Below are 46,900 nucleotides of genomic sequence, written 5' to 3' on the forward strand. Positions count from 1 at the left end.
CGTTCTCTTTTCCACAAGCACATCGAAAGCCTTTTGGATGGAAAGCAACAACTGCTCGATGTCCTTGTTGGTTTCCACGGCTTCCTTGCTCTTGCCCTCCAATCGGCTGGCACGAGGATTCCAAAGCGATGGAGTGCAAGACAACTTGCAGGAGAACTGCGCCATAGTCCTGTTCACCGTGATGCGTCCCATGATGGGAGCTTTTCCATTCTTGTCCATTCCGCTCTTTTTTAGGTAGAGCAACACCTTGAATTTTTCGATTTTCATAACGCTTACATTTTGAGTGTGCAAATATAATCATTTTGTAAGCGTTCCTTGATACGCAAAACATTGAGAATCAGCGCAATAAAATCCGTCGATGCACAAAGTTGCCTTTCCGTATTGTTACCTGCTTTGCATAGGTAACTGTGGCTCACGATTTAGTAACTGAACTACTTCAATATTCCTCACTCGCTTGCTTTATGCCGATTTGGCAACTTTGTGCAAATCTGCTCATTCCCAACTGTTTACGTTCCAACCTCTCTTATTCTCCTTTGGCTGCTTTAGAGCTTTATGTTAATATTTATAAATCTAATTTTTTCATTCTTATAACACACAAAATGATTCTGCTTCCTTACCGGTTCTGCGGCGATAGTCATCACGCATACGCTTTTCCATTTGTGCTATGTATTCTGCCTTTCGCTCCCTAGAAGCTTTGAAGCGACGTATAAAATCTGCTTTTTTTTCTTCTATGTTCATAACGTAATCTCCTTATTAATTATACTTTGTGTGCAAAGATATACTTTTTCTATGATACCGCCAAATGTTTTTTGAAAAAAGTTATTTTCCCCAACACAAGCTATAGGAACTTTTGTTCTTCTATCACCAGTTTGCTCAATACCGGTAAGAGCTTTTCTATCTTGCGGCACTTCACCTTATTATAATAGAAGTCTATATCGTCGAGGAGGTCATACGCCTGGTCTTCGGGCATATCACCACCATAGCCTCCTGCTACAATCGTTATGGCGGCCAGCTTGCGAGCATCTAAGTGGATATGGAAATCGTAGGTGCTTCGAAGGAGCATAGGAAGAGCATTGTACATGATGTTGCAATAGTGCAGCAAGTCTTTGAAATCTTCTGATTCCGTCAAGTAAGCTTCCAGCATCTCTTCCTAATATTGGCGGAGAAGCAACAAGTACTTTTCCTTTCCTACCTTACCTTTTATGTTTTGGGTCATCACCCAGAACAGGGCATGGGACAGGACTATTTTATCTTCTGAAGGGTGGTAATAGAAGAGGTCGTCTTCTGGGCGATTACTCTTAGCCCATTGTTCTTCTAACTTACCGATTATTTCCTTTCGGAAGGAATTTCTTTCTTCTTTGTTCATTGTATTATATTGTTTTTTGGGCACGCAGATTTCGCAAATCACGCAGATTTATACCCCCATCGTAAACTTCATCAGGTCCATCAACAGTTCTTCAGCTATTTTCTGTGCCATCTTCTCTAATTCCTCGAAGTGAAGAAGACCGCTCTTCTTTTTGTTGGCTAGAACCATCTTGGCTAAATCTTCTGATGGAATGTGATGGAAACGAAGAAAGATCTTCTGCATCGCATTCAGCATCGTACCACTATGCATTGCATAGTCAGATTGTGCATCTGTCAGGGTTGAAGAATCTTTTCCCTTTAATGTGGGCACCATCTTTTCGATGGAACCATATAAGGTTCGCATATCCATCAGCAGAAGTTCGGCATAGCGCTCTAATGTTGACTGCTTGGCTCCCTTCATCATGGCTTCTTCCAATCCCTGGAGGTCATCAATGTAAGGGAAGAAGTCTTCATAAGGAAACTTATTGCCTAAGTTCAAATTGACTAATTCCAAGGTTACGAAGAAGGCTACCTGACTTAACTTGGGATAGTGCTCCAAAATGTCAATCAGGTTGATATGATCACCTTTTTCCTTCAAGGACGCTGGTATCTCAGATTTGCCATGGACTGCGTCCAATGGTACGTTGTCCAGGATTTTACGTATACTACTCGGCATAAAAATATGCCATTCCGTTGCAGCTTCGTAAGTTACAACTAAATGCAATTTCTGCATCAGGAGATACCTCGCATCATTCCTCGGATACTTGATGCATTCTTCTGTTGAGGAGGATAAAAGCTTCTTGAGAAGTTCCAACTCTTCTTCAGGCAAAACCTCAAGCGTCCATAATGGGTCTTTGGTGAATATATCGGCCAAAGCATCTGCAATCTGTGCCTTGCGCCAACTCTTCGGTATATCTATACGAGCGAGTTTGCAATGCTCAATGATATTGACTTTCGTATCGAAAGACATCATGTCATTCAATGAAAGAATATCAACATAAGGGAGTTGTCGTAGTGTAATCATTTAGTTTACTTTTATTTTGTCCCTCATTGCAGTATCGCTCTGCACTAGTCGTCGCTCGAATGAGGAGTTTTTCGAAAACCTACCCGTCCTTCCTTGCCCTTAAGGAAGGCTCCACCTCTCATCTCGGTCTTCTCCCCTCAGGGAAGAAGAGGAAAACCGCCCTCCGGTGCTCGGAACCGCTACGCTATAAGGTTGGCGGGGCATCAAAGCCCTGCGCCATGATATGCGGGATGGGACCGCCTTGCTACAGCTTGCTGATTGAGACAGCCTTGCTATAACATTTTACTCAGGTAACTCATGTTATTGGACTACCAACCAAAAATGTCACTATGTGTACCAGTACATGCATTTTTTAAATGACTTTTTAAACAAAGTTGAATACTTAACTGTATATTTCATCATTCCGTAAGACTCTTCATCAATTCATCCAAATCATTAGTAGCAAAGAGTTTTTCATTCTTTGCTGCTTCTAATGCCTTGTCTAATCTACAAGCCTTAGGGGCTTTTTGCTTTTTGGCAACCCACCCGAATTTCTTAATCAATGACTTGAAAAGAGAAATATCGGTTGCTGGGACATCTAATGTATATGTAGCTGTATTCATAATTGTATCTCCTTTTTTAGGTGCAAATATAAGAGTTTTCTTTGAAACCACCAAATTTTTGGAGGAGTTTTTGATTCTTGTCATAATCTCACACAGATTACACAGATCTCACGGTTTTTTTTACCTTTTTACTTTTTTACCCTTTTACCTTTTAAAGTTCCCACAGATTACACAGATAAACACAGATTTTTGGACCTGTGCGGTCCTGGGGGTAAGGTCACGCAGATTGCGCAGATGACGCAGATTTTTGGGACCTATACGGTCTCAGAAGTGGCGGGGCATCAAAACCCTCGCCATGTTATACGGGATGGGACCGCCTTACTATAGGTACCTTATCACTTCTCAACCTTTAAGGTAATCTCATCACCAAAAGTCAAGATGACACGCTTGGCGTTCTCCTGCTCTAAGGTCTGCACCTGATTCTCAAGCCAAAGGCTCATGAAGGAAAGGTCAGGATGGTACAAATCCGTATAGCGATAGACTTCCGGGAAACCATGAACTTGATCCGTGGCTGTAATTTCCAAGAAATATTGAGGGTCTGGCGAGGTACTTTTCCTCGTCAGTACCACTTGCTTAAGATCTAATATTTCCATATACTCTATTCGATTTTTTGCAAGAATGCTTTAGGAATATATCCTGTCGTAACAGCACACAACCCCTTGATACTCACATAAAGTTTATGATCTTTTTTGATACGGACGACATAGCCTTCCGCTCCTTTCAAAGGACCTTCAATAACTCTGAACTTGTCGCCTTTGGTAAACTTGGGATTATACTCATCATAAAAATCAAGTCCTTCAACACCAGAAGTTGCCACAATATTGAAGATTTTCACTTCGCGTTCAGAAATTTTAGAAGGTTCTTTCAAGTTCTCAGAATTTTTGCCACGATAGAGCATCACTTTATTGAGAAACATACGCTCCATCTCTTCTGCTTCTATTCTCGTGGTACGGAAAAGAATAAGAGATGGCATAATAGGAACTTCCTTCACCAGTCTCTTTTTCTTATTCTTGTCCCAATATTCTTGTTTCACATCATAAATATGTTCTATCTCATTGGTAACGAAATATGCCTTGATAGGCTTTCCTTTCCCAAAAAATATCTTGAATGCATACCAACTCTTCTCGTTGTCTGGTTGTATCATTGTTTTTTTCTATTTTGGTCAGGGTGTACTTCTCATTCCCCCGTGTCGTGAAATCATGTTTCAAAACACTTGGCAAGAAAGGGTTGGTTAGTCTATTCCCAATAACGGAAACCTCTAATCACAGACATACTCCTGATCCAAGAGCATGATAGTCTGCAACCCTTGGAATGATTAGCTGTCCGATTCCTTTGTCCTCAAAATCCTTCCCTCAATCACTCCCGTTCTTCTGAATCTCTACATAAGAGATACAGAAATGCCGAAAACTTTCGTTCAATCAACGACTTAGGAATTTATGTATTAAAAGAATAGTAAAAAAATGTTGATTTTTATAGAACAATATTAATTTTTTAACACGCATAATTTGCTAGTTTCCAACATTTTTCGTATTTTTGCAAGGTGATTCTGTATCTCTTATGTAAAGATTCAGAAAAATTGGTTCATTTTTCGAAAACCCTCTTTTTATTCTTTTTTGTGGCTTATAGGGCTGCCAGTATCTTGGCGTTGGCATCATCCACTTCTGAGCTTTTGATGGAGCGGAGATAGATTTGTGTGGTGGTTTCGGAATGATGTCCCAATGCCTCGCTGATGACTGAAATAGAGATATGGTTGTCTCTTGCTGCCGTTGCCCAGGAATGGCGGGCGATATAGAGGGTAAGTTTGCCTTTGATGCCTATCTTAGTTCCTAACTTCCTGAGATGGTAGGAGATACGGGCTTCCGCATTGTGATACTGGCGCGCCTCTTCCTGCATTTTGTCAATAGTTTTATCCTGTCTTTTGTTTCCATCATCAACAAGGAAAGGAAAGAGATAAGATGAGGAGGCGGTCTGCGCCTGGTACTTTTCCATCAGCTCCTGCATCTCCTTCTCCCATCGGATGGTGAGGCGCTGTCTTGTCTTGCTTCGGGTGTAATGGAGATAGCCTTCCTTGAGGTCGGATTTTCGGAGATGAACCAGGTCGATGAAAGAGATACCACGCAGATAGAAACTCATCAGGAATGTATCTCTTGCCATCTCTTCCTTGGGAGTGAGATCCTTGACAGATTGCAGGCTCTTGATCTGGCTGACATTATCTGTAGGTATGGCTCTCTTGCGGGTTGGGGCAATACCGGTATAGACATCCGAGAAGGGATGCTGCTGTGGCGTCAGTCCCTTTGCCACAGCTTTGTTGTAGGTGGCACGGAGGATGCGGAGATAGAAGGAACTGGTGTTTCTGCATACCTCCGCCGTATGATGCAGGTACGCCTCATACGAGCGCATCACTTCTGCATCTATCTCTTTTAGGGCAATATCCTTGTTGTCCCGGTATCGCTTAAAGCTGTTGAGGGTTGCCTTGTAATGAAGCGAGGTGCGGTATTGCCCGTTCTTCAGCAACAGGGCGATGAGGAGGTTCATGAACTGGAATAACGACTCTGATGTTTTCTTGTTTCTTGACATAACGATTGTGTATTTATGAAGTTTATTAATATATGATAGGGGCACCTCTGTCTCTATTCAAGAAACAAAGATGCCCCTATATAATATATTAATGTGTCAAGGACGCCAGTTCGAAGAAATCAGAACACGAATCCTGCATTGATATAGAATCCTACATTCTTGCCCAGGTTGGAATAATTGGCCTGAATGCTTACCGGACCCAGGACAAAATCATAGGAAGCCCTCAAGGTTCCTCCCCACAAATCATCACCGATGAGAAGATGGGAAAACTTGTGAGCTTCCTTGCCATACTCTCCCAGAGCGGTAAGATAGAACTTGCCTTTCACCCGATAGCGGAAACCGAGTTGAGCAGTCACCACATTGCATTCCAGCAGATGAACATGCTGTACGCTTTCCCAGGCCATCTGCCATGGCAGATAGTAACCGTCAGCTACTCCACCTGCATAATTCTGATAAATGGCAGGAATCGAACTGCCAAACACAAAACGGCTCTTCAACTTAGGAAGCAGATACAACCGGGAATTCAAACGCAGGGCACTTTCGGCACGGAAAGCTGCCTCACCAAATGGATTACCATCGGCATACTGCAAGCCGTCATCCGTATGCAGAACGCCCTGCACCTGTATACGGCTTCCACGGGTCGGGAAATAACGTCGGTCATAGGTATCCATCACTACAGAAGCAAAGTAGTTCAGGAAATGATCTGACGAACGTGACTGGATACTTCCATCCCGCATGAACATATCAGAATGATAATGGTAATAATCGAACTGCACACCCGATTTCAATCGGAAGTTGCCGATATCACGTGTATAGAATCCTGCCAGGGAATGCGAAAGGAACTCTAACGCATCCAGCTTATGCTTGCCTCCATAAAGGTCGAAATCATAATGAGCCAACCGGTAGGAGAAGCCCATTTTCGCTCCGAAAAGATTGCCGTATGCATATTTCATCTCCAGAAAAGGATTACGGGAGATTCGTCCAGTCAAGGCATAATGATGACGGGTAGAGAACTGCTGGTTGTTGGAAATCTGAGCAATGACGGTAGCCAGATCCTGCGTGTCAAATCGTGCACCCACACTGATTCTTCTGGACTCGTTGGGTTCCAGCATGAATACCAGTTCATAGGGTTCATCATTCGATAGTCTGTATTCCACGCGCGAAAAGATATTCAGTCCCCGGAGCATGGCGAGAGTAGCATCTATCTCCTCCGGACTGACTTCCGAATCATCCCTTAAAGCGATTTTCTTCCTAATCCACGCTTCTTCCTCACCACCGATGCCCTCTATCCGGATGCTTCCTATGTGGTAGGCTTCTGTATGCGATGGTTTCTGTAGCCTGCCGTGTTTCCAGTCTTGCCATGTATCATTCTGCATGATGGAATCAGGAACATCGGCATAGATATACTTCTTCAAATCCATCAGTTCACCCCACTTCTGTCGGGCAGCCTGTTCGCCCCTCTGTATCATCGTATCAATGGCTTCCGGCTGGAAACTGGCTGCCGAGAACCCCTTCAGAGAAGGATTGATATAAAGATCGGCTTCCGCCATATTCTTCCGGTATTTAGTCTGCCCCATCATACCAATGAGCTGTTCTACAACAGCAGAAGGCGATTTCAGCTCCTCCTTCTTCTTCCACCCGGTACTCAAATCCACGCAGATAATCACATCCGCTCCCATTTCCTTTGCCACATCAACTGGCAGATTGTTCAAGGCGCCGCCATCCACCAGCATCTTCCCTTTCCATTCTACCGGAGCAAACACGCCCGGTATTGACATGCTGGCACGCATCGCCATAGGCAAAGAACCCGACGAAAACACCACTTCCTTTCCGTCCACCAAATCTACTGCCACGCAACGGAAAGGGATAGGCAGGTTGGAGAAATCATCTACCTGATGATAACCCACCGTGAGTTTAGAGAAAAGGTTAAAGATGTTCTGTCCCTTCACATAACCTGTTGGCAACGAAACCTTCCTTTCCTTGGAAAGAGGAATATGAACGATATATTTCTCTCGTTCCTCTTTAGAAAGGAATGTCTCTGATTCCCTTTTCACCTGATCGCTCAGCAGGAAAAGCCAGTCCTGGTTGCGGTAAAGACTGTCGATATCCGCAGCATCATAGCCGATGGCATAGAGTCCACCCACGATGGCACCGATACTGGTTCCGGCAATATAATCTACAGGAATATCAGCCTCTTCCAGCACCTTGAGCACACCCACTTCGGCAGCACCCTTGGCGCCACCTCCACCCAAAACGAGTCCCACCTTCTTGCGGGAGTGCTGGGATTGCGGAGATTGCATAGGTTGCAAAGCTTGCGGATATTGCAAAGCTTGCTGGGCTTGCATAGGTGTATGCCACAAGAAGCCGAGCAAGAACAACAAACATAATATCATTCTTTGACGTACCATCATATTGCTCAGGGTTTTAATGAATAACTGACACGGCAAAGATACGAAGAAAGAATGGTACTCGCAAGTAAAACTACGATAAAATTGAAAATCCCCCATTTTTTCTTGCGAAATCAAAATATTCATCGTATCTTTGCAGAAAGAATCTGTAGAAAGAATCTGTAGAAAGGTAGATAGCTCACAAAAGCTATCCTGAAAACATAGGAGATAAGATTATGACAGAAATGAACGATAGAAGATTGCCAGTAGGTATCCAGTCTTTTGAAAAAATCAGAAAGGGTGGATACCTATATGTTGACAAGACAGATATCATCTGGCAACTTGCCAACAGAAATAAAACATATAATTACCTGAGCCGCCCACGCCGCTTTGGTAAGTCGGTTCTCGTGGATACACTCCAGGCTTACTTCGAGGGGAAAAAGGAACTCTTCAAAGGATTGAAAGTGATGGAGTTGGAAAAAGAATGGACCTGCTATCCCGTCATTCGACTCGACATGAGTTGCGGAGGTGCTACACCAGAAGAACTCAACTCCTATCTCGATGACGCCTTCTATAAACTTGAACAGAAGTATGAGGTAGCCGTGCGCCCAGAGGCATCCCTTGCCGTACGCTTCCAGAACATCATCGAAACAATATTCCAGAAGACCGGAAAACAGGTGGTTATCCTCATCGATGAGTATGATTCTCCATTGCAACATTCCTGGAAGACTCCTCAGCATGATGCCTGCACAGCCATCTATAAATCCGTATTTGCCGTCTTGAAAAAAGAGGACGAACACGAGCGCTTCGTCTTCATCACAGGCATTACCAAGTTCACACAAATCTCCCTTTTCTCCGTGCTTAACAATCTGAGCAACATCAGTTTTGATGCACCCTACGCCACTATCTGCGGCATTTCGAAACAGGAAGCTGCCGACAACTTCATGCCTGAGATTGAAGCGATGGGAGAAGAAAACGGATGGACTCCTGAGGAGACGCTGAAGCAGCTCACGGCCTATTACGACGGATATCATTTCTGCCGCAGAAATATGGTGGATATTTTCAATCCGTTCAGCCTCATCAATGCCCTGGATGATAGGGAATTGAGAAATTACTGGGCTTCATCTGGCGCCACTTCCCTATTGCCAAAGTTCGTGGATGACATGGAGATGAAGATGGAATATTTTGACCATTGCTTCATCGAGCGCGACACCCTGGAAACATCGGATGTGGTGAATGGTGGAGCCGAACTCTTCCTCTATCAGTCGGGTTATCTCACCATCAAGGGTTACGATGATGGCGTTTACATCCTGGGCTTCCCTAACTTTGAAGTTCGCAAGGCATTATACAGCGTAGTGGTTCCAGCCTTGACCATGAAGTCGAATTCGGAAGTGGTTTCTGCGCAGAGCTTCCTCAGAAAAATGATGCAGGACGGCAACACCGCAGAAGCCAAGAAGGCATTGAAGGCACTTATTGCCGATGTTCCATACAGTAACAAGAAGATGGCTAGCATGGATATGGAGGAGCGTTACCGACTGATAATGAGCACGATATTCAGGGCCTTGGGCTTTAGGGTGGAAGTAGAGAGAATGCTGGCCACTGGCAGAATAGACATGATTGTGGAGGTTCCGTCCATCATCTACGTCCTGGAACTGAAGCTATCTAACAATGGCGGCATTTCTGCAGCCGTGAACCAGATGAAGGAAAAGAGCTACACCGAGCCATTCAAGGCCGACAAGCGCAAGGTTATCGCCCTGGCAGTGGAACTCGATAAAAAGGGCAAGGGATTGATAGATTGGAAAGAAGTGGATGAGTCTTTGTAAAATACAACTCCAAACAAACATCCCGCCAGATGTCCTACCGGATTCAAAATCCGTTGGGACACCTGGCGGGTTCTTTTGTTTATCATAAAGACTAATGATACTCCTTTCTTTCTATCCTCCTGGCCCGCATGTTCAGCTTACGAGGATCTTGGCGCATATCCCAGAGATCCACAATTCTAACAAGATTTGAATCTTCATCATAGAAATAGATAATCTTGAAGTTCTTCATGATGATAGCACCACGATACTTTTGCCATTTCTGCAATTCAGGAACAAAAGGATAGCCAGTAGGCATCATTTCCAAGCGATGCCTAATTTTCTCATACTCAGCATTCCAATTCTTCACCGTTTTCCTTCCAAATTCAGAGAATGCATATGCCACACACTTTTGAAATTCTACAAGAAAAAGCCTTTCAACTTTAATTTCCACTATTTCCATCCCGGTATTGCCTTTCGCATCTGCGCTTCAAATTCATCTATGGAAATCCAATGGTCTGGATCATCCAAGTATTTCTCAACCTCTGCGCAATGCTCCATCACCTGCTCCAATGAGCGCCCCATAGGATAGGAATCGGTGTCGTAAGCCTCATCCCATGATACTGATGATGCAGATGATGCTACCGAACGATAAGCAGGCGATGGCTCGCAGACCTTATCCCCTGCAATCTTCGATTCCTCGATATGATATTTCTTTTCCTCCATAATTCATTCTTTTTTAAGTTCTACATAATCATTTATATTTTGAGACTGAGAACCTTTTTGGATTCTGTCTCATATCCCAAATGTCAACAATATGCACCACATCCAAGGATTCATCATAATAATAAACCAACTTGAAATTACGCATAAAATTAGCACCCCGAAGCAAATAACTAAACTTTGGAGCACCAAGAAAAGGGGGTTTACCTTCAGGATATTTTTTCAGGAAGTTCTGAATTTTCATCAGTTCTTCTTTCCACTTTCGAGCAGTTTTCTTACCAAAATTCTCATAAGCATCGATAATATACTGGCGTTCCTTTTCTTCATACAGCTTGTGGACAACTATCTCAGCCATGGGAATTCCTCATATAAACGTTCATTAAAGGCATCAACAGATTCCCATTTAGAAGGATCATCCTTAATGGTTTCACAATAATCGATACTATCCATAAGCCCTTCATAGCTAAAATGATTTTTAAGAACAGGAATTTCATCTTTCTGCTCTATCCCAGAATCAATCACGTGATGAGATACAGACTCTGATGTAACAGATGCATAAGCAGGCGATGGCTCACAGACCTTATCCCCTGCAATCTTGGATTCCTCGATATGATATTTCTTTTCCTCCATAATTCCTTCGCTTTTAAAGTTCCACGTTTTTTATGTAAAGATGATGCAAAGTTACAAAGAAAGATTGGAAACCGCAAGAAAATCTGAAAGAAAATGGCATAGAACGCTGAAATCAATGTACAGATGGAAGGAGATAACAAGATGGTAAAAGAGAAGCAAGAGGTGGTCCACAAAGCAAGAAGGCAATCTCAAGTGAACTTAATCACTTTTGATTGCCTTCTTTTTTTTATCATTAATCGTAAAGTAATATTCTGATTCTATTTTTCGCTTCCTGAGAAAATCTTGATGCGCTGTTCCTCAGAGAGCTTGCAGATAAGAAGCGTACCGTCTTCCTCGGCTACGATATAGCCGTCGAGTCCCTGGATAACCACCTTCTTCTCGTTCATCGTATGGATGATGTTGTTCTTTGATTCTATCATCTCGATGTTTTTGCCAATCAGGGCATTGCCGTTGAGGTCCTTGCGGCTCTGAGCCAGCAGACTGCCCCATGTGCCCAAATCACTCCAACCGAAATCGGCTGGCATCACGAAGATCTCCTCTGCCTTCTCCATGATGGCATAGTCTACCGAGATACTCTCACATTCAGGATAACGGAGATCTATCTCTTCCTGCTCCTTGTCGGTGCCATAGATGCTTCTCATGCTCTCGAAAATCTTGGCGATGGCAGGCTGATAAACGCGGAAAGCATTCACGATGGTGGCAGCACTCATCACGAAGATGCCCGCATTCCAGAAGAAACTCTTATCCTTGATATATTCTGTTGCCGTTGCCAGATCAGGCTTCTCTCTAAACTGGTCTACACGGAATATTTCCTTGTTTCTTGCCGAAGGAGTAGTCAAATCTGCCTGAATATAACCGTAGCCAGTCTCCGGACGGTTGGGCTTCATACCGAGCGTCACGATACTGTCGGTCTCGCTGGTAAATTTCATGGCAGAAGTAATCACTCTTCTGAACTCATTACCATTAGTAACAATATGGTCGGATGGTGTTACCACGATATTGGCATGTGCATCCTTCTCCTTGATGCGCCAGCTGATATAAGCGATGCAAGGAGCCGTATTTCTGCGGCAAGGTTCCTGAAGGATATTACTCTCCGGTATCTCTGGCAACTGCTCATGAACCAATGCTGCATATTTCTTGTTGGTGACAACCCACACGTTTTCCGGGTCACAAATACCTTCAAAACGGTCGAAGGTGAGTTGCAACAGCGTACGTCCCGTTCCTAGAACATCGATAAATTGCTTTGGCTTTTCAATGGTACTCATAGGCCAGAATCTACTGCCTACTCCACCTGCCATTATTACTAAATGATTATTTTTATGAGCCATATTTTAAAAATATATTTTAATAATCGGCAAAGGTACTAAAAATTATCTGTATAAACGAAAAAAAAGGATGGAAAAAACTTCCATCCTTTATTATTTGTCATATTCTGATTGATTTCTATCAAAAAAGACTGATTTCAATCCCTAAAGACTGATTTACATGATCATGATTTTCGGCAAAAGCCCGTTTAGAGCTTAGCCAATTCTGCCTTCCAGTTGGCATAAGCCTCGAGATAAGCCTGGCGGTTAGCCTCATCCGGTTCGATAACAGCCAACTTCTTCAGGGTTGCAAATGCCTCATCATGGTCCTTGTAGATACCGGCACCGATACCAGCACCCTTGGCAGCACCGGCACTACCATCTGTCTCATAGAGTTCGATGGTGGCTCCACTTACGCCAGCCAATGTATCTCTGAACAATGGGCTGAGGAACATGTTAGCCTTACCGGCGTGGATTTTCTTGATGTCCATACCCATCTGCTGCATGATTTCCATACCATAGCAGAAGCTGAATACGATACCCTCCTGAGCTGCACGTACGATGTGGGCACGGTTGTGCTTGGTGAAGCTCAAGCCACGGATGGAGCAGCCCACCTCTCTGTTCTCCAATACACGCTCAGCACCATTTCCGAATGGGATAATCTTCACGCCGTCGCTACCGATTGGCACACCGGCAGCCAGGTCATTCATATCAGCATAGCTGACGTCTGGAGTTACATTGCGATGAACCCAGGCATTCAGGATGCCGGTACCATTGATGCAGAGCAATACGCCGAGACGGTCGAGCTCTGTGGTATAGTTGACATGTGCGAAGGTATTCACGCGACTCTTAGGATCGTAGTTCACATCACCGAGCACACCGTAGACCACGCCAGATGTACCCGCTGTACTTGCGATTTCACCAGGGTTGAATACGTTGAGGCTGACTGCATTGTTAGGCTGGTCGCCGGCACGGTAAGAGATAGGAGTACCCTCCTTGAGTCCGAGTTCATCAGCAGCAGCCTTGCAGACTACGCTCTGTACAGAGAATGTAGGAGCGATGTCGGCAATCATACTCTCATCAAATCCGAAGTAATCGAACAGGAACTTGGCAGGCTTCTTGGCTGTAAAGTCCCACATCATACCCTCAGAAAGACCGCTGATGGTAGTCTTCACCTCACCGGAAAGTTTCATAGCGAGATAGTCGCCTGGGAGCATGATCTTATCAATCTTGTCGAAGAGCTCTGGCTCGTTCTCCTTCACCCACGCCAGCTTAGAGGCAGTAAAGTTGCCAGGAGAGTTGAGCAGGTTGCGCAAGCAGAGGTCTTCTCCCAGTTCATGGAAAGCCTTCTCGCCATAAGGTACGGCACGGGAGTCGCACCAGATGATAGATGGGCGCAACACCTGCTGGTTCTTGTCAACGCAAACCAATCCGTGCATCTGATAAGAGATACCGATAGCGAGGATATCCTCACCCTTGGCACCGCATTCAGTCATGATTTTCTTCAGCGCCAGCTTGGCATTATCCCACCACATCTGTGGATCCTGCTCAGCCCATCCAGCCTTCACCGCCATGATAGGCGCCTCATGGTCTGGATAAAATGCAGACGCTACAATTTCACCGTTGTCTACATCGGTAAGAGATGCCTTTACCGAACTGGAACCTACATCAAAGCCTAATAAATATCTTCTAGCCATAATTAGTTCATTTTATATGTTTATTATAATTAAATTGTTCTTTCTTTATATAATACGAACCAACATGGAATTCCCCCCGAAATGAAATATATTTTTTCTTGCTATTTACAGATTTTCGCCAAAGAGATCGTTGCTTACGTAGCCATTTCCGCTGTCGGAACCGGAATTATCCTCCTCTTTATTGATGCCAGCCGTGGCAGAAGAAGAGAAGTCGAGCATGAGCTGCTGAACCTGAACCGACTTGAAATTGATATGATAAACACCATACCCCTTGCCTTTCTCAATAAGCGAACCTGGGTCTTTGGCGCAACGGGTGAGATACTGTGTGACATAGGCATGCACATCCTTATAATTCAATGGTGTAAAGATTGAATTACATGAATTATAAACATGACGGGCAATCTTCTCAAGTTTGAGACCATTGCTGCCCGCAGCCATCAACACTCTGAATATCTCCTGATCTATAGACATGGTTACTGTAATAATAAAGTTTTTAAGTCAAAACAAAGATAAAGAACAAAGAAAAAGAAAGACTAGAGACAGAAAGAGCCGCGGCATTCTCCTGAAAAGAAAACCGCGGCTCCTTGAGATTTCTTATTTAAGCGAGAGCAACCTTGTTGTCCTCGTCCTTAATCTTACCCTCTTTGAAGAGCCAACCGAGACCGAGGATAGTATCCTCTGTGCTGATGCCAGCAGCCTTAGCAATCTCTGCAACTGTCTGAGGCTTCTCTGCAGCAGCAAGAGCCTGATAAACATCACCAGCACGGAAGCCAGCGTTTTCTGCGTTCAAGTAAAGAACGTCCTTCTTTGCAGCAGTTGTCTTCTTTGCAACTGGAGCCTTCTTTGTAGCTGTCTTCTTTGTGGCAGCTGTCTTTGTTGTTGATTTCTTTTCTACCATGATTTTAGTAAAACAATTATAGTCTCTATATTAGCACCACTTGATGCTTCACTTCCTTTTGAAGAAAGCATTTGATGATGCCCTTGCTTTAGTCATTTTTTAACACCTTTCAGCGTTATCTTTTATTTTGTACTGCAAATTTATAACTTTTTTTTCAGATTATCAACTTTTTATTGAAAAAAATGACGTATAATAAATAAAAGCGCAGCATTTCTTGACTTACATCAAGATAATGCTACGCTTTTTTGCTTATATTCAGCGATTTAGCTAAAATATTAATCCTTTAAGTCTAACTTGATTTCCAACTCATCGAGCTGCTTTGGATCCAACTCTGATGGTGCATCAAGCATCACATCGCGGCCTGAATTGTTCTTAGGGAATGCGATACAGTCGCGGATGCTGTCGAGACCTGCCAAAATGCTGACGAAGCGGTCGAGACCGAAAGCAAGACCTGCGTGAGGTGGTGCTCCATACTTGAAGGCATTCATCAGGAAGCCGAACTGAGCCTCAGCACGCTCTGGTGTGAAGCCGAGAACCTCGAACATCTTCTCCTGCAACTTGGTGTCGTGGATACGGAGAGAACCTCCACCCACTTCGATACCGTTGCAGACAAAGTCGTATGCCTTGGCACGAACCTGCTCTGGATGCTCATCGAGCAATGGGATATCGTCTGGATTTGGCATGGTGAATGGATGGTGGGTAGCCATCAGGCGCTGCTCCTCGTCGCTCCACTCGAAGAGAGGGAAGTCAATAATCCAGAGACACTTGAATACGTTCTTGTCGCGCAAGCCAAGACGCTCACCCATTTCAAGACGCAGAGAGCAGAGCTGGATACGGGTCTTGTTGGCATTGTCGCCACTCAGGATCAATACCAGGTCGCCATCCTTGGCACCCATCACGGTCTTGATCTCAGCCAATTCCTCTGGAGTATAGAACTTGTCGATGCTACTCTTGATAGTACCATCAGCATTATACTTGATGTAAACCAAACCCTTGGCACCTACCTGTGGACGCTTCACGAAATCGGTCAGTTCATTAAGCTGCTTGCGGCTATAGTCAGCGCATCCAGGAACGCAGATACCACCGATATACTTAGCCTCATCGAATACGGCGAAGATACCCTTGCCCTTGAAAGCTTCCTTGAGTTCTACAAACTCCATGCCGAAGCGCAAGTCTGGCTTGTCGCTACCGAAGCGGCGCATAGCATCATGCCATGTCATCTGCTCCAGCTTAGGCAATTCTACGCCACGGATTTCCTTAAACAGGTGGCGTGCCATCTCTTCGAAAAGATTGATGACATCATCCTGGTCTACGAAACTCATCTCGCAGTCAATCTGTGTAAACTCTGGCTGACGGTCAGCACGGAGGTCCTCATCACGGAAGCACTTGGCAATCTGGAAGTAGCGGTCGAAACCAGCTACCATCAGAAGCTGCTTCAGGGTCTGAGGGCTCTGAGGAAGTGCATAGAACTGTCCTGGGTTCATACGGGAAGGAACCACGAAGTCGCGGGCACCCTCTGGAGTACTACCGATGAGGATAGGAGTCTCAACCTCCATGAAGTTCTGGCTGTCGAGGAAGTTACGGATGAGGATGCACATACGGTGGCGCAACTCCAGGTTCTTGCGTACGGCAGGGCGACGCAAGTCGAGGTAACGATACTTCATACGGATATCATCACCACCATCAGTATTATCTTCGATAGTGAAAGGAGGAGTCTGGCTCTGAGAGAGCACGTTGAGTTCCTTCACCAGGATTTCAATATCACCGGTATCCATCTTAGGATTCTTGCTCTGTCGCTCGCTTACTGTACCCTTAATTTGGATGCAGTATTCACGACCCAGCTTGTTAGCTGCATCGCACAAGTCCTTGTTATCGGCCTCATTGAAGACCAACTGTGTGATACCATAACGGTCGCGCAAGTCAACGAATGTCATACCACCCATCTTTCTTGTGCGCTGTACCCATCCGGCAAGAGTTACCTCTTTGCCTGCATCAGAGAGACGAAGCTCTCCACAAGTATTACTTCTGTACATACCTTTATATTATATATATTTATTTACTACAATGTGCAAAGTTACGACAAAAAGAGGAGAAAACAAAAAAAAATCGCGAAAATATTATAAAATAATACCTTCGCGACCTTATTCTATGATAAACGAACTATCTATTTGCATCATTCCTGCCCATTTGTGCATCTTGCAGGAATCTTATTTCTATCCAAGACGAAATATTATTTGTGCATCCTGCGGAATGCCTGTCTGTGGAATTTCTCCTCTGCCCTGATAACGCTGAGCACCTTACTGGCTGGCAGTACTGTCAGGAAGCGTGCATGATATTCCTGCTGCAGCTGCTTCAGCTGGATGTCTATCTCATCCTGTCTGCGGATTGCCTCTTCACACGCCTCGTTATCCTTAGGATTGATGTGTCGGGAACGGCGCATCTCATCGAAAAGCATGCGCATCTTCTTGCCCATCTGTCGATACATGGGGAAGAATCTGGCAGCCTCTCCAGGCGTCAGGGCAGCATTGGTTGTGATATACTGCTCCAGTTCCGCCTGAAACTTCTTAGGGTCGAATGCAGGATGCTTTTTGCCATGCTGAGCCTGAATGCCAGTGATGCCCATCAGCAGCATGACCATCAAAATGATGATTCTATGTTGGAAATTCCATTTCATATCTTTATTTATTGTTTATTTCATCTGATTCCGTAACCTAAACGTTACTATCTTAGTTCTCTGTCATCAATGATGCATAGATAGTCTCATTGTCTATCATCGCATAGTCTGCCATCTCATTGAAGGCGGCTTCCTCACTGGCCACAGCTTTCTGTTCATGCTGCTTCACATGAGCCACCACCTTGCTGTTGCCTTCATGCTGCCAAGCCCAGAACGAGCCACCGCCCAGCAGCGCCACGACAGCAACGGCAGCAGCTATCTTGCGCAATGGCAACTTCTGCCAGAGCGTCTGACGGCTGCGTATGTCGATGACACGAATCTCCTGTTCCGGCAAATTCTCCATGATTCTCTCGGTGAGATGATCGAAGTAACCATCAGGAACCTTGAAAGGATTCTGCTTGCCAAAACGTTCTTTCAATATGTTTTCTTCTCTTGTCATATACTACTACCTTTACTTCTTTTTTATTATTGACGGATTCAACCTCAAAAGGTTTAATATTTCTGTAAGAATTCTGTTATTTTCTTCACTGCCAGATGGTAAGATGCCTTCAAGGCGCCTTCGCTGGTAGAGAGGATCTTGCTTATCTCAGAATATTTCATGTTGTCGAAATACTTCAGGGTGAACACCGTGCGCTGCACATCGGGCAGCAGGGCTACGGCTTCCTGCAGGTGTGCCTGGATCTCATCGCCATCGAAGTATTCATCGGCAAGCAGCCGTGACGCAATACCGGGTTCATCATCTGCGCTCACCTGCGTAGCCTGTTTCTTCTTTCTGAGGAAATCCAGAGCTTCGTTAATGGCAATACGATAGAGCCAGGTAGACAGGGAAGACTTTCCCTGGAAAGTAGCCAGATTGGTCCATGCCTTGATAAAGACATTCTGCAAAATGTCATCGGCATCGTCATGATTGAGTACGATGTTGCGAATCTTCCAATACAACGTCTCGCTATACTGACTCACCAGCACAGTGAAGCCCGCCCGTTGCGTCTTCGGATCGCTCAACATTTCCAAAAGTTCTTTATCTTTGATCATAATTAAGATTTATTTTCTTATAAATATTTCTTCAGATGCTCCCATATCACCTTGTCATATCCGTACACGTCTGGATATTCCCTGGTGCGTCCACCTGCCAGCGGATAGAGCGTATAGTAGGTGATGAAGAGAGGCACCTCCGGTTTCACCTTCACGCCATTCACCACCATCTTGCGGTTGCTCAGCGAGTCGTCCGTCATCGAATATTGTATCTTGTCCATCAGCTTCCGGTTCTTTTCTGCCAGGAGGAATACGGCAAAATCGTAAGGCTTCTCAATTCTGATACATCCATGCGATACTCCCCTCTCCTCTCTTTCAAAGACTCCCCTGCTGCTGGTATCATGCAGATAGACCGAGAAGTTGTTGTCGAATCGGAAGATGATGCGTCCCAGGGCATTGCCCTTGCCTCCGCGCTGCACCACTCCACAGGCACCAGAAACCAGCATGGCTCTCGTCACCCGATGCAGATCCACCTCCTCGCCGGTCTTCACATCCCTCACATAGTAGTTACGTGCCAGGAAATAGCCTGGGTTTCCGGCATGGCGGGCCATATCGTGAAGAATGATGCTGCGTGGCACAAACCATTTCGGATTGATATCCATTCTCTTGATATGGCTGTTGAGCAATGGGGTCTTGGTCTTGAGTGATCCGCAGCCGATACGCATGGTGAGTGTATCCTGCCCGTCTACCGCCATCAGCTGGTAAGCCGGGATATTGACCACAACATATTTCTGATGGTTCCAGATATTGTCCTTCTGTCTCCATCTGCTCCTTTCCATATTCACCAGCACCCGGTCACGCTCTCCTTTGGAAAGTCCTCCCCTGTTCAGCTTTTCCTTGAATACGCGGTAGAACGGATTTTCCGGCTGTACTGATTTCAGGAATGCGGTGAGCGAATCTGTTCCCATACCGATTCTTTCCATCGCATGGGCAAAGAACGAATCATCAGGATGTTCCATCTTCACATCAAAGAGTCCTCTGAACCTTACCGGTCGCTTGATGGTATCATAGGGATTAGGAGCCACCGTATCCAGGCGGTTCAGCACGAAGTTGGGATTCATATAACCAAAGCGCTGACCGGCAACGTATCTCAGATACGATTTGGTAAGCCGGTACTCCAATCTAGCCATCACCCTGTTCACCTGGTTCTGCTGTCTGTCCAGGTGCAGGGTTCTGAGCCGTTCGATGTCTTCCGCAATCTCATCCACAAAAAAGCGTCGCTTATTGAATCCGAATTCATCTACAGTTTTCAGAAACGAGAGCAGCGAATCGGCACGATGATCTATACCATGACGGTCAATCCACAGGAAGCCGCCACGGTGCTGATAATATTTCCGAGTATGGAGGTCGGCAACAAGACGGTCTTTATCCTGCTGCATGAGGCTATCCATCAATCCTCGAATCACTTTAGAATTGACAGCATACGCCTTCTCGTTAAAATCCTGATAGTATTCTAACGTCAACAGCCTGTTGCTATTGGGTTGCGAATCCTTACACCCCATCATCATCAAGCCGAGCAACAGGGGTAAAAATCTCAATAACTTCACTTTTACCTACGATTGACAGTAATTTTACGTGTAAATGATGGACCTACCTTAATAATATAGATACCATCCGACAAAGGCATGGAGATGCGCTTGTCATGACCTTCTACCATAAAGGATTTGACAACGATGCCAGCCAGGTTATAAACCTTAACTACCAGCCCGTTGGCACCCGTGATATGCATCACGCCATTGGTATAGCTTACGGCAATGTCCTGTGCTTCCAGGTCTATCATTTCCACAGCACTGGTTCCTGCCAGCACCTGGGTAGGTGCTGCCATCATCATTGCAGCCAATGTTATCATAGAAAGTATAGTTTTCTTCATATTGTGATTCCTTATATAATGATTTTACGTAAAATTCTTTCTGCAAAGATATACAAAAAATAGGAACCTTCCAACATATAGCTGGTAAAGTTCCTATTATTTTTATATTTTTAACCTAACAGGCAATATGATTTCATCATGATTACATGATACCGTCTTCACGGAGTTTCTGCTGCCATTTCCATGCAGAAGCCAGGACGTCAGAAAGATTAGATTCTGCCTTCCAGCCCAATACCTTGTTTGCCTTGGTGCAGTCGCCCCAGATCTTCTCGATATCACCCTCACGGCGAGGACCATACTTCCAGTTCAGCTTCACGCCGGTAGCCTTCTCGAAAGTCTCTACGATTTCGAGGGTTGAATTACCGTTGCCAGTACCAATGTTGAAGTACTCGATAGGCTCTGTCTCCTTGTCAAGTACACGAGCCATAGCGCAAACGTGAGCCTTGGCAAGGTCTACTACATAGATATAGTCGCGGATGCAGGTTCCGTCTGGAGTATCATAGTCGTTACCGAAAATGGTCAACTCCTTGCGGATGCCCATAGCGGTCTGAGTAACGTAAGGAATCAGGTTGTTTGGCACGCCGTTAGGCAACTCACCGATTTCAGCAGATGGGTGTGCACCGATTGGGTTGAAGTATCTCAGCACGATGCTTTTGATGTTGGCACCACTGTGGATATAGTCGGCAATGATCTGCTCGTTGATTTCCTTTGTATTACCGTAAGGAGAGGTAGCCTTCTGGTGAGGAGCCTCCTCAGTAACAGGAAGGTTCTCTGGCTTTGGCTGACCGTAAACGGTGCAAGAAGAAGAGAAGATGATACCCTTGACATTATATTTTGGCATCAACTCAAGCAGGTTGATGAGCGATACTACATTGTTACGATAGTACATCAGAGGCTTCTGAACGCTCTCGCCTACTGCCTTGCTGGCAGCGAAATGTATGATACCCTGGATTTCAGGATACTTCTGGAAAACAGCCTCAGTTGCTTCCTTGTCACGCAAGTCTACTTTCTCGAAAGCAGGACGAATACCAGTGATCTTCTCGATACCGTCGAGAACCTCAATCTTTGAGTTGGAGAGATCGTCTACAATGACTACATTGTAACCTGCCTGCTGTAATTCTACTGTGGTATGACTACCGATAAAACCTGTACCGCCAGTTACCAAAATTGTCTGTTTCATACTTCTTAGTCTTTGATTGAATAATTGATAGTGTCTAGCGTTTATCGCTTAGATGGTTGCAAAAGTACTGCAAAAAAGTGAAACTACAAAATAATTCTGAAAAAATATGCTTACTTATTCTTTATTTTCAAGAATTCAACGTAACTTTGCAACTGAATCAGAATGATCAGCAGAAGAAATCTTTTGAATTTAACATTCATAGAAAATATAATTATTATGAAACAGTACGATATTGAAAAAGACATAAGATACTTGCAACTGTTGTCGCAATCTTTTCCTACAATAGCAGAAGCCAGCACTGAGATTATCAATCTCAAGGCTATCCTCAATCTGCCTAAGGGCACTGAGCATTTCCTTGCCGACATCCACGGTGAGTACGAGGCTTTTCTGCATGTATTGAAAAACGCATCGGGTAACATCAAGCGTAAGGTGAACGAACTCTTCGGCACTACCCTGCGCGAACAGGAGAAACGTGACCTCTGCTCCCTCATCTATTATCCGGAGCAGAAACTGGAACTCGTCAAGATCAACGAGAAGGACATTGATGACTGGTATCACATCACGCTCCACCGCCTGGTGGCTGTCTGCCGTGATGTTTCCAGCAAGTATACCCGTTCCAAGGTGCGCAAGTCGCTGCCTTGCGATTTCTCCTATATCATCCAGGAACTGCTCCACGAGCATACCGAAGATCATGACAAGACGGCATACGTCAATGTCATCGTAGATACCATCATCTCTACCGGCCGTGCCGATGATTTCATCATTGCCATCGCCAATGTCATCCAGCGCCTTGCCATCGACCAGCTGCATATCCTGGGCGATATCTACGACCGTGGTCCGGGTGCGCATATCATCCTCGACAAGATGCGCCACTACCACAGCTGGGACATCCAGTGGGGCAATCATGATGTGTTGTGGATGGGGGCTGCAGCGGGCAATGATGCCTGCATCTGCAATGTCATCCGCCTCTCCCTGCGCTATGCCAATCTCTCCACCCTGGAGGAAGGCTACGGCATCAACCTCGTTCCGCTTGCCACCTTCGCCATGGAGACCTACAATGATGATCCTTGCACCGAATTCCTGCCTAAGCTGAGCGGTGGCGCTGCCGGTCTAGACGACAAGACTACCCGACTCACGGCACAGATGCACAAGGCGATAGCCGTCATCCAGTTCAAGATTGAGGGTCAGCTCATCGAGAAGCATCCGGAATGGAAGATGGACGGCAGACGTCTCTTCGAACACATCAATTATGAAAAGGGTACGGTAGAAATCGACGGCAAGGAATACGAGATGAGTTCCTGCAACTTCCCTACCATCGACCCGAAATACCCAAACCGTCTCTCTGAAGAAGAAACGATACTGATGCAGAAGCTGCACCACTCTTTCAAGGTCTGCGAAAAGCTGCATAAGCATATCCGGGTGATGTTGCAGCATGGCTGCATGTATGCCATCTTCAACAACAACCTGCTCTTCCATGCTTCCTGTCCGCTCAATGCAGATGGTTCCTTGAAAGAGGTAGAAATCTATCCGGGTCATAAATACAGCGGTCGCGCCCTGATGCACTATACCGGCATGCAGATTCGTACCGCCTTCCAGCAGGACAGCGACCCAGCCGAGAAGGAATATGCCATCGACTACTTCCTGTATCTCTGGTGCGGTCCGGACAGTCCGCTCTTTGACAAGAGCAAGATGGCTACATTTGAGCGCTATTTCGTGGCTGACAAGGAGACCCATAAGGAGGAGAAGGGTTATTACTTCCTCCTGCGCGACAACGAGGAGGTGATAGACCATATCATGGATGAGTTTGGCGTTACCGGACCTAACCGCCACATCATCAACGGCCACGTGCCGGTACGTACCCTGAAGGGCGAAAACCCTATCAAGGCAAACGGCAAGCTGATGGTGATAGACGGTGGTTTCTCCAAGGCATACCACAACGAGACGGGTATCGCCGGCTACACGCTGGTATACCATTCCCGTGGTTTCCAACTGGTACAGCACGAACCGTTTACCAGTACCGAAGATGCCATCAAGCAAGGTACCGACATCAAGAGTACCACCCAGATTGTGGAAATGTCCAACCGCCGTATGCTGGTTGCCGATACCGATATAGGTCAGGAACTCCGTAAACAGGTAGAAGACCTGAAGGAACTTCTGTATGCTTACCGTCATGGCTATATCAAGGAGAAGGAAACAAAGAAAATGTAAGTTCCAGAAAAGATAAGAGGCTGATGCTGTCATCGTTAACCGATAACAACACCAGCCTCTTTTTTATTCAATCGGCTTTTTTTCATTCAGCCTTTTTTATTCCAATCCAAACAAAGCCTTCAGACCACCGTCTACACCAGAGAAGCCCATGAAGGCAAGACTGAGGAGAGCAGCTGTAACCATCACGATGGCTACGCCCTGCATACCCTTAGGAATGCGGACCAATGCCTGCTGCTCACGAATGCCGGCAAAGACAATGAGAGCCAAGGCAAAGCCGAGGGCAGTAGAGAAGGCATAAACCACACTCTCCAAGAGATTGTAGTCCTTCTGGATAACCAGGATGGCTACACCCAGCACGGCACAGTTGGTAGTAATCAAAGGCAGGAAGATACCGAGCGCCTGATAAAGTGCAGGAGAAACCTTCTTGAGGATAATCTCTACCATCTGAACCAAGGCTGCAATCACGAGGATGAACGCCAGGGTCTGGAGATATTGCAATCCGAATGGATCGAGTACATACTTCTGAACACACCAGGTAATGATGGTTGCCAAGGTCAAGACGAAGGCGATGGCACCACCCATACCGATGGCTGTATCAACTTTCTTCGATACGCCCAGGAACGGACAGATACCGAGGAACTGCGACAAGACGATGTTGTTGACGAATATCGCAGAGATAAATATCAATAAATATTCCATAATTTCTATTCTATTTCATGGATTGAAGCGATGCCTACGCTTACTTCTTTACCTTATTAAATATAGCAATGATGTATCCCAATGTGAGGAATGCTCCTGGAGGCAGGATGAACATCAAGATATTGGTAGTCTCTGGCAACAGAGTGATACCGAATACGCTTCCTGCACCGAGAATCTCGCGGGCACTACCCAAGATAGTCAAACCGAGGGTGAAACCCAAACCGCAGCCGAGACCATCAAAGAGACTGGCAATCGGTGAGTTCTTGGCAGCAAAGCTCTCTGCACGACCCAGGATGATACAGTTTACTACAATCAATGGGATGTAGATACCCAGTGCCTGGTTGATGCTGTCGGGAGCATAAGCGCTCATCAACATCTGCAGGATGGTTACGAAGGCTGCAATCACGACGATGAAAACAGGGATGCGAACCATATCCGGGGTAATCTTCTTGATACAGGAAATCACAAAGTTGGTACAAACCAATACTGCCATGGTAGCCAATCCCATGGAAAGACCGTTGATGGCACTGGTAGTTGTAGCCAAGGTAGGACACATACCGAGGAGCAACACGAAGGTAGGGTTCTCCTTGATGAGTCCGTTCATCAAAATTTTCATATTACTCATATCGGCTTATCCTTTCTTTTCGTTATGTTCAACTTTAGATGCACCGCTCTCAGCATCTGCTTTCTGAGATGCACCGCTCTCGCCATCTACATTCTTACCTGCATAGGCAGCGTAAGCCTGATTGATTGCCTTGAGGAAGGCACGGCTGGTAATGGTTGATGCGGTGATGGCATCTACTGCATTGCCACCCTTATCATCCTTGCTCACGTGAAGGTCGCCATCCTTTGGAGTTTTTCCGATGATGCTACCCTTTCCGTCTTTCTGGAACCAGGTAGTTGCCTTGGCACCCAGACCCGGAGTCTCTGAAGCCTGGAGAATGGTGTAACCCATAATCTTGCCCTCGGTATCGAAACCTACGAGCACCTTCAAGTCGCCACCAAAACCGCCGGTAGTACTCTCTACGGCAGCCCCCAACTCCTTTCCGCTCTTGTCAGAGCACTTGTGGAGGATAAAGGTAAATTCCTTGCCACCGAACTCCTGCTTCACCTCTTCAGGTTCTGCAACCTGGAGGCCTTCAGTACCCATCACGCTCTTGATACCGGTAGCCAGACTCTGTGCTGCCTTCTCGGCGATAGGACCAGATGTAAGGTGATTGATGTATGCCAGCACGGCACCCACAACGAGCGCTACGCCTACGAGCACCAAAACCATGTTCTTTAATGATGATTCTAATTTCTGCATGTCTCAGTCCTCCTTATTTCTTAGCTGGCTTCTCACCGAAGCGCTTTGGTTTAACGTATGTGTTAATAAGAGGTGTGAACGCATTCATGATAAGAATGGCGAACGACATACCTTCCGGATAACTACCCCAGTTACGGATGATGACGGTGAGAAGACCGATGCAGACACCGTAGATGAGCATACCCTTGTGAGTCATTGGTGATGTTACGTAATCGGTAGCCATGAAGATGGCACCGAGCATCAGACCACCACTGAAGATGACAGCCAGAGGATTGGCATAAACAGGATTAGCCAAATGCATCAAACCGCTGAAAACGAATACTGTAGCGATGATGCTGACTGGAATATGCCAGGTAATGACCTTCTTCCAGAGCATATAAGCCAAACCGAGCAACAGGGCGAATGCACAAACCTCACCGGTAGTTCCAGCACCGAAAGTATCGCCAGTAGCACCGAAGAGCAGACTCATGGAATCAGGCAACTGATTCAGGAGAGAAGAATCGCCTGTCTTGATGGCGGTCTTCATGATAGCCAGCGGTGTAGCACCCGTTGTTGCATCGGTATAGCTGAGCATCTGTCCAGCCACAGGCCATGAAGTCATCTGTGCAGGGAAGCTGACGAGCAGGAAGCAACGGCCTACCAAAGCAGGATTGAAAGGATTGTTACCCAGACCGCCGAAGCTCATCTTACCTACACCGATGGCAAACAGAGCACCGATGATGATGATCCAGAGAGGAAGGTTACTAGGCAAGTTCATGCCGAGCAGAAGACCGGTGATGATGGCAGAACCATCGAGCAAGCTGGTCTCCTCCTTCAGGAGATATTTTGTAATTGCCCACTCAAAGAAGACGCAGGCTGCCACAGAGGTGAGCAGTACGACTGCTGAACCCAGGCCAAAGAAATAGAAAGATGCGAGGATGGCAGGCACGAGAGCGATGATTACTCCGTACATGTTCTTCTCCACGCTCTCATTTCCGTGGGCATGTGGCGATAATGAAACGATTAATTTTCCCATTTTATCTTTTAAATTCTTTCTTAAATGAAATTCATTCTTGACGTGAACGCTTACTTCTTGGCGTTGCGAGCTCTGATAATGCCCATCACCGCTGCCTTACCATTGATGATGTTATCGAGGATAGGACGATGAGATGGACAGGTGAACTGGCATGAACCGCAGGCTATGCAGGATGTTACCTCCTCTGCCTCCAGGCGCTCATAATCCTTCACTACGCTCAAGGTAGCAAGCAAGTATGGCTCCAAGCCCATTGGGCAGGCATCCACACACTTGGCACAGCGGATACATGGCTGAGCCTTCTTGCGATGAGCATCCGCATCGGTCAGTACGGTGATGGAGTTGGTGCCCTTGGTTACAGGAACATCGAGGCTGATTACAGCCTTACCCATCATCGGACCACCAGCCAACACCTTGTTGTCGCCCTCAGGCAAACCGCCACAATTCTCAATCATCTGAGAGAATGGAGTTCCCATACGTACGAGGAAGTTGCCCGGATTCTTCACCTGCTTACCGGTAACAGTGGTATAACGTTCGAAGAGAGGCTTGTTCTTCATAACTGCCTGATAAACAGCGAAGGCAGTACCTACATTCTGAACTATTGCTCCAACGTTGACTGGGATAGCTGGAGGAGCTGGAACCTGACGGCGGATAACGGCGTCCACCAACTGCTTCTCACCTCCCTGAGGGTACTTCTTAGCCAGAGGAACGATCTCGATGCGGGAGTCATTAGCAGTCTTTTCCTCGAAGAGTTTGATGGCAGCAGGTTTGTTATCCTCGATACCGATGTAGCCCTTCTCTACCTTAGCCGCCTTCATCAGAAGGTTCAAACCAACGAGAATCTCATCGGCATGCTCCATCATCAGGCGATAATCGGCTGTGATATAAGGCTCGCACTCTACACCGTTGATGATGACACACTCAGCCTTGGCTCCTGGAGGAGGGCAAAGCTTGATGAAGGTTGGGAAACCGGCACCACCCATACCTGTGACACCAGCCACCTTGATACGGTTTACAATCTCTTCTGGAGTCAGCTCAGCATGAGCCTCCAGAGTCTCGAGTTTATCAGAGCGGTCGATGCTCTCCTCCCACTCGTCGCCCTCTACATTAATGATAATGCAAGGCTTGCGATAACCGGTAGCATCAATAGATGTATCTACCTTGAAAACGGTTCCAGATACGGAACTGTAAATAGGAGCACTCACAAAACCACCAGCCTCAGCGATGAGTGTACCCACCTTCACCTTGTCGCCCTTGGCAACTACAGGCTTGGCAGGAGCACCGATGTGCTGACCTAGTGGGAAAATAGCCTGCTTTGGGAGAGGAGCCACCTGAGTAGCCATCTCAGCAGTAATCTTATTCTCTTCTGGGTGAACTCCACCAATTCTAAAAGTTCTCAAATTCATGATTTAATCCTCCTTCTTTTCTTCTGAAACCTCAGCCTTAGGAGCAGCTACTGGAGCCTCTGCAGCTGGCTTTGCCTTCTTAACTGGGAAATTAACTTTTACGAGAGCACCGGTTGGGCATTCGTCAACACACTTGGTACACATGCGGCACTTATTGAAGTCAACATAAGCCACATTGTTCTCAATGGTGATAGCATCAAACTTACAGACCTTCTGACATTTACCGCATCCGATGCAAGCAACGCTACAAGCCTTCTTGGCAACAGCACCCTTGTCGTGGTTCACGCACTGAACGTAAACACGGCGACCCTTAGGACCCTTCTTACGGAGTTCGATGATATGACGTGGACAAGCCTTGGCGCACGCACCACAACCCGTACACTTCTCCTCATCAACCTCAGGAAGACCCGTCTCAGGATTGATAGAGATGGCACCAAACTGGCAGGCAGCCACGCAATCACCACAACCCAGACAGCCGAATCCGCAGCCGGTTTCACCAGCGCCACAGGAGTTCATAGCAGCACAAGTATGCAAACCATCATACTCGGCGATGCGAGGACGATGCTCGCAAGAGCCATTACAACGAACCACTGCCACCTTAGCCTCTGTGTTAGCCACAGCCAGACCCAGGAGATCAGCTACCTTGCCCATCACGTCGGCACCACCTACAGGACACATCAGCCCATCGATGCTACCGGCATCAGCACCCTTGACCAGCGCTGCAGCCATACCGGAACATCCGGCAAAACCGCAACCACCACAGTTGGCACCCGGAAGGAGTTCTCCTACCTGTCCCAGTCGAGGGTCTTCTTCGACGGCAAACTTCTTAGATACTCCGAAAAGCACCAACGCTGCAATCAGCGCAATGGCACCGAGTACCAAGACCGCAATCAAAATAAAATTCATAATAATTTGTATTTGTTTTAGTTAATAATCAACAACGTTCGAGTTTAAAACTGAATCGGTTTCTTAACCTGTTGCGCATCAGATAGAGCACAACATAATAAGGGACGAGGATTCCCAGCGCCGAAACGGCAGCCATACCCTCAGAATGGGTAGTAGCAAGAACAGCTATCAAGGTTGCCACCATGGTCACCAGAGGCAAAAGATAACCGTAAAGGCTGGCTCTGTAACCTACGGAAGCGTCAGCCACCACGACAACAGAATCGCCCTTCTGATAAGAAGCAGCGTCAGCCATTCTTATCTCTACCATTTTTTCTTTCATTTCAGAGGCATTGCAGTGGGCAGCCACTTTGCAGGCGCTGCAGGCAGAAGCCTGGAGGATGCGAACTTTCACACATTCTCCCTCTACCCCATCTACGATACCAGTATGTTTTATCTTGTTCATTTGTAAAGTCGAGTTTGCAATTTATTTGGTTGCAAAGATAGCAAATATTTTAGAAATGACAAACAATTTAAGAAGGTTTTTTAATTAAAATGGGCGTAAACGTTTTCTTTGTTACTTTTTTTGCCAAACTTCTTTGTTTGTTTCATTTTTTTATGTACCTTTGCAATAGAAAGATAAAAACCAAGCCTCAAGCTCGCAAAAAGCCAAGGGCTGATAAAAACGTAGATTTATGGAAGTAACAGAACAAATGATTCAACAAGTAGAGCGCTTTATCAGAAAAGTGTCTCAAAAGTTTCCTGTACCAGCGTCTGAAGAAGACACATGTATGCTGACCGATATCCATGTGAGAGTATCACAGGACAGCGGCGAGATGCTTGCCTTTGACGATGACGAGAACGAAATTACCCGCTGTGTTGTTGAGCAATGGATTGACAACAAAGATGAAAACTTCTATGATGAGGTGGCGAAGCTTTTGCGTGACCTCTTGCGCAAGAATGCTGAGACGGTAGACCATCTCGGAATCCTAAAGCCTTACAGCTTCGTCTTGGAAGATGATGAGAAAGAGAATCTGGGAGAACTCTACCTTGCCGATGATGATACCATCATCGTGGGTGGCGACCTGATGGAGAATCTGGATCACGACCTGGATGAATTCCTTGACGACTTGCTTAAGGAATAACTTTCCGAATCAAGGAATCATGACATAAGCATAAAAAAGGAGGGAGGTTCGAAAGCCGCCGCTTCCTTCTCCCTCCCGGGCTAATGTTATAAAAACTAATATTGTCTTAATGCACCCAGCAATTCTGCATTCTCACTCTTATTACCGATGGTAATACGAAGGCAGTTGCCACAGAGTTGCACTTTATTTCTATTTCTTACGATGATGCCCTGTGCCACAAGATAATCGTAGATGGCATTGGCATCCGTCATCTTCGCCAGGAAGAAGTTGGCATCCGTAGGATATACCTTCTCGCAGATAGGTAATTCCATGAAGGCTGCCATCACCTTGGAACGTTCCTGCAGGATGTTCTTCACCCATTCATCCACCTTCAGCGGATTCTTCAATACCTCCAAAGCCTGCTCCTGGGTAAGGAGATTCACATTATAAGGATATTTCACCTTATTAAATATATCTACTATTTCCTTGCTGGCAAAAGCCATACCCAGCCGAAGGGCTGCACAGCCCCAAGCCTTGCTCATCGTATTCAGGACGATGATGTTTGGGAAATGATCGATCACGCTGCGGAAGGTTCGCTCGGAAGAGAAATCACTGTAAGCCTCATCCACGATGACGATGCCATCGAACAGGCGCAACACTTCTACGATGGCTTCACGGTTGATGTGGTTGCCCGTAGGATTGTTAGGACTACAGAACCAGATAACCTTGGTATTGTCATCGCAGGCATCGATAATCTTATCGGCTGTCACCTGATAGTTCTCATCAAGCAACACCTCCCGATACTCCACGTCATTGATATCGGCACATACCTGATACATGCCATAGGTTGGAGCAATGGCTACAACATTGTCCTGACCAGGGCGACAGAACACACGGTAAACCAGGTCGATGGCTTCATCAGAGCCATTGCCCAGGAAGATTTTCTCTTCTGCCACACCCTTTATCTTACTGATCTGCTTCTTCAGCTCCACCTGAAGCGGGTCTGGATAGCGATTGTAAGGGTCGTTATATGGATTCTCGTTGGCATCGAGGAATACGCGGGCATTTCTGCCGGCGAATTCTGTTCGAGCGCAACTGTATGGTGCCAGGTTCCAGATGTTCTCCCGGCACAAGTCTTTTAAATCTTTCATACTATCAAACTACTTTAGACTTTCTACTCTCAATCTCATGGCATTGGCATGTGCCTCGAGCTGCTCGTTTTCAGCCATGGTCACCACCGCATCTCCTATGTTACGAATACCTTCTTCGGTAAGATGCTGGAAAGTGATCTTGCGGTTATAGCTGTCGAGATTCACGCCGTTGTAAGCCAAGGCATAGCCATGGGTTGGCAGGGTATGATTGGTACCGCTGGCATAGTCGCCCGCACTCTCACAGGCATAATTGCCCAGGAATACGCTACCGGCATTCACTACCCTTTCAGCCAGCTGCTCATAGTTGGCAGTAGCAATAATCAGATGCTCAGGAGCATAGGTATTGCAGAGATCGATAGCCTCCTCATCATCCTTGACAAGGATAAACTTGGAATTGTCTAACGAGGTCTGTGCCATCTCCTTACGTGGCAATCGTTCGAGTTGTACTTCAACTTCCTTCTTCACCTCCGCCAATACCTTTTCAGAGGTAGTGATGAAGAACACCTGTGAATCAAAACCATGTTCTGCCTGAGAAAGCAAGTCGGCAGCAGCGAAAACAGGGTTGGCTGTTTCGTCAGCAATCAGACAAACCTCCGAAGGACCGGCAGGCATATCGATAGCCACATCATGCAATGAAACCTGCTGCTTGGCAGCCATCACGAACTGGTTGCCCGGACCGAAGATTTTATATACCTTAGGCACGCTCTCAGTACCATACGCCATGGCACCGATAGCCTGTACGCCACCCGCCTTGAAAATCTTGCTCACGCCGGCAATCTTAGCCGCCATGAGAATGGCTGGGTTCACCTTGCCCTCCTGGTTAGGAGGAGTACAGAGAACAATTTCCTCGCAACCGGCAATCTTGGCAGGAGTAGCAAGCATCAGTACGGTAGAGAACAGCGGTGCAGTACCGCCCGGAATATAAAGTCCCACCTTCTGGATGGCAACACTCTTCTGCCAGCAGGTAACACCAGGGCATGTCTCAACCTTCTCGCCTTCAAACTTCTGGCTCTGATGGAATGCGGCAATGTTATGATGGGCGAGGTGCAAAGCGTCTTTCAGTTCTTGAGAAACCAGTTGCTCAGCCTCTTCGATTTCAGCTTCAGTCACAGCCAAAGAATCGAGATGGGCATGATCAAACATTTCCTCGTAACGCTTCACGGCTTCGTCGCCATGCTTCTTCACATCGTCGAGTACACCCTGGACCGTAGCATTGAGCTTGGATACATCCAGGTGTGGGCGTTCTACTATCTCGCTCCATTCCTCCTTTGCAGGATACTTAATTACCTTCATTCCTTCTTATTAATGTTTAATTATTATACTTTGAACTTTGAGATTTGAACTTTGAACTTTATGATTACCTTTCACTTTGATTTTTATACAAAGAACTATTTGAGCAATAATGCTTATCATAAAGTTCAATGTTCAATGTTCAAAGTTCAAAGTAAACAAGTTACAATATCATCTTCTCAATTGGTGTTACCAGGATGCCCTGTGCACCGAGTTCCTTCAGCTTACCGATGATTTCCCAGAAACGCTTCTCATCGAGCACGGTATGGATAGAACACCACTCGTCGTCAGCCAATGGGATGATGGTAGGACTCTTGATACCCGGCAATACCTGGGTAATCTCCTCTACCTTTGCCTTAGGCGCATTCATCATCACGTACTTCTTGTCCTGGGCAGAGCGCACAGCCTCGAAGCGGAACAGCATCTCGTTTAGAATCTGATGTTTCTCCTCATCCATATTCCAGTTGCCAATGAGCAATGCCTCACTCTTCATCACTACCTCTACCTCGGCAAGATTGTTGCTCACCAGCGTAGAACCTGAGCTGACAATATCAAAAATACCATCTGCCAGACCGATGCCCGGACTGATCTCTACAGAACCGGTGATGACATGGATGTCGGCATTGATATTATGCTTCTTCATGAAGTTGCGCAGGATGTTAGGATAAGAGGTGGCAATCTTCTTGCCGTTGAACCACTGTAATCCTGGATATTCTATCTTCTTAGGGATGGCAAGACTCAAGCGGCACTTGCTGAAACCCAAACGATCGATGATCTGGGCTTTCTCACCACGCTCCACGAACTCGTTCTCGCCCACGATACCGATATCTGCCACACCAGAGGCTACACTCTGAGGAATATCATCATCACGGAGGTAGAGAACCTCGAGTGGGAAATTACTTGCCTGCACCAGAAGTGTGCGCTTGGAGGCACTGACCTTGATGTCTGCCTCTGCTAAAAGATTCATGGTATCGTCAAACAGACGACCCTTACTTTGTACTGCTATTCGTAACATATTTCTATATTTTGTCTGAAAAACATTGCAAAAGTACATAAAATTGTTAGAATATGCAAATAATTTAGCACTTATATTTAAAAATTTCGTACTTTTGCAGTCGCAATGAGAAAAAAGTTATATTTATACGCATTTTATGCTCTTATTTTACTGGGAAGTTGCGAAGAAAAGAAACCGCAACAAGAGCTTACGCCTTGGGGAACGCCCATAGGCGAAGTGGAGGGCATGTCTGATGGCGAAGAAGAGGGGGCGGAAGAAGCTGCCAACAAGAATACAAGACAAAAGGGCTTCTCGCTGGAGGATATTCAGGAAAACGGTGAGCTGATCATGCTTACCGTGAACGGTCCTACTACCTATTATGATTATCACAACCACGGCATGGGTCTGCAATATCTCCTTTGCGAGAAGTTTGCCCAGCAGATTGGTGTATCGCTGCGCGTGGAGGAATGTAAGGATACCACCGAGATGATCCAGAAGCTGACCAAGGGAGAAGGTGACATCATCGCCGTTCCCCTATCCCGGAAACAGACCAAGGGCGACCTGCTCTTCTGTGGTGTAACACCCGACAGTACCCGCACGCAGTGGGCTGTGGTAGGCGGCAACAAGAGTCTTGCCGATACTCTGAACGGATGGTTCAAACCGAAGATGATAGCCGAAACGAAGAAGGAGGAAAACTGGCTGCTCTCTTCTGCCAGCGTCACCCGACATGTCTATTCTCCGTTCCTGAACCGTTCCAAGGGCGTCATCTCCCGTTACGACCATCTCTTCCAGCGATACAGCGGTACGGCAAGAATGGACTGGCGCCTGATGGCGGCACAGTGTTATCAGGAAAGTTGCTTCGACCCGAATGCGAAGTCATGGGCAGGTGCCTGCGGACTGATGCAGATCATGCCTTCTACGGCAGACCATCTGGGATTGCCGATGAGTGCGATACATGATGCAGAATCGAATGTGGCGGCGGCAGCCAAGTATATGGCTGAGTTGCAGGGCCATTTCTCTGACATCGGAGATCCTACACAGCGAGTTCTCTTCGCCCTGGCTGCATACAATGGCGGTTTCCATCATATCCGTGATGCGATGAACCTGACCAGAAAGCATGGTGGCAATCCTTATAACTGGGGACACGTAAGAGAATATGTCCTGCGTCTGGCACAGCCGGCTTATTACCATGATCCGGTTGTGAAATACGGTTTCATGCGTGGTACGGAGACTGCCGACTATGTGGACAGAATCAGAGCACGCTGGAGTGAATACTGCGGTGGCGCCAGCTTCCACGACAGTTATCGTGGTGGCAGCAGAGGCATCGGTGGAGGTGCCTTCCATGGTGCACCGATGAAATCGAAAAGACATTATCAGGGTAAATACCATATATAACATAAAAGGCTTCTGCGTATGTATTCGCAGAAGCCTTTTTTGTATCTATTAAAATAAAATAATTACTAGGGTGTCCAGTTCCATGTTCTCGTTTTTGATTACGTTTTAGCAACTTAAATTACTATAAATCAGCAAATTAAGTGTAAAATATAAGACAAATTTAACTATCAAAAAGTCTGATGTAGATTCGCACAAGATTATAGTTTACTGAGCGAATGATTATCAATGATTTAGATGGTTATTACATTGTTTTTGATACTAAAAACTGGAACACAGAACTGGACACCCTAACTGGTAATCTTCTGTTTGGTTAATCCTTTCTGGCACTTGTAACATTAAAATAAAATGCATGTCCAAGAGTAATAGCATAATGTGTATACATTTCACTTAAAGATGGAAATTTCGTTATGTATTTACTATTCCGTGACCACTCTATGGTTTCTCCTGTATAAGATTTACTTTTCTCTACAGGCAAAGATTTATCTATAGTAGGCACATAGATTTTATATGTCATTTTTTCTCCATCAAATGAAGAGTATAAAAGTACCCATTCTTTTTCTTCTCTAATACATTCTTCTTTGTCCCAGTACTTTTCTATACTGCATACAGCTGCAATTTTACCCATATAAGTCCAATTCGTTTGCGTATCTTGTGCACAAACGTTTGAAAGTGGCAACAAACTTATGACAATTGTAACCAAGGAAATGTATAAATGTCTTAATTTCATAATAATTGTAGTTCTTTTAGTACTAGGCTGTCCAATTTGATGTTCTCAACTTTTAAAGTTTTTATCAGCTATATTGCTGATTATATTGAACTAAAGTTGAAAAAACTATCAACTATTTGCATTTTGCTGTACCACATGCTTTCAACTAAAGTTGAGTATTGCATATCAAGCACTTAGTGTTTCGAAAACAGCAAAAAGTGGGTACAACAAATTGGACAGCCTAAATAATTACTTACCCAAAACCTCATCCAGCAAGGTGTAGAATGCAGGATCCTCACCCACGATGGTCTTGACAATCTTACCGTCAGGACCCACCACAATCTTGGTTGGGAAACCCTGGATGCCATACTTGCCGAGCACATCGCTACCCTTTGGATTATAAACGTGAATCCATGGCAACTGATGCTTTTCTACAGCAGCCTTCCACTTAGCCTCGGTATCATTGCAGTCAACACCCAGGATTTCGAACTTACCCTTGTACTTCTCGTAGTACTCCTTCATCTTAGGCATACCCTTAATACACCAGCCGCACCAGGAACCCCAGAAGTCGATGACAACATACTTGCCACGAAGACTGGAAAGTGAGAATGGCTTGCCTTTGATGTCATTCAAGGTGAAGTCAGGAGCATCTAAGCCAGAAGCCTGAAGCTTCTTAGCTTTCTCCTCAGCTTCAGCACGTTCCTTGGCCATATCAATAAACTGCTGATAATAGCCCTTCATTCTACCATTCTTCACATTCTCTGAGAGCAAGCCCAGAAGTTCCTTCATCTGGCCGTAATCGTTCAACTTCTCGAAAATTGTTGCGCAGCCCTCATTGTCAGGGTTCTGCTTGACGAAAGCGAAGATCTTCTCTGTTCTTGCCTTCTCCAGGGCAGGCATCTTCTTCTCGTAATCAGCCATAATGCTCTCGCGCTTTTCACCATTCTTCATGCGGGCATTCAGAGACTCTGAGAATTCCTTCAAGTCCTTCTCAGCCGACTCCATCATCAAGTCCACCTCATGATACTGCTGGTAGAACTTACTGCCGGCAACATCAAATCGAGTTGTAAAATCACCCTTTATCTCTGCCTTCTCGCCTGGTACGCAAGGGAAGTTGAACATCTTCTGCTCCAAGCCACGATAGGTTTTTGGAGTAAAGAATGCACGGTTTGATGCCTTGGCAAGGTTAGTAGAATAGGTAAACTTACCATTCTTAACCAGGATGGTATCCATCTTCTCTTTACTGCCTTTGTAAACAATGACAGAATCCGTAGAGAAATTCTTCAAGTCTACCTTCACCTGAAAGTTGCTCTTCTGAGCCATCGCTGCAGTTGATGCCAGCACCAATGCAGTAGTAAAAATCATTTTCTTCATTCGTACTATATCTTTTTTTTATAATTTCATCACAACCTTTATCTGTTATATAATAAATCATTTATTCCTCATACTCCGTAGTATCCTCGATACCCGCCTCTGCCAGGGCTTCCTTGCGCTCCACGCAGGTACCACATTTTCCGCAGTGCTTCTCGCCACCCTTGTAGCAGCTCCAGGTCTCGGCATAATCGATACCGAGCTTCTTGCCAATGGCTGCAATCTCACCCTTGGTGATGTTGGTATAAGGAGCCACCACGCGAACATCTACGAAGGTGCCAGCCTCGGCAGCCTCATCGATAGCCTTGATAAACTCCGGACGACAGTCTGGATAGATGGTATGATCACCGCCATGATTAGCAATAAACACCTTCTTGAGATTGTTGCTCTCAGCAATACCAATAGCAATGCTCAACATGATACCGTTGCGGAAAGGCACTACGGTAGACTTCATGTTGTCGGCAGCATAATGTCCCTCAGGAATTGCATCCGCACCTTCCAGGAGTGAACTCTTGAAATACTGGTGCATGAATCCCAGATCGATGGTGATATGCTTGATTCCCAATCTCTCACAATGCATCTTGGCGAAAGGAATCTCCCGCTCGTTATGATTGCTTCCATAGTTGAAACTGATACCCAGGGCTATCTCGTCCTTCTTGTCATAGAGCAGGGTAATACTATCCATACCGCCGCTCACAATAATTACAGAATCCTTCATTTACTTTGAACTTAATATTTATAAAATCAGATTATATTTATAAATTCAGACTATACACTAAAATCTGCGTAATCCGCGAAATCTGCGTGAGATCCTTACCCGAACAGGCAGCGGAACGCCTCTTCCACTTTCCTTACGGGATGAATCTCTATCTGATACTTCTGATGGTCGAAACCATGATAGTTGTATTTCGGAATGATGATGTGCTGGAATCCGAGTTTCTCAGCCTCTGCTATGCGCTGCTCTATACGGCTTACCGGACGAACCTCACCGCTGAGTCCTACTTCGCCAGCCATGCACCACCCCTGCTCTATCGCAGTATCCACATTACTGCTCAATACCGCAGCCAGCACACTCAGGTCCATCGCAGGGTCAGTAACCCTCAATCCTCCGGCAATATTCAGGAACACATCCTTCTGCATCAGCTTGAAGCCAACCCGCTTTTCCAACACCGCCAGGAGCATGTTCAGTCTACGCTGGTCAAAACCCGTAGCCGAACGCTGTGGAGTTCCGTATGCCGCCGTACTCACCAGAGCCTGCGTTTCTACCAGAAACGGACGCACACCCTCGATGGCAGCACTGATGGCAACACCCGAAAGTCCGTCATGATCTTCGGTAAGAAGCAGTTCCGACGGATTGCTCACCTGTCTCAATCCTCCCTGCAGCATCTCATAGATGCCCAGTTCCGAAGTACTTCCGAATCGGTTCTTGATGCTGCGCAGGATGCGATACATATAATGCTGGTCACCCTCAAACTGGATAACGGTATCCACAATATGCTCCAATATCTTAGGTCCCGCCAAGGTTCCCTCCTTATTGATATGTCCTATCAGGATAACCGGAATGCCACTGGTCTTGGCAAAACGGAGAAGATGGGCTGCACATTCACGGACCTGAGATACCGAACCCGGAGAGCTGTCCACCTCTTCGGTAGCGATGGTCTGGATAGAGTCGATGACGATGAATTCCGGAGCCACCTCCTGGATATGAGAGAAGATTTTCTCCAGCTGGGTTTCACAGAGAATCGTGATATGATCGAAGGGTTGAACCACTTCCTCACCCCTCAGCATAGCCTGTCCCTTTGCCAGTCGGTCGGCACGCAACTTAATCTGATGGGCACTCTCCTCACCGCTGACGTAGAGAATACGGCGGTCGGTCATATTCAGAATGGTCTGCAGGGTAAGCGTACTCTTGCCGATGCCCGGTTCACCACCCAGCAAGGTGATGCTTCCCGGAACCATTCCTCCACCCAGTACGCGGTTCAGTTCCTCATCGCGCATATCGATGCGAGGCTCATCAATGGCAGAGATGTCGCGCAACTTCATCGGCTTGGCATCATTGTCACTATGCTGACCACCGAACATGGTAGCAGCCCCGCCATGTCTCATAGTCATGCCGGCATTCTTAGCCGCCTGCGAGCCGCTATCACCCGCAATGCGAATCTCCTTGAAAGTGTTCCATTGTCCGCAACTTGGGCATTTACCCATCCACTTGGAACTTTCCTGTCCACAGTTGCTACAAACGTATGCTATTTTGTCCTTTGCCATAAATGTAACTTTAATTCATTCAAGTTCAGCAAGTTCAGAACTTCCCTCTAACTTCACTTAACTTCCCAATATGCAAAAGTACATTTTTTTTTCGAGACACGCAACTTTTTTATTTTATTTAAGGTAATTCAAGTTTCGCAAGTTCAGAAGTTAAAGAAGTTATCACTCCCTACGGTCGTTCGGGAAGTTAAGAGACAATAGTTAATAAAACTAACTCGCTCTAAATTGAAATTTGATTGAAAATCAAGAAGTTGGGCGTTTGCCTTTATAATATAGGTAACAATATGGAAACGAGCGGACTTCTGCTCGTTTCTGTATTTTGCAAAGTCCTATTAAGGGCTGTTACAAAGTGTCATTTTGTTTACTTACAGATTTTATTGATTGCCGTTCTGCTGATTGTAAGCATCAACTGTCCCAACAATATAAGCCAGATAAAGCTGATAAATTATAGGAAAACGTTCCATTCTTCGTATGACTTACTTTTAAACATTTACAATCTATCCATTTCCTTTTTCCCTGCCCCTTTACCTTTATATTTTGTTTTAACTGTATTAAACTTATATCTTACGATACATTCCACTGCCCTTACAATCGCAGCCTTTTCAAGATAGACATCATTCATTCCGCAGAAAATGGTAAAAGTATTTTTGCGGGCAGTATTAAAGATGTCATTTGCAGACAACTTGACATTCCATTTTTTAGATAAGTCCTTAGCCAAAGAAAGATTTATCTGTCCAACACTCCCCATCTTAATATTCTCACTATTTCCCGCACTACGCCAACTGTAATTTACTGTCGCCATATAGTTGTTATGGAATTTGAAAATATTATTGAACTTAACTACAACCAAAGGATTGTCCACGTGCTTTATATTCCCTCTGTAATCAATCTTGTAAAATTGCGAGACAACACCACATGCCAATACGGGATAATAGCATTTCCAAAGGAATCCGGGCATAAAAGAAGCCATTATCTGTAAGTTAGACAGACTGTTTCTGGAATTTTCCTTTTTGAGCAAAGCAATAGTCTTCGAATCATCATAATATGTATATGATGTTATTATTTGGTTTTGCACCTTTTTATAATTAGCAGTTAATGCCAACCAGCGATACCTCAAATTCAAAGAGATGTTGTCGCTATAGGATGGTTGCAAATACGGATTTCCACTTTGATAGAGATATTTGTTAACATAGTGAACCGTGTTGCTCAACTGAGAGTACAATGGACGATAGCATTGCTTAGAATAGCTCAGCTGCACCATAGTTTTTCCAATGGGCATAGACAATGAAGCAGTCGGGAAAAACTTATCATAAACATGTGACTGTTCGTGATTTTTTCTGCCACCTATAAAATATTCACTGTTCACATGCTCATACCTGCCACCAATACGGAATGTTACATTGCCTAGATGCTGCATAGTTTCAACGTAATATGCCATATTCAGCTCCTGTATTTTATTGTTCTCGCCTGCCATAATGCTATTTTCACTTTCTGAATTTTCCTCACGACTACTATTGGTGAAATCTACTCCAAAGCTAAAATTACCTTTAAGAAATGGGTGAGACGCATATAATTCCGTTGCCATTAACCTAGCATGCCCAACATCTTTTATTCCAAAATACTGATTGATGCCGGTTTGCTCTATAACGTTTTGATTTTCATGTGTTTTTTTCCACATTAAATCAAAAGTCATTTCCAAATTCCATTTTCCCCAAACCCCATGGCAATATCCATCTAACAAATGTTCCAAATCTCTTAATTTGATATCCTTGTATGCAGAAGTCTCACTTTCAATTACATCATCAGAATATAATGATGACATAATGCTCGAATTGGTCTTTGTTGGAGCATAAGATACTTGGTAAAATGCGCCAAATGAGAGTTTCGGAGATGAGGAAAAATCAAATCCCCATTTACCATCAATCAAGTTTGAGTGCTGTGTCGATTTCATCGTCGTATTCTGCTGATGATGTGATGAGAGCCATGAATTCTGAACATTTTTGCTAGAGTTCGTATCCTTACCTTGCTCTAATCCAATCGTTCCAAAAACATCCAAATTGTCAATTCTATAGTTCAAGTCCAAATTGTCTTTGCCATACATATAATTACGATAACCAATAGTAGCGATGTTATCAAAGGAGAAACCATCCCCAACCTTTTTAATGGTTGTTATCTTTATGATGGAACCTACGGTTGAAGCATAACGTGAACTTGGATTCGTTATAACTGTTATCTTATCTATTTGGTTAGCCTTCAATTGCTCAACTTCCATATTATTGCGGACAATATGTCCATTGATATAGAAGACAGGTTTTCCCTTGCCAAAAACTTCAATCGAACCATTGTTATTCAGTACACCAGGCAACATACCCATAACATCTTTTGCAAAACCAAGTTTTTCCAAAACGGTACCTTTGACTTCTGTCACAAAGCCTTCGCTGTTCAACTTTGCCAAAGGGCGGGTTGCTCTAACAACAACCTCCCTTAATTGCAGAGTATCCTTTCCAAAATTTTGATCACCCACACGACTGATATTGGAGGCTGATACCACCACATCATTCAAAGCTTTAGTAGAGACAATAGAGTCCTTCCCAGTGTTCTGAGCGAACACGGGTACAGCAGCCATCAGCAGTCCAAAAGAGCAAAAAAACATCTTCATTCTTACAATATGTTTTTATTTCATCATTATCAGCCACAAAAGTACACATTATTATCCAAAGCCATTACATCTTTTCCGTTAAATTTGTATAACTTCATCAAATTACCAATTCCATCCAGTTCATCATCCCTCCTAGCCTGAATGTATTCCCGTTTTTTGTTATACATCATCTCTTAATAATTCTAAAACATAGGACATATGTCCCTTAACTTCCCTCTAACTTCCCCACATGCGAAAGTTCAGTAAGGTAAAAAACGGGATGTAGGGATTTTCCCCCACCCATTTAGGGAAAAACCTTACCCCAAGAACGAAAATAGCCCTATCTTTGCACCAGAAATAAGAAACAAGAGTATAAACAATTTTAAAATATACGATTATGAAGAAGTTTATCATAGCACTTGTAGCAATGTTCACCATGACATTCACTACTGCATCAGCAATGAGTTACGAACAGGCACGCCAGCAGGCTCTCTTCCTGACTGACAAGATGGCTTACGAGCTGAACCTGACAGATGATCAGTACGAGGCAGCTTATGAAGTGAACCTCGACTATCTGATGGGCATCAATACTTATGATGACCTGTATGGCGTATACTGGCGCCAGCGTAATCTCGACCTGAGCTATATCCTGCTCGACTGGCAGTATCGCGCTTTCTGCGATGCCACCTACTTCTATCGCCCTCTCTACTGGGACGGCGGTTACTGGCATTTCGGAATCTACGCACGTTACCCTCGCCGCGACTACTTCTTCTTCGGTAGACCACACTTCTACGTTAGCTATAGAGGCGACCACTGCTGGAGAGTGAACGGCGGAAGAAGCTGGTATCACGGACGTGCATACGGCAGACCATTCGCTGGCGGTCAGCCACGCATGGGAATGAGAGACGGTTTCAACCGTGGTGATTACGGCCGCGGACAGTCTTTCGGCAACATGCAGCGTCAGAGCAGCACCCGTACCACAGTAACCAGAGACCGCAACTTCGGCAACGGTTCATTCCATAACAGTCGTGTAGAAAGCAACCGCAACTATAATGGTGGCGGCACATTCGGCGGTGGCACTTTCGGTGGTGGCACTTTCGGAAGCAGAAGCAACAACAGCCGTTCTAACATGAGCCGCGATTTCACCCCACGTTCTACTACTCCAAACAGCAGTTCGTTTGGCGGTAACCGTTCTTTCGGTGGCAGCAACCGCTCATTCAACAGCGGAAGCAACAGCAGAAGCAATAGCCGTTCATTCAACAGCGGCAGCAGCAACCGTTCATTCGGAGGAGGCGGCACATCCCGTTCATTCGGAGGTGGTGGTTCTCACAGCAATGGCGGAAGCAAAAGCGGTGGCGGCAGCTTCGGTGGCAGAAGATAATAGGGAAAGTTAAGAAAATAAAAGAAGCCTCATTTGGAGTTGGTTCAAGCCTGACGTAAAGTTTATTTCAAGCTCAAACCAACCTCAAATGAGGCTTCATTCGTTTTCTTTTCCAAATCACTCTATGCGGTACCATCATAGCGCTACCGCCTATTTGGACTATAAATCTGCGCCACCTGCAAAACAGCATGACACAACACATTACAATCTGAACTAGTCGTTCCCGTTCAATTTAAACAGCTTCTTCAGACTCTCTTCAAAACCGCCCTCGAAAGGGCATTTCTCCTTTGGATAGACCAAATGATATGCCTCCCATACCAAGTCTAGAAATTTCGCAAACAACAACCATCGCTGGGTTGCCGTATGCTGACTCTTCAATGCTGCAATCAGAATTGAAAAGAACTGGCAAAAACTAGGCCTACCCTCTTAGGCATGCTCTTCACCACTCTGCCCCAAATGACATGGGACCATAATGTTGCGACTCAACTTAGTCTTACATGGATACACACAATCCAACAACATTCTAAATGCCTTTTCGGCTTTACTAAAACGTGTCATACGTTAATAAATTTAAATATAACTTTTTATTGTGTTAAGATACCATAAAAACGTATCTATATATATAAACACGCATTTTTTGGCGCTTTATTGTATTTCCAGTATCTTTGTTGCAGATTTCTGAACGGCTGAACTGAACTTATAGGTTTAACATCTTTGATATACAGCGCGATCAAGAAAGAATATAAAGAAATGATATACAGATAGTTATCACGTGTATTTAACACGTATTTAACGCTGGTATTTTTAAGTATTCAGTATTCAGAGTTCAGAAAGTTAAAATGGGTTAAAACTCAGATTCGGCAAAAAAAAGCTGATTCTGACGGACATAAACAATAAACAATTCAAACCAAAAATGGCAAAAATGAATGTAAAAACCAACAACCCGGAAGCTAACCAGGCGATGCCTTCTTTCTTCCACAGCATCCAGCAGTCTGAGAGCCATCCTCTCGTCTCCTGGGAGTATCTACGATCACTCATCACCAGCGACCCGCAGATCAAGAACATGACAGAACTGTATCGCCAGCGACTCCAGGTAAGCAAGAAGTTCGCCGACGAGCTCAAACCACAAAGCCCAGCCATCACCATCTCTGCACAGATGGACGGCTATGGACGGAAGCTCGCCAACTTCGTGAAGCCAACCTACCTGCTGATGGTAGAGTTTGACAAGATTCCAACCCAACAGCTGGAACACTGCCAGGAACTCATCTCCCAGGATGAGCACACCATGGTGATGCATCGCAGCGTCAGTGGCAGGGGATTGCATATCTTCTGCAAGTATGCGCCAGCTGAGGATGACGACATCAGCATCCTCGAACTCTTCGAGCTGATCCTTCCCAAGGCACAGCTCTACTACCAGCATCTCCTGGGAATGGAATGCGACAAGGCATGCTCCGACATCACCCGATGTGCCGGACTGGCACACGATCCCGAAGCCTATTTCAACTGGCAGTCGGTACCCTTCGAACTCGACTTCAGCGATCTGAAGAAGTTTTATACCAAGAAGACCATGGAGGCGAAGTATGCCAAGCGCAAACCGAAGAAAAGCCAGTCGAAAGAGAAGGAGAAGAAGAACACTGCCATCACCATCGACGAGGCGGCTCCCCATATCATGCAGCTCCTGCAACAGTGGGGCTACGACTTCCAGCCCGGCAGACACAACGAGTACATACTCCACTTCAGCAAATGCTGCCTCAAGTACGGCATCAGCCAGGAAGAGGCCATGAAGTATGTCGACAAGGAGTTTGGCTCCCAATATCCCGAGACTGTCTCCGTCCTCAAGTCCTGCTACAAGCATAGCGAACTCTTCGGCACCTGGCACTACTACCGCGAAGGTGAAGGCTACAGCACCCGTCCTTCGGTGAAGGCGGTCAAGCAGTGGCTGTCCACTCACTATACCTGGCACCACAACAAGATGACCGGCTTCTACGAACTGCAAAGCCGAATGGTCTATACCGGCAAGTATCCTCACCCTACCCGTGTCGATGACAACATCGAAAACTCGCTCTGGGCTGATATGGACGAGGCAGGACTGCATGTATCGATAAATACCATCCACAGCATCATCAACAGCGATTTCTGCCAGAGCTTCGACCCTTTGGAAGACTATCTTAAAAGCCTTCCAACATGGCAAAAAGGCAGGGATCCTGACTATATCGACCAGCTCGCCGACCGCATCCATGTGGTGGAGAAGCCTGGCTATGAGCACACCCAGGAGTTGTTCAGATATTACTTCAAGAAGTGGATCGTGGCGATGGTAGTAGCCTGGTGCTCACCGAAGGTAGTCAACCAGTTCATCCTCATCCTCGTAGGCAAGGGCGGCATTTTCAAGACCACCTTCTTTGCCTACCTCCTGCCCCCAGAGTTGCGCCAGTATTTCCTCAACGATTCCACTGCCAGTTATACCGACAAGGACTTCATGGAGGCATTCAGCAGCAAGGCGATGATCTGTCTCGATGAGTTTGAGAGCGTCTTCGGCAAGAACCTGAGTGCCTTCAAGAGCAACCTCACAAAGCTCACCTTCTCCATCCGCCGCCCCTACGACAAGTATCGCAGCGAACTGCCCCATCGTGCCTCTCTCTCCGGCACCACCAACAGCCAGCAGTTTATCACCGACGAGGAGAACCGCCGCTATTCGCCATGGATTGTAGAGAGCATCGATAGTCCGATAGACCATCCGATAGACTATCAGAACGTCTATGCCCAGGCTTTGGCACTGGGCAAGGAAGTGATGAGCCGAGGAAAGGAAGAATCTCAGGACTGGACCTTCTGGCTCACCCGTCAGGACATCGACCAGATGCGCAACCACAACCGACTCTTCATGGTGGCAAACTATGCCGAAGAGCAGATTCTGAAGTACTACAGGGTTCCGGAACCGGATACCCCACTGCAATACATCAAGTTCCGCTACACCTCGGAAATTCTGGAGAAGATTGGCTGTAACCCAGCCCTCCGCCAGAATCTGAACAGCCACAACATCGGTTCCGTGATGGCGCGGCTGGGCTTCAAGAAGATCCACAAGGACAAGGGCAACGGTTGGGCTGTCATAGAGAAGGAACCTATCGAGCTGAACAGCGACGCTGCCGTCGATCCTACGGATACTTTCGAGGACTAAGTATCTTACTTTCGACCCGTAAGTATGTTACTTTCAACCCGTAAGTATAATACTTAAACATCAAAAGCTATATGGATATAAGAAGCTATACGAAGCAGGAACTGGCTCTGCTCTATTTCCCCGATTCGTCACCCGTGGTGGCAAGTGCTCATCTGATGC

At 45.7% G+C, this 46,900-nt stretch carries 47 protein-coding genes; 7 read left to right on the plus strand and 40 right to left on the minus strand.

Going from position 1 to position 46,900, the window contains the following annotated elements; translation table 11 throughout:
- From F7D73_RS00185 to F7D73_RS00230, 10 genes are all read right to left on the minus strand, one after another.
- The coding region (locus tag F7D73_RS00185; RefSeq protein WP_262884862.1) for an Arm DNA-binding domain-containing protein at positions 1-267 on the minus strand (267 nt) is incomplete at its 3' end.
- A 318-nt stretch (positions 268-585) separates the two neighbouring features.
- A complete protein-coding gene (locus tag F7D73_RS00190) occupies positions 586-738 on the minus strand; it encodes an ABC transporter ATP-binding protein (protein WP_153121738.1) in 153 nt (50 codons plus the stop codon).
- A 100-nt stretch (positions 739-838) separates the two neighbouring features.
- Complete coding sequence (locus F7D73_RS00195; protein WP_153121739.1) at positions 839-1,144, minus strand: hypothetical protein; 306 nt, start codon at positions 1,142-1,144, stop codon at positions 839-841.
- A gap of 6 nt (positions 1,145-1,150) precedes the next feature.
- The gene (locus F7D73_RS00200) at positions 1,151-1,366 is read right to left on the minus strand and encodes a hypothetical protein (protein ID WP_153121740.1); all 216 of its coding nucleotides are present in this window, start codon (positions 1,364-1,366) and stop codon (positions 1,151-1,153) included.
- A gap of 48 nt (positions 1,367-1,414) precedes the next feature.
- Complete coding sequence (locus F7D73_RS00205; protein ID WP_153121741.1) at positions 1,415-2,368, minus strand: hypothetical protein; 954 nt, start codon at positions 2,366-2,368, stop codon at positions 1,415-1,417.
- A 398-nt stretch (positions 2,369-2,766) separates the two neighbouring features.
- The gene (locus F7D73_RS00210) at positions 2,767-3,054 is read right to left on the minus strand and encodes a hypothetical protein (protein ID WP_153121742.1); all 288 of its coding nucleotides are present in this window, start codon (positions 3,052-3,054) and stop codon (positions 2,767-2,769) included.
- A 251-nt stretch (positions 3,055-3,305) separates the two neighbouring features.
- The gene (locus F7D73_RS00215) at positions 3,306-3,563 is read right to left on the minus strand and encodes a hypothetical protein (protein WP_153121743.1); all 258 of its coding nucleotides are present in this window, start codon (positions 3,561-3,563) and stop codon (positions 3,306-3,308) included.
- 5 nt (positions 3,564-3,568) lie between these two features.
- Positions 3,569-4,114 (minus strand): transcriptional regulator, encoded by a 546-nt coding sequence (locus tag F7D73_RS00220; RefSeq protein ID WP_153121744.1) that lies wholly within the window; start codon positions 4,112-4,114, stop codon positions 3,569-3,571.
- A 476-nt stretch (positions 4,115-4,590) separates the two neighbouring features.
- Positions 4,591-5,547, minus strand: coding sequence for a tyrosine-type recombinase/integrase (locus tag F7D73_RS00225; RefSeq protein ID WP_153121745.1), 957 nt, complete (start codon positions 5,545-5,547; stop codon positions 4,591-4,593).
- A 119-nt stretch (positions 5,548-5,666) separates the two neighbouring features.
- Positions 5,667-7,958, minus strand: coding sequence for a patatin-like phospholipase family protein (locus F7D73_RS00230; protein WP_194256798.1), 2,292 nt, complete (start codon positions 7,956-7,958; stop codon positions 5,667-5,669).
- A 212-nt stretch (positions 7,959-8,170) separates the two neighbouring features.
- Between F7D73_RS00230 and F7D73_RS00235 the strand changes: the two genes are divergently transcribed.
- Positions 8,171-9,757, plus strand: a complete 1,587-nt coding sequence (locus F7D73_RS00235; RefSeq protein WP_153121747.1) for an ATP-binding protein — start codon at positions 8,171-8,173, stop codon at positions 9,755-9,757.
- Positions 9,758-9,848: 91 nt separating this feature from the next.
- On the opposite strand, the gene F7D73_RS00240 is transcribed toward F7D73_RS00235, so the two are convergent.
- The 15 genes from F7D73_RS00240 to galE form a co-directional block, all read right to left on the minus strand.
- The gene (locus tag F7D73_RS00240; protein WP_194256799.1) at positions 9,849-10,103 is read right to left on the minus strand and encodes a hypothetical protein; all 255 of its coding nucleotides are present in this window, start codon (positions 10,101-10,103) and stop codon (positions 9,849-9,851) included.
- An 83-nt stretch (positions 10,104-10,186) separates the two neighbouring features.
- Entirely contained in the window at positions 10,187-10,459 is a 273-nt protein-coding gene (locus F7D73_RS00245; RefSeq protein WP_153121749.1) for a hypothetical protein, read from the minus strand.
- A 28-nt stretch (positions 10,460-10,487) separates the two neighbouring features.
- Positions 10,488-10,811 (minus strand): type II toxin-antitoxin system RelE/ParE family toxin, encoded by a 324-nt coding sequence (locus F7D73_RS00250; RefSeq protein WP_153121750.1) that lies wholly within the window; start codon positions 10,809-10,811, stop codon positions 10,488-10,490.
- On the minus strand, positions 10,799-11,086 hold the full coding sequence (locus tag F7D73_RS00255; RefSeq protein WP_153121751.1) for a hypothetical protein: 288 nt from the start codon (positions 11,084-11,086) through the stop codon (positions 10,799-10,801). Before F7D73_RS00255 ends, F7D73_RS00250 begins: the two co-directional genes overlap by 13 nt.
- 257 nt (positions 11,087-11,343) lie before the next feature.
- Positions 11,344-12,414 (minus strand): mannose-1-phosphate guanylyltransferase, encoded by a 1,071-nt coding sequence (locus F7D73_RS00260; protein ID WP_153121752.1) that lies wholly within the window; start codon positions 12,412-12,414, stop codon positions 11,344-11,346.
- Positions 12,415-12,599: 185 nt separating this feature from the next.
- Positions 12,600-14,087 (minus strand): xylulokinase, encoded by a 1,488-nt coding sequence (locus tag F7D73_RS00265; protein WP_153121753.1) that lies wholly within the window; start codon positions 14,085-14,087, stop codon positions 12,600-12,602.
- A gap of 105 nt (positions 14,088-14,192) precedes the next feature.
- Positions 14,193-14,558, minus strand: a complete 366-nt coding sequence (locus F7D73_RS00270; protein WP_194256800.1) for a hypothetical protein — start codon at positions 14,556-14,558, stop codon at positions 14,193-14,195.
- 127 nt (positions 14,559-14,685) lie between these two features.
- Positions 14,686-14,985 (minus strand): winged helix-turn-helix domain-containing protein, encoded by a 300-nt coding sequence (locus tag F7D73_RS00275; protein ID WP_153121754.1) that lies wholly within the window; start codon positions 14,983-14,985, stop codon positions 14,686-14,688.
- A 275-nt stretch (positions 14,986-15,260) separates the two neighbouring features.
- Positions 15,261-17,018: an aspartate--tRNA ligase gene (gene aspS, locus F7D73_RS00280; protein WP_153121755.1), complete on the minus strand. Its 1,758-nt coding sequence runs from the start codon at positions 17,016-17,018 to the stop codon at positions 15,261-15,263.
- 197 nt (positions 17,019-17,215) lie between these two features.
- Complete coding sequence (locus F7D73_RS00285; RefSeq protein ID WP_153121756.1) at positions 17,216-17,659, minus strand: hypothetical protein; 444 nt, start codon at positions 17,657-17,659, stop codon at positions 17,216-17,218.
- Positions 17,660-17,711: 52 nt separating this feature from the next.
- Positions 17,712-18,098, minus strand: coding sequence for a hypothetical protein (locus tag F7D73_RS00290; protein ID WP_153121757.1), 387 nt, complete (start codon positions 18,096-18,098; stop codon positions 17,712-17,714).
- Positions 18,099-18,151: 53 nt separating this feature from the next.
- Positions 18,152-18,691, minus strand: a complete 540-nt coding sequence (locus F7D73_RS00295; protein ID WP_153121758.1) for an RNA polymerase sigma factor — start codon at positions 18,689-18,691, stop codon at positions 18,152-18,154.
- A gap of 17 nt (positions 18,692-18,708) precedes the next feature.
- The gene (locus tag F7D73_RS00300; protein WP_228117584.1) at positions 18,709-20,229 is read right to left on the minus strand and encodes a L,D-transpeptidase family protein; all 1,521 of its coding nucleotides are present in this window, start codon (positions 20,227-20,229) and stop codon (positions 18,709-18,711) included.
- An 11-nt stretch (positions 20,230-20,240) separates the two neighbouring features.
- Positions 20,241-20,561 (minus strand): T9SS type A sorting domain-containing protein, encoded by a 321-nt coding sequence (locus F7D73_RS00305; RefSeq protein WP_153121759.1) that lies wholly within the window; start codon positions 20,559-20,561, stop codon positions 20,241-20,243.
- A gap of 142 nt (positions 20,562-20,703) precedes the next feature.
- Positions 20,704-21,741, minus strand: coding sequence for a UDP-glucose 4-epimerase GalE (gene galE, locus F7D73_RS00310; protein WP_153121760.1), 1,038 nt, complete (start codon positions 21,739-21,741; stop codon positions 20,704-20,706).
- 216 nt (positions 21,742-21,957) lie between these two features.
- On the opposite strand from galE, the gene F7D73_RS00315 reads away from it, so the two are divergent.
- Positions 21,958-23,949: a fructose-1,6-bisphosphatase gene (locus F7D73_RS00315; RefSeq protein ID WP_153121761.1), complete on the plus strand. Its 1,992-nt coding sequence runs from the start codon at positions 21,958-21,960 to the stop codon at positions 23,947-23,949.
- A gap of 96 nt (positions 23,950-24,045) precedes the next feature.
- Here F7D73_RS00315 and rsxA read toward each other — a convergent pair whose 3' ends face one another.
- The 7 genes from rsxA to F7D73_RS00350 are packed head-to-tail and all read right to left on the minus strand — an operon-like array spanning position 24,046 to position 29,720.
- On the minus strand, positions 24,046-24,648 hold the full coding sequence (gene rsxA / locus F7D73_RS00320) for an electron transport complex subunit RsxA (RefSeq protein WP_089542704.1): 603 nt from the start codon (positions 24,646-24,648) through the stop codon (positions 24,046-24,048).
- Positions 24,649-24,688: 40 nt separating this feature from the next.
- Positions 24,689-25,273 (minus strand): electron transport complex subunit RsxE, encoded by a 585-nt coding sequence (gene rsxE / locus F7D73_RS00325; RefSeq protein ID WP_089542705.1) that lies wholly within the window; start codon positions 25,271-25,273, stop codon positions 24,689-24,691.
- A 6-nt stretch (positions 25,274-25,279) separates the two neighbouring features.
- Positions 25,280-25,954, minus strand: a complete 675-nt coding sequence (locus F7D73_RS00330; protein ID WP_153121762.1) for an RnfABCDGE type electron transport complex subunit G — start codon at positions 25,952-25,954, stop codon at positions 25,280-25,282.
- 13 nt (positions 25,955-25,967) lie between these two features.
- Positions 25,968-26,969, minus strand: coding sequence for an RnfABCDGE type electron transport complex subunit D (locus F7D73_RS00335; RefSeq protein ID WP_153121763.1), 1,002 nt, complete (start codon positions 26,967-26,969; stop codon positions 25,968-25,970).
- Positions 26,970-27,019: 50 nt separating this feature from the next.
- Positions 27,020-28,372, minus strand: coding sequence for an electron transport complex subunit RsxC (gene rsxC / locus F7D73_RS00340; RefSeq protein WP_153121764.1), 1,353 nt, complete (start codon positions 28,370-28,372; stop codon positions 27,020-27,022).
- A gap of 3 nt (positions 28,373-28,375) precedes the next feature.
- A complete protein-coding gene (locus F7D73_RS00345; RefSeq protein ID WP_153121765.1) occupies positions 28,376-29,278 on the minus strand; it encodes a Fe-S cluster domain-containing protein in 903 nt (300 codons plus the stop codon).
- 28 nt (positions 29,279-29,306) lie between these two features.
- Positions 29,307-29,720: a SoxR reducing system RseC family protein gene (locus tag F7D73_RS00350; protein ID WP_153121766.1), complete on the minus strand. Its 414-nt coding sequence runs from the start codon at positions 29,718-29,720 to the stop codon at positions 29,307-29,309.
- Positions 29,721-29,949: 229 nt separating this feature from the next.
- On the opposite strand from F7D73_RS00350, the gene F7D73_RS00355 reads away from it, so the two are divergent.
- Positions 29,950-30,399, plus strand: a complete 450-nt coding sequence (locus F7D73_RS00355) for a hypothetical protein (protein ID WP_153121767.1) — start codon at positions 29,950-29,952, stop codon at positions 30,397-30,399.
- A 95-nt stretch (positions 30,400-30,494) separates the two neighbouring features.
- On the opposite strand, the gene hisC is transcribed toward F7D73_RS00355, so the two are convergent.
- The 3 genes from hisC to hisG all read right to left on the minus strand — a co-directional run bounded on the left by hisC (position 30,495) and on the right by hisG (position 33,834).
- A complete protein-coding gene (gene hisC / locus F7D73_RS00360; protein WP_153121768.1) occupies positions 30,495-31,529 on the minus strand; it encodes a histidinol-phosphate transaminase in 1,035 nt (344 codons plus the stop codon).
- 9 nt (positions 31,530-31,538) lie between these two features.
- Positions 31,539-32,822 carry a histidinol dehydrogenase gene (gene hisD, locus F7D73_RS00365; RefSeq protein ID WP_153121769.1) on the minus strand — a complete coding sequence of 428 codons (1,284 nt, stop codon included), beginning with the start codon at positions 32,820-32,822 and terminating at the stop codon, positions 31,539-31,541.
- A gap of 160 nt (positions 32,823-32,982) precedes the next feature.
- The gene (gene hisG, locus F7D73_RS00370; RefSeq protein WP_153121770.1) at positions 32,983-33,834 is read right to left on the minus strand and encodes an ATP phosphoribosyltransferase; all 852 of its coding nucleotides are present in this window, start codon (positions 33,832-33,834) and stop codon (positions 32,983-32,985) included.
- A gap of 105 nt (positions 33,835-33,939) precedes the next feature.
- Here hisG and F7D73_RS00375 point away from each other — a divergent pair, with 105 nt between their 5' ends.
- Positions 33,940-35,208, plus strand: coding sequence for a transglycosylase SLT domain-containing protein (locus F7D73_RS00375; protein WP_153121771.1), 1,269 nt, complete (start codon positions 33,940-33,942; stop codon positions 35,206-35,208).
- 310 nt (positions 35,209-35,518) lie between these two features.
- Here the strand turns inward: F7D73_RS00375 and F7D73_RS00380 are convergent, their stop codons facing one another.
- The 5 genes from F7D73_RS00380 to F7D73_RS00400 form a co-directional block, all read right to left on the minus strand.
- Positions 35,519-35,935: a hypothetical protein gene (locus F7D73_RS00380; RefSeq protein ID WP_153121772.1), complete on the minus strand. Its 417-nt coding sequence runs from the start codon at positions 35,933-35,935 to the stop codon at positions 35,519-35,521.
- A gap of 228 nt (positions 35,936-36,163) precedes the next feature.
- Positions 36,164-37,288, minus strand: coding sequence for a TlpA disulfide reductase family protein (locus F7D73_RS00385; protein WP_153121773.1), 1,125 nt, complete (start codon positions 37,286-37,288; stop codon positions 36,164-36,166).
- Positions 37,289-37,349: 61 nt separating this feature from the next.
- Positions 37,350-38,003: a 7-cyano-7-deazaguanine synthase QueC gene (gene queC / locus F7D73_RS00390; protein WP_153121774.1), complete on the minus strand. Its 654-nt coding sequence runs from the start codon at positions 38,001-38,003 to the stop codon at positions 37,350-37,352.
- A gap of 95 nt (positions 38,004-38,098) precedes the next feature.
- Positions 38,099-39,550 carry a DNA repair protein RadA gene (radA, locus tag F7D73_RS00395; protein ID WP_153121775.1) on the minus strand — a complete coding sequence of 484 codons (1,452 nt, stop codon included), beginning with the start codon at positions 39,548-39,550 and terminating at the stop codon, positions 38,099-38,101.
- 490 nt (positions 39,551-40,040) lie between these two features.
- On the minus strand, positions 40,041-42,209 hold the full coding sequence (locus F7D73_RS00400; protein ID WP_153121776.1) for an outer membrane beta-barrel family protein: 2,169 nt from the start codon (positions 42,207-42,209) through the stop codon (positions 40,041-40,043).
- 376 nt (positions 42,210-42,585) lie between these two features.
- Between F7D73_RS00400 and F7D73_RS00405 the strand changes: the two genes are divergently transcribed.
- From F7D73_RS00405 to F7D73_RS00415, 3 genes are all read left to right on the plus strand, one after another.
- Complete coding sequence (locus tag F7D73_RS00405; protein ID WP_153121777.1) at positions 42,586-43,569, plus strand: hypothetical protein; 984 nt, start codon at positions 42,586-42,588, stop codon at positions 43,567-43,569.
- Between the two features lie 913 nt (positions 43,570-44,482).
- Positions 44,483-46,741 carry a BT4734/BF3469 family protein gene (locus F7D73_RS00410; RefSeq protein ID WP_153121778.1) on the plus strand — a complete coding sequence of 753 codons (2,259 nt, stop codon included), beginning with the start codon at positions 44,483-44,485 and terminating at the stop codon, positions 46,739-46,741.
- A gap of 71 nt (positions 46,742-46,812) precedes the next feature.
- Positions 46,813-46,900, plus strand: an 88-nt coding sequence (locus F7D73_RS00415) for a DUF4248 domain-containing protein (protein ID WP_153121780.1), incomplete at its 3' end; no start/stop codon positions are given.

The sequence above is a fragment of the Segatella copri genome (assembly GCF_009494395.1).
Classification (GTDB): Bacteria; Bacteroidota; Bacteroidia; order Bacteroidales; family Bacteroidaceae; genus Prevotella.

Coding starts and splice junctions, on each gene's coding strand:
- rsxA (WP_089542704.1), bottom strand. CDS start 24,648: ATGGAATATTTATTGATATTTATCTCTGCGATATTCGTCAACAACATC.
- F7D73_RS00290 (WP_153121757.1), bottom strand. CDS start 18,098: ATGACAAGAGAAGAAAACATATTGAAAGAACGTTTTGGCAAGCAGAAT.
- F7D73_RS00215 (WP_153121743.1), bottom strand. CDS start 3,563: ATGGAAATATTAGATCTTAAGCAAGTGGTACTGACGAGGAAAAGTACC.
- F7D73_RS00335 (WP_153121763.1), bottom strand. CDS start 26,969: ATGGGAAAATTAATCGTTTCATTATCGCCACATGCCCACGGAAATGAG.
- F7D73_RS00380 (WP_153121772.1), bottom strand. CDS start 35,935: ATGAAATTAAGACATTTATACATTTCCTTGGTTACAATTGTCATAAGT.
- queC (WP_153121774.1), bottom strand. CDS start 38,003: ATGAAGGATTCTGTAATTATTGTGAGCGGCGGTATGGATAGTATTACC.
- F7D73_RS00225 (WP_153121745.1), bottom strand. CDS start 5,547: ATGTCAAGAAACAAGAAAACATCAGAGTCGTTATTCCAGTTCATGAAC.
- aspS (WP_153121755.1), bottom strand. CDS start 17,018: ATGTACAGAAGTAATACTTGTGGAGAGCTTCGTCTCTCTGATGCAGGC.
- F7D73_RS00295 (WP_153121758.1), bottom strand. CDS start 18,691: ATGATCAAAGATAAAGAACTTTTGGAAATGTTGAGCGATCCGAAGACG.
- F7D73_RS00245 (WP_153121749.1), bottom strand. CDS start 10,459: ATGGAGGAAAAGAAATATCATATCGAGGAATCGAAGATTGCAGGGGAT.
- F7D73_RS00355 (WP_153121767.1), top strand. CDS start 29,950: ATGGAAGTAACAGAACAAATGATTCAACAAGTAGAGCGCTTTATCAGA.
- F7D73_RS00285 (WP_153121756.1), bottom strand. CDS start 17,659: ATGAAATGGAATTTCCAACATAGAATCATCATTTTGATGGTCATGCTG.
- F7D73_RS00260 (WP_153121752.1), bottom strand. CDS start 12,414: ATGGCTCATAAAAATAATCATTTAGTAATAATGGCAGGTGGAGTAGGC.
- F7D73_RS00230 (WP_194256798.1), bottom strand. CDS start 7,958: ATGATGGTACGTCAAAGAATGATATTATGTTTGTTGTTCTTGCTCGGC.
- F7D73_RS00190 (WP_153121738.1), bottom strand. CDS start 738: ATGAACATAGAAGAAAAAAAAGCAGATTTTATACGTCGCTTCAAAGCT.
- galE (WP_153121760.1), bottom strand. CDS start 21,741: ATGAAACAGACAATTTTGGTAACTGGCGGTACAGGTTTTATCGGTAGT.
- hisD (WP_153121769.1), bottom strand. CDS start 32,822: ATGAAGGTAATTAAGTATCCTGCAAAGGAGGAATGGAGCGAGATAGTA.
- F7D73_RS00200 (WP_153121740.1), bottom strand. CDS start 1,366: ATGAACAAAGAAGAAAGAAATTCCTTCCGAAAGGAAATAATCGGTAAG.
- rsxC (WP_153121764.1), bottom strand. CDS start 28,372: ATGAATTTGAGAACTTTTAGAATTGGTGGAGTTCACCCAGAAGAGAAT.
- hisC (WP_153121768.1), bottom strand. CDS start 31,529: ATGAAAGATTTAAAAGACTTGTGCCGGGAGAACATCTGGAACCTGGCA.
- F7D73_RS00410 (WP_153121778.1), top strand. CDS start 44,483: ATGGCAAAAATGAATGTAAAAACCAACAACCCGGAAGCTAACCAGGCG.
- F7D73_RS00405 (WP_153121777.1), top strand. CDS start 42,586: ATGAAGAAGTTTATCATAGCACTTGTAGCAATGTTCACCATGACATTC.
- F7D73_RS00330 (WP_153121762.1), bottom strand. CDS start 25,954: ATGCAGAAATTAGAATCATCATTAAAGAACATGGTTTTGGTGCTCGTA.
- F7D73_RS00345 (WP_153121765.1), bottom strand. CDS start 29,278: ATGAATTTTATTTTGATTGCGGTCTTGGTACTCGGTGCCATTGCGCTG.
- F7D73_RS00385 (WP_153121773.1), bottom strand. CDS start 37,288: ATGAAGAAAATGATTTTTACTACTGCATTGGTGCTGGCATCAACTGCA.
- F7D73_RS00270 (WP_194256800.1), bottom strand. CDS start 14,558: ATGTCTATAGATCAGGAGATATTCAGAGTGTTGATGGCTGCGGGCAGC.
- F7D73_RS00375 (WP_153121771.1), top strand. CDS start 33,940: ATGAGAAAAAAGTTATATTTATACGCATTTTATGCTCTTATTTTACTG.
- F7D73_RS00255 (WP_153121751.1), bottom strand. CDS start 11,086: ATGGAGGAAAAGAAATATCATATCGAGGAATCCAAGATTGCAGGGGAT.
- F7D73_RS00315 (WP_153121761.1), top strand. CDS start 21,958: ATGAAACAGTACGATATTGAAAAAGACATAAGATACTTGCAACTGTTG.
- rsxE (WP_089542705.1), bottom strand. CDS start 25,273: ATGAGTAATATGAAAATTTTGATGAACGGACTCATCAAGGAGAACCCT.
- F7D73_RS00400 (WP_153121776.1), bottom strand. CDS start 42,209: ATGAAGATGTTTTTTTGCTCTTTTGGACTGCTGATGGCTGCTGTACCC.
- F7D73_RS00250 (WP_153121750.1), bottom strand. CDS start 10,811: ATGGCTGAGATAGTTGTCCACAAGCTGTATGAAGAAAAGGAACGCCAG.
- F7D73_RS00305 (WP_153121759.1), bottom strand. CDS start 20,561: ATGAAGAAAACTATACTTTCTATGATAACATTGGCTGCAATGATGATG.
- F7D73_RS00275 (WP_153121754.1), bottom strand. CDS start 14,985: ATGGTAGAAAAGAAATCAACAACAAAGACAGCTGCCACAAAGAAGACA.
- F7D73_RS00350 (WP_153121766.1), bottom strand. CDS start 29,720: ATGAACAAGATAAAACATACTGGTATCGTAGATGGGGTAGAGGGAGAA.
- F7D73_RS00220 (WP_153121744.1), bottom strand. CDS start 4,114: ATGATACAACCAGACAACGAGAAGAGTTGGTATGCATTCAAGATATTT.
- F7D73_RS00210 (WP_153121742.1), bottom strand. CDS start 3,054: ATGACAAGAATCAAAAACTCCTCCAAAAATTTGGTGGTTTCAAAGAAA.
- F7D73_RS00235 (WP_153121747.1), top strand. CDS start 8,171: ATGACAGAAATGAACGATAGAAGATTGCCAGTAGGTATCCAGTCTTTT.
- F7D73_RS00265 (WP_153121753.1), bottom strand. CDS start 14,087: ATGGCTAGAAGATATTTATTAGGCTTTGATGTAGGTTCCAGTTCGGTA.
- F7D73_RS00195 (WP_153121739.1), bottom strand. CDS start 1,144: ATGCTGGAAGCTTACTTGACGGAATCAGAAGATTTCAAAGACTTGCTG.
- F7D73_RS00205 (WP_153121741.1), bottom strand. CDS start 2,368: ATGATTACACTACGACAACTCCCTTATGTTGATATTCTTTCATTGAAT.
- radA (WP_153121775.1), bottom strand. CDS start 39,550: ATGGCAAAGGACAAAATAGCATACGTTTGTAGCAACTGTGGACAGGAA.
- hisG (WP_153121770.1), bottom strand. CDS start 33,834: ATGTTACGAATAGCAGTACAAAGTAAGGGTCGTCTGTTTGACGATACC.